54 protein-coding genes and 1 rRNA gene (1 of these 55 running past the window's edge) are annotated in these 57,671 nt (G+C 35.5%); 13 read left to right on the top strand and 42 right to left on the bottom strand.

Translation table 11 applies throughout. From position 1 onward, the window contains the following. On the bottom strand, positions 1–1,090 hold the 5' portion of the coding sequence (locus tag CRO00_RS04220; RefSeq protein WP_097072424.1) for a DHA2 family efflux MFS transporter permease subunit. 389 nt of this gene lie to the left of the window's left edge; 1,090 of the gene's 1,479 nt are visible here — the first part of the coding sequence; the start codon lies at positions 1,088–1,090; its stop codon lies beyond the left edge, outside the window. A 168-nt stretch (positions 1,091–1,258) separates the two neighbouring features. Here CRO00_RS04220 and CRO00_RS04215 point away from each other — a divergent pair, with 168 nt between their 5' ends. After that, complete coding sequence (locus tag CRO00_RS04215; protein ID WP_097072423.1) at positions 1,259–2,161, top strand: TetR/AcrR family transcriptional regulator; 903 nt, start codon at positions 1,259–1,261, stop codon at positions 2,159–2,161. A 59-nt stretch (positions 2,162–2,220) separates the two neighbouring features. Continuing rightward, on the top strand, positions 2,221–3,300 hold the full coding sequence (locus CRO00_RS04210; RefSeq protein WP_097072422.1) for a DUF4236 domain-containing protein: 1,080 nt from the start codon (positions 2,221–2,223) through the stop codon (positions 3,298–3,300). A 75-nt stretch (positions 3,301–3,375) separates the two neighbouring features. Here CRO00_RS04210 and CRO00_RS04205 read toward each other — a convergent pair whose 3' ends face one another. Further along, positions 3,376–3,831 carry a DUF2512 family protein gene (locus CRO00_RS04205; RefSeq protein WP_097072421.1) on the bottom strand — a complete coding sequence of 152 codons (456 nt, stop codon included), beginning with the start codon at positions 3,829–3,831 and terminating at the stop codon, positions 3,376–3,378. Between the two features lie 181 nt (positions 3,832–4,012). Between CRO00_RS04205 and CRO00_RS04200 the strand changes: the two genes are divergently transcribed. Continuing rightward, complete coding sequence (locus tag CRO00_RS04200; RefSeq protein ID WP_097072420.1) at positions 4,013–4,435, top strand: PaaI family thioesterase; 423 nt, start codon at positions 4,013–4,015, stop codon at positions 4,433–4,435. Positions 4,436–4,493: 58 nt separating this feature from the next. On the opposite strand, the gene CRO00_RS04195 is transcribed toward CRO00_RS04200, so the two are convergent. The 4 genes from CRO00_RS04195 to CRO00_RS04180 all read right to left on the bottom strand — a co-directional run bounded on the left by CRO00_RS04195 (position 4,494) and on the right by CRO00_RS04180 (position 8,426). Beyond that, complete coding sequence (locus CRO00_RS04195) at positions 4,494–5,708, bottom strand: dihydrolipoamide acetyltransferase family protein (RefSeq protein ID WP_097072419.1); 1,215 nt, start codon at positions 5,706–5,708, stop codon at positions 4,494–4,496. Positions 5,709–5,720: 12 nt separating this feature from the next. Then, entirely contained in the window at positions 5,721–6,698 is a 978-nt protein-coding gene (locus tag CRO00_RS04190) for an alpha-ketoacid dehydrogenase subunit beta (protein ID WP_097072418.1), read from the bottom strand. Next, positions 6,698–7,768 (bottom strand): pyruvate dehydrogenase (acetyl-transferring) E1 component subunit alpha, encoded by a 1,071-nt coding sequence (gene pdhA / locus CRO00_RS04185; RefSeq protein ID WP_097072417.1) that lies wholly within the window; start codon positions 7,766–7,768, stop codon positions 6,698–6,700. Before pdhA ends, CRO00_RS04190 begins: the two co-directional genes overlap by 1 nt. A gap of 205 nt (positions 7,769–7,973) precedes the next feature. Next, positions 7,974–8,426 carry an Lrp/AsnC family transcriptional regulator gene (locus CRO00_RS04180; RefSeq protein WP_097072416.1) on the bottom strand — a complete coding sequence of 151 codons (453 nt, stop codon included), beginning with the start codon at positions 8,424–8,426 and terminating at the stop codon, positions 7,974–7,976. Positions 8,427–8,736: 310 nt separating this feature from the next. Between CRO00_RS04180 and CRO00_RS04175 the strand changes: the two genes are divergently transcribed. Next, positions 8,737–9,303 carry a hypothetical protein gene (locus CRO00_RS04175; protein WP_097072415.1) on the top strand — a complete coding sequence of 189 codons (567 nt, stop codon included), beginning with the start codon at positions 8,737–8,739 and terminating at the stop codon, positions 9,301–9,303. Between the two features lie 83 nt (positions 9,304–9,386). Here the strand turns inward: CRO00_RS04175 and CRO00_RS04170 are convergent, their stop codons facing one another. After that, a complete protein-coding gene (locus CRO00_RS04170; protein WP_161946605.1) occupies positions 9,387–16,337 on the bottom strand; it encodes an immunoglobulin-like domain-containing protein in 6,951 nt (2,316 codons plus the stop codon). Between the two features lie 303 nt (positions 16,338–16,640). Then, positions 16,641–17,804: a S41 family peptidase gene (locus CRO00_RS04165; protein WP_097072413.1), complete on the bottom strand. Its 1,164-nt coding sequence runs from the start codon at positions 17,802–17,804 to the stop codon at positions 16,641–16,643. Between the two features lie 255 nt (positions 17,805–18,059). Here CRO00_RS04165 and CRO00_RS04160 point away from each other — a divergent pair, with 255 nt between their 5' ends. Continuing rightward, positions 18,060–19,484 (top strand): MDR family MFS transporter, encoded by a 1,425-nt coding sequence (locus CRO00_RS04160; protein ID WP_237658333.1) that lies wholly within the window; start codon positions 18,060–18,062, stop codon positions 19,482–19,484. A 146-nt stretch (positions 19,485–19,630) separates the two neighbouring features. Here CRO00_RS04160 and CRO00_RS04155 read toward each other — a convergent pair whose 3' ends face one another. After that, on the bottom strand, positions 19,631–19,960 hold the full coding sequence (locus CRO00_RS04155) for a hypothetical protein (RefSeq protein WP_097072411.1): 330 nt from the start codon (positions 19,958–19,960) through the stop codon (positions 19,631–19,633). A gap of 604 nt (positions 19,961–20,564) precedes the next feature. Here CRO00_RS04155 and CRO00_RS04150 point away from each other — a divergent pair. Beyond that, positions 20,565–21,488, top strand: coding sequence for a Na/Pi symporter (locus tag CRO00_RS04150; protein ID WP_097072410.1), 924 nt, complete (start codon positions 20,565–20,567; stop codon positions 21,486–21,488). A 156-nt stretch (positions 21,489–21,644) separates the two neighbouring features. Here the strand turns inward: CRO00_RS04150 and CRO00_RS04145 are convergent, their stop codons facing one another. From CRO00_RS04145 to groES, 5 genes are all read right to left on the bottom strand, one after another. Next, positions 21,645–21,863, bottom strand: coding sequence for a hypothetical protein (locus CRO00_RS04145; RefSeq protein ID WP_097072409.1), 219 nt, complete (start codon positions 21,861–21,863; stop codon positions 21,645–21,647). Between the two features lie 415 nt (positions 21,864–22,278). Next, positions 22,279–22,953, bottom strand: a complete 675-nt coding sequence (locus CRO00_RS04140) for a metal-dependent hydrolase (protein ID WP_097072408.1) — start codon at positions 22,951–22,953, stop codon at positions 22,279–22,281. 323 nt (positions 22,954–23,276) lie between these two features. Continuing rightward, complete coding sequence (locus CRO00_RS04135) at positions 23,277–23,945, bottom strand: CPBP family intramembrane glutamic endopeptidase (protein WP_141396938.1); 669 nt, start codon at positions 23,943–23,945, stop codon at positions 23,277–23,279. A gap of 327 nt (positions 23,946–24,272) precedes the next feature. Next, positions 24,273–25,904, bottom strand: a complete 1,632-nt coding sequence (gene groL / locus CRO00_RS04130) for a chaperonin GroEL (RefSeq protein WP_097072406.1) — start codon at positions 25,902–25,904, stop codon at positions 24,273–24,275. Positions 25,905–26,018: 114 nt separating this feature from the next. After that, positions 26,019–26,303, bottom strand: coding sequence for a co-chaperone GroES (gene groES, locus CRO00_RS04125; protein ID WP_097072405.1), 285 nt, complete (start codon positions 26,301–26,303; stop codon positions 26,019–26,021). Between the two features lie 258 nt (positions 26,304–26,561). Here groES and CRO00_RS04120 point away from each other — a divergent pair, with 258 nt between their 5' ends. The 3 genes from CRO00_RS04120 (at position 26,562) to CRO00_RS04110 (ending at position 29,099) form a co-directional block, all read left to right on the top strand. Beyond that, positions 26,562–27,287, top strand: a complete 726-nt coding sequence (locus CRO00_RS04120; RefSeq protein ID WP_237658322.1) for a CPBP family intramembrane glutamic endopeptidase — start codon at positions 26,562–26,564, stop codon at positions 27,285–27,287. A 291-nt stretch (positions 27,288–27,578) separates the two neighbouring features. Further along, positions 27,579–28,448 (top strand): phenylacetic acid degradation operon negative regulatory protein PaaX, encoded by an 870-nt coding sequence (gene paaX, locus CRO00_RS04115; RefSeq protein WP_097072684.1) that lies wholly within the window; start codon positions 27,579–27,581, stop codon positions 28,446–28,448. A 126-nt stretch (positions 28,449–28,574) separates the two neighbouring features. Then, positions 28,575–29,099 carry a hypothetical protein gene (locus tag CRO00_RS04110; protein ID WP_097072403.1) on the top strand — a complete coding sequence of 175 codons (525 nt, stop codon included), beginning with the start codon at positions 28,575–28,577 and terminating at the stop codon, positions 29,097–29,099. Between the two features lie 97 nt (positions 29,100–29,196). Here the strand turns inward: CRO00_RS04110 and CRO00_RS04105 are convergent, their stop codons facing one another. Next, positions 29,197–30,171 carry an NAD(P)H-dependent flavin oxidoreductase gene (locus tag CRO00_RS04105; protein ID WP_272914309.1) on the bottom strand — a complete coding sequence of 325 codons (975 nt, stop codon included), beginning with the start codon at positions 30,169–30,171 and terminating at the stop codon, positions 29,197–29,199. Positions 30,172–30,220: 49 nt separating this feature from the next. Between CRO00_RS04105 and CRO00_RS04100 the strand changes: the two genes are divergently transcribed. Beyond that, a complete protein-coding gene (locus CRO00_RS04100) occupies positions 30,221–30,736 on the top strand; it encodes a gamma carbonic anhydrase family protein (RefSeq protein ID WP_097072401.1) in 516 nt (171 codons plus the stop codon). 80 nt (positions 30,737–30,816) lie between these two features. Here the strand turns inward: CRO00_RS04100 and CRO00_RS04095 are convergent, their stop codons facing one another. The 14 genes from CRO00_RS04095 to CRO00_RS04030 all read right to left on the bottom strand — a co-directional run bounded on the left by CRO00_RS04095 (position 30,817) and on the right by CRO00_RS04030 (position 42,539). Continuing rightward, positions 30,817–31,593 carry an enoyl-CoA hydratase-related protein gene (locus CRO00_RS04095; protein ID WP_097072400.1) on the bottom strand — a complete coding sequence of 259 codons (777 nt, stop codon included), beginning with the start codon at positions 31,591–31,593 and terminating at the stop codon, positions 30,817–30,819. Positions 31,594–31,658: 65 nt separating this feature from the next. Beyond that, positions 31,659–32,864, bottom strand: a complete 1,206-nt coding sequence (gene pcaF / locus CRO00_RS04090; protein WP_097072399.1) for a 3-oxoadipyl-CoA thiolase — start codon at positions 32,862–32,864, stop codon at positions 31,659–31,661. Further along, on the bottom strand, positions 32,861–33,736 hold the full coding sequence (locus CRO00_RS04085) for a 3-hydroxyacyl-CoA dehydrogenase (protein ID WP_097072398.1): 876 nt from the start codon (positions 33,734–33,736) through the stop codon (positions 32,861–32,863). The genes pcaF and CRO00_RS04085 overlap by 4 nt, the downstream gene beginning before the upstream one ends. A 121-nt stretch (positions 33,737–33,857) precedes the next feature. Continuing rightward, on the bottom strand, positions 33,858–35,363 hold the full coding sequence (locus CRO00_RS04080) for an aldehyde dehydrogenase family protein (RefSeq protein ID WP_097072397.1): 1,506 nt from the start codon (positions 35,361–35,363) through the stop codon (positions 33,858–33,860). 13 nt (positions 35,364–35,376) lie between these two features. Further along, entirely contained in the window at positions 35,377–36,150 is a 774-nt protein-coding gene (locus CRO00_RS04075) for an enoyl-CoA hydratase-related protein (protein WP_097072396.1), read from the bottom strand. A 1-nt stretch (position 36,151) separates the two neighbouring features. After that, positions 36,152–36,925 carry an enoyl-CoA hydratase/isomerase family protein gene (locus CRO00_RS04070; RefSeq protein ID WP_097072395.1) on the bottom strand — a complete coding sequence of 258 codons (774 nt, stop codon included), beginning with the start codon at positions 36,923–36,925 and terminating at the stop codon, positions 36,152–36,154. Further along, on the bottom strand, positions 36,925–37,227 hold the full coding sequence (locus tag CRO00_RS04065) for an EthD family reductase (RefSeq protein ID WP_097072394.1): 303 nt from the start codon (positions 37,225–37,227) through the stop codon (positions 36,925–36,927). Before CRO00_RS04065 ends, CRO00_RS04070 begins: the two co-directional genes overlap by 1 nt. 15 nt (positions 37,228–37,242) lie before the next feature. Then, positions 37,243–37,737: a 1,2-phenylacetyl-CoA epoxidase subunit PaaD gene (gene paaD, locus CRO00_RS04060; RefSeq protein WP_097072393.1), complete on the bottom strand. Its 495-nt coding sequence runs from the start codon at positions 37,735–37,737 to the stop codon at positions 37,243–37,245. 16 nt (positions 37,738–37,753) lie between these two features. Continuing rightward, positions 37,754–38,542 carry a 1,2-phenylacetyl-CoA epoxidase subunit PaaC gene (gene paaC, locus CRO00_RS04055; RefSeq protein WP_097072392.1) on the bottom strand — a complete coding sequence of 263 codons (789 nt, stop codon included), beginning with the start codon at positions 38,540–38,542 and terminating at the stop codon, positions 37,754–37,756. After that, positions 38,539–38,886 carry a 1,2-phenylacetyl-CoA epoxidase subunit PaaB gene (gene paaB / locus CRO00_RS04050; RefSeq protein ID WP_097072391.1) on the bottom strand — a complete coding sequence of 116 codons (348 nt, stop codon included), beginning with the start codon at positions 38,884–38,886 and terminating at the stop codon, positions 38,539–38,541. Before paaB ends, paaC begins: the two co-directional genes overlap by 4 nt. A 13-nt stretch (positions 38,887–38,899) precedes the next feature. Beyond that, positions 38,900–39,850, bottom strand: coding sequence for a 1,2-phenylacetyl-CoA epoxidase subunit PaaA (gene paaA, locus CRO00_RS04045; RefSeq protein WP_097072390.1), 951 nt, complete (start codon positions 39,848–39,850; stop codon positions 38,900–38,902). Between the two features lie 77 nt (positions 39,851–39,927). Continuing rightward, on the bottom strand, positions 39,928–40,167 hold the full coding sequence (locus CRO00_RS04040; protein ID WP_097072389.1) for a ferredoxin: 240 nt from the start codon (positions 40,165–40,167) through the stop codon (positions 39,928–39,930). A gap of 27 nt (positions 40,168–40,194) precedes the next feature. After that, on the bottom strand, positions 40,195–41,205 hold the full coding sequence (locus tag CRO00_RS04035) for an NAD(P)/FAD-dependent oxidoreductase (RefSeq protein ID WP_097072388.1): 1,011 nt from the start codon (positions 41,203–41,205) through the stop codon (positions 40,195–40,197). Then, the gene (locus tag CRO00_RS04030) at positions 41,202–42,539 is read right to left on the bottom strand and encodes a phenylacetate--CoA ligase family protein (RefSeq protein WP_419865854.1); all 1,338 of its coding nucleotides are present in this window, start codon (positions 42,537–42,539) and stop codon (positions 41,202–41,204) included. Before CRO00_RS04030 ends, CRO00_RS04035 begins: the two co-directional genes overlap by 4 nt. Positions 42,540–42,967: 428 nt before the next feature. Here CRO00_RS04030 and CRO00_RS04025 point away from each other — a divergent pair, with 428 nt between their 5' ends. Continuing rightward, positions 42,968–43,393: a PaaI family thioesterase gene (locus tag CRO00_RS04025; protein ID WP_097072386.1), complete on the top strand. Its 426-nt coding sequence runs from the start codon at positions 42,968–42,970 to the stop codon at positions 43,391–43,393. Between the two features lie 170 nt (positions 43,394–43,563). On the opposite strand, the gene CRO00_RS04020 is transcribed toward CRO00_RS04025, so the two are convergent. The 5 genes from CRO00_RS04020 to CRO00_RS04000 all read right to left on the bottom strand — a co-directional run bounded on the left by CRO00_RS04020 (position 43,564) and on the right by CRO00_RS04000 (position 48,343). Next, positions 43,564–44,295: an ABC transporter ATP-binding protein gene (locus tag CRO00_RS04020; protein ID WP_097072385.1), complete on the bottom strand. Its 732-nt coding sequence runs from the start codon at positions 44,293–44,295 to the stop codon at positions 43,564–43,566. Next, positions 44,288–45,085: an ABC transporter ATP-binding protein gene (locus tag CRO00_RS04015; protein WP_097072384.1), complete on the bottom strand. Its 798-nt coding sequence runs from the start codon at positions 45,083–45,085 to the stop codon at positions 44,288–44,290. Before CRO00_RS04015 ends, CRO00_RS04020 begins: the two co-directional genes overlap by 8 nt. Continuing rightward, a complete protein-coding gene (locus CRO00_RS04010) occupies positions 45,082–46,137 on the bottom strand; it encodes a branched-chain amino acid ABC transporter permease (protein WP_237658321.1) in 1,056 nt (351 codons plus the stop codon). The genes CRO00_RS04015 and CRO00_RS04010 overlap by 4 nt, the downstream gene beginning before the upstream one ends. Positions 46,138–46,148: 11 nt before the next feature. Then, on the bottom strand, positions 46,149–47,030 hold the full coding sequence (locus CRO00_RS04005) for a branched-chain amino acid ABC transporter permease (protein ID WP_097072383.1): 882 nt from the start codon (positions 47,028–47,030) through the stop codon (positions 46,149–46,151). Between the two features lie 80 nt (positions 47,031–47,110). Continuing rightward, positions 47,111–48,343: an ABC transporter substrate-binding protein gene (locus CRO00_RS04000; RefSeq protein ID WP_097072382.1), complete on the bottom strand. Its 1,233-nt coding sequence runs from the start codon at positions 48,341–48,343 to the stop codon at positions 47,111–47,113. Between the two features lie 570 nt (positions 48,344–48,913). On the opposite strand from CRO00_RS04000, the gene CRO00_RS03995 reads away from it, so the two are divergent. Then, positions 48,914–49,822 carry a LysR family transcriptional regulator gene (locus tag CRO00_RS03995; protein ID WP_097072381.1) on the top strand — a complete coding sequence of 303 codons (909 nt, stop codon included), beginning with the start codon at positions 48,914–48,916 and terminating at the stop codon, positions 49,820–49,822. A 148-nt stretch (positions 49,823–49,970) separates the two neighbouring features. Here CRO00_RS03995 and tatC read toward each other — a convergent pair whose 3' ends face one another. The 3 genes from tatC to CRO00_RS03980 form a co-directional block, all read right to left on the bottom strand. Then, entirely contained in the window at positions 49,971–50,801 is an 831-nt protein-coding gene (gene tatC, locus CRO00_RS03990) for a twin-arginine translocase subunit TatC (protein ID WP_097072380.1), read from the bottom strand. 20 nt (positions 50,802–50,821) lie between these two features. Next, a complete protein-coding gene (locus CRO00_RS03985; protein ID WP_097072379.1) occupies positions 50,822–51,031 on the bottom strand; it encodes a twin-arginine translocase TatA/TatE family subunit in 210 nt (69 codons plus the stop codon). 79 nt (positions 51,032–51,110) lie between these two features. Further along, positions 51,111–51,743, bottom strand: a complete 633-nt coding sequence (locus tag CRO00_RS03980; RefSeq protein WP_097072378.1) for a redox-sensing transcriptional repressor Rex — start codon at positions 51,741–51,743, stop codon at positions 51,111–51,113. A 198-nt stretch (positions 51,744–51,941) separates the two neighbouring features. Here CRO00_RS03980 and CRO00_RS03975 point away from each other — a divergent pair, with 198 nt between their 5' ends. Next, positions 51,942–53,879: an ABC-F family ATP-binding cassette domain-containing protein gene (locus CRO00_RS03975; RefSeq protein WP_097072377.1), complete on the top strand. Its 1,938-nt coding sequence runs from the start codon at positions 51,942–51,944 to the stop codon at positions 53,877–53,879. Positions 53,880–54,349: 470 nt separating this feature from the next. On the opposite strand, the gene tsaD is transcribed toward CRO00_RS03975, so the two are convergent. From tsaD to rrf, 5 genes are all read right to left on the bottom strand, one after another. Then, complete coding sequence (gene tsaD, locus CRO00_RS03970) at positions 54,350–55,363, bottom strand: tRNA (adenosine(37)-N6)-threonylcarbamoyltransferase complex transferase subunit TsaD (protein ID WP_097072376.1); 1,014 nt, start codon at positions 55,361–55,363, stop codon at positions 54,350–54,352. Then, the gene (gene rimI, locus CRO00_RS03965) at positions 55,363–55,806 is read right to left on the bottom strand and encodes a ribosomal protein S18-alanine N-acetyltransferase (RefSeq protein ID WP_097072375.1); all 444 of its coding nucleotides are present in this window, start codon (positions 55,804–55,806) and stop codon (positions 55,363–55,365) included. The genes tsaD and rimI overlap by 1 nt, the downstream gene beginning before the upstream one ends. 1 nt (position 55,807) lies before the next feature. Further along, a complete protein-coding gene (gene tsaB / locus CRO00_RS03960; RefSeq protein ID WP_097072374.1) occupies positions 55,808–56,512 on the bottom strand; it encodes a tRNA (adenosine(37)-N6)-threonylcarbamoyltransferase complex dimerization subunit type 1 TsaB in 705 nt (234 codons plus the stop codon). Next, positions 56,509–56,961: a tRNA (adenosine(37)-N6)-threonylcarbamoyltransferase complex ATPase subunit type 1 TsaE gene (tsaE, locus tag CRO00_RS03955; RefSeq protein ID WP_097072373.1), complete on the bottom strand. Its 453-nt coding sequence runs from the start codon at positions 56,959–56,961 to the stop codon at positions 56,509–56,511. The genes tsaB and tsaE overlap by 4 nt, the downstream gene beginning before the upstream one ends. Positions 56,962–57,404: 443 nt before the next feature. Then, positions 57,405–57,520 (bottom strand): 5S ribosomal RNA (rrf, locus tag CRO00_RS03950). Positions 57,521–57,671: the final 151 nt, after the last annotated feature.

Here is a 57,671-nt window from a genome sequence, read left to right as displayed (position 1 = left end):
ATACAAAAATAATGTATAATTTTGTTGATTCTAAATCTAACTGTGACAATAAATATGTGGATACAGTAGTAATGGTTAAACCAACAATCGCTAATATTCTCGGACCCATTTTATCAAAAAGTTTCCCAGTGATTGGTGACATAATTGCCATAACAATTGCTCCTGGTAACATCATTAGCCCCGATTCCATTGGCTCAATACCACGAACATTTTGAACATAGGCAGGTGTTAAGATCATCCCCCCCATTAGCGCCATCGCAATAACTGTATTAATAATTGCAGCAAAGGCAAATGGTTTTGCTTTGAAAATTTCCATACTTAATAGTGGTGTTTCTAATTTTAATTGGCGGATTACAAAAGAGACTACACCAATCACACCAATAACAATTGTTGTAATAACAATTGGATCTGTCCAACCATCGTTACCTGCTGTACTGAAGCCATATAGAATTCCGCCAAAACCAATTGTTGAAAGCACTAATGAAAAGTAATCTAAAGATACTTTTTTGGTTGGTAAAATGTTTTCTAGTTTCCAAATACTTAGGAGTAAACTAATAATCGCAAACGGTAATATCATACCAAATAATACTCGCCAATCATAATGCTCGACAATATACCCCGATAACGTAGGTCCAATTGCTGGTGCTGAAATCATTACTAAACCAAACACACCCATTGCTGCCCCACGTTTTTCGATTGGGAAACTAATTAACATGACGTTCATTAATAATGGACCCATAACCGATGACCCTAGAGCTTGAAGCATTCTTCCTATTAAAAGAATACTAAATGTTGGGGAATAAGATGCTAAAAGTGTACCTACTGTAAAAATAGCAGTTGCTACAATAAATAAAGGTCTTGTCTTAAACCGTGTAATTAAAAAGGCTGATGCTGGAATCAACACACCACTTACAAGCATATATCCAGTTACAAGCCATTGAATGGTTGCGTATGTTACTTTAAAATCTTCCATCATTGTTGGAAGTGCCACATTTAATAAAGTGTTATTTAAAAAAGATACAAAAGCTCCGACAAATAATATTGCAATCATTAAATACGGAGGCTTTTTCGTTGTTTGTTCATTATTCATATTTTAATGTTCACTCTCTCCCATTTTCTTTCACGAAGCTAATTCTATACTCTTAGTCTATTTTATTCAACAAAAAAATAATATAATTTAAAAACACTGATATGAAAGTGTTTTCAATTTAGACTAGTGGTATAATAATGGCAATAAGTAATATAAAAAGGTGGAACTATGAATAAAAGAAAAAGACAAATTATCCATGCTGCACGACACCTTTTCATTGAAAAAGGTTTTAATGATACTTCTATTATGGACATAATTACTGCAGCTAATATATCAAAGGGTACATTTTATAATCATTTCAGTTCTAAAAATGAATGTTTAATTTCAATATTAGAAGAGACAAGAGAGGAAACAATTAGTCAGCGTGCGGAAGTGGCGATTAACAAAGAACCGTCAAATAAAGATGTTCTTGTAAAGCAAATTGCTCTACTTGCATATATTCATCGCAAAAGAAATTTAGCGCAAATTTTCGAATCCCTTTCAGCTAATACAAACAAGGAATTGAAAAAAGTTCTTGAGAAGCACTTAATTTTAGAGCTGAATTGGTTAGCTGGTAGACTTGTTGATATTTACGGCGAAAAAATAAAAAACATATCATTTGAATGCGCTGTACAAGCAATGGGAATGATGCAACAATCTCTAAAAGTTTTCGCAATGGCAACTACACAATTAGCATCACCTGAAAAAGTAGTACAAGTCGTATTAGAACACATAGATGCAATAATTGAACGACAACTGAAATCAAAGACTATCATTTTCACAGAAGATATTTTTCAAGCTTTTCTACAAAAAGTTGAACAAAAAATAGTAACGAAGGAAACATTACTTGAACAACTTCAAGGATTTAATGAAAAATTAACGCAACAGGACCGTGAAGACGGCATTGAATATACAAAGTTTCTAATAAAAGAATTCGAAACAACTGATGAGGATAATTTGTATGTTTTAGAATCGATTACACAGGCATTTAATAAATCTTTTACTAATACAACCCACGAAGCTGAGGCCCACGAAATTTCAGCTTCTCTTTGGCAATATTTACAAAAACAAAGACACCTAAAAAATGATTAATTTTCTATCTCTCTTTTGACGATACTTATTAATAACAGATTAGTTTTGGAGGTGGGAAAATGGGATTTAATTTTCGAAAGAGCGTTAAAATTGCTCCAGGAGTCCGACTAAATGTAGGAAAGAAAAGTTCAAGCATTAGTTTTGGCAGCAATGGGCTCCGCTACTCAATTAGCTCAAATGGCAAACGTCGTACTACTGTTGGAATACCTGGTTCAGGCATTTCTTACTCCACAACTAGTGGTGGAAAAACGTATAAATCCCCTGCTTACCAAAAAAGACAGACTCTAAAGCAACAACAAATGCAAGAAAAGAAAGAACTGGCTCGATACGAAGTGGAAATGTACCTATATACTTGCGAAGTGTTAAAATCCATTCATATTGAAGCAGATGACCCAGTTAATTGGTCAGAATTCGCTATTAGCCCCCCACCTTTTCAAATAGATGAAGTGGGGCCCAATGAACAATTGGCGCTTCAAACTCTTAGCAACTATAAGCCAGGTTTCTTTGAAAGATTATTTAAAAACGATAAAAAGGAATCATTGGAAGATGCTGTTTTACTTGCACGAAAACAAGATGAACAATCATATGAGGATTGGCAAAAACTTAAGACATTGAGCGAACGTATCCTTACAGGTGATTTAGATGCCTATATGCAGGTCATCGAGGAAATGGACCCTTTAAATGATTTAAGCGAATTTGGTAGTGGTTTTGAAATTGGTTGTAACGATTCGACTACGCTTTTTGTTACTTTTGACGTCCATTCAAAAAGTGTTATTCCAACAATGGAGAAATCATTAACAAAAGCAGGCAACCTGTCCGTAAAGAAACTAACGGAAACTAAGTATTTTGATCTACAACAGGATTATGTTAGCAGTTGTACGATACGAATCGCTCGCGACCTGTTTGCATTACTTCCTATCGAAACTGCCTATGTTCACGCATATGATGAGCAACTAAATACAGAAAACGGTCATGTAGAAAAGTTTTGTATTTTATCTGTAAAATTCGATCGTTCAACTTTTGAAACACTCAACTTTTACAATATCGATCCATCCGATGCTTTAAATAACTTTAAGCACAATATGAAGTTCCGTAAAACATTGGGATTCAGTGAAGTAATGGAAGTTGATGTTGAATAGGATTTTAAAATATACTCGTTCAAATACAACAAAAACCATTTTCAAGACTTGCTCGAAAAATGGTTTTTCCTTTACTTAACTCATATTGTTTTTACTTTTTTGTAATTCCGGATCAATAAATTCTTCTGCATATTCAGTTTGTAATTTTCTCGCTCTTGTCATATTATTCGGTTGGTCGACATTAACGAAAACATAATTTCTCAAGTATCTGTGGTAATAGAGCTCTGCACCAAACACAAAAAGTGCAGCTAGAAATGATGCGGACATAATAGAAACATTTTGATCTTGTTCAAATAAAAGAGACCCTAATGCCCATATTCCTAGAAATGCTATTACAAAGTCTGCAAAGGCAGCCCAAATGTTTCCGATATTCGGTAATATAAAGACATCCCCAAGAAATGCAATAATGGTAAGTACTGTCCCGATAATGATAATATCCACAAAGTGAGCATTAAAGAACAATCCTAATACGAGAATTAATGAAGCTAAAGTTACACCATACTTAATAAAAAATGCTTTTGTATATTTCATGTTTCAGTTCTCCTTTCCTTTTTCCTTATGATTTAATCTTTCCCGTTCGTTCACCTTCATACATCATAATGCCCCTAGAAACGTGAACCTTTTAGTGAGAAAATTATAGTTTTCTCTGCCATTCTCATAGAATAAATGTTAGAATTTTCAGTAATAGGAAGTAGTAAGGGGGATAAAACATATGGGAAATTTGTTTAAAGGGGCAGATTTATTAGAGGTTGTTACATTAGGGAAAAAACCACCTAATTGTGATATAACCTTACAAATAGAGGCAACATATGCTTCGGACGGGGTTGCACGAGGCGTGTGGAAGGTAGACGAAAAATTCTTGAATGGAATTGGTGTTACAATGGGTGGTTTTGTTGCTTCTGCTGCAGATATTATGATGGCGTATGCTGTTTCATCTAAGCTAAACCCTAATCAATCCTTTGCTTCTATTGATCTTCATACCACATTTCATAGACCTGTCTTACCTGGAGAAGTTACAATTGAAGCTACAGTGGAGAGGATGGGAAAAAAATCTGCATACATTGTCGCTGAATTATTCCAAAACAATAAAAAAGTATCCAGTGTTGTTTCTTCTGTCATGATTCTTTCTGATTAATAGAAACAAAAAATAAAGCTCAATTCCTCAATTTTACTTTGAGAAATTGAGCTTTCTATTATGTTAATTCTAAAAATAATAAATTTGGGGTTTCTATTAAATCTTTAAATCTATTTGTAAATGCAACAGCTGTTCCGCCATCCGCTACACGATGATCAAAAGACATCGAAATATTCATCATCGAACGAATGACTATTTCATCCTTTTCATTCACTACTGGCATTTTCTTCGTTTTATGGAATGCCATTAATCCCGTTTCTGGATAATTAATAATTGGTGTCGCTCCAATACTTCCTAAAGGCCCTACATTACTTATCGTAAACGTACTTCCTGACATTTCGGATACAGCAAGCTTCCCTTCTTGAGCCTTCATTGTTAATGTTTTCATTTCTTCGTGAATTTGCTTTAACGATTTTTGTGAGACATCCCTTAAAACCGGCACGATTAATCCTTGCTGTGTATCTGTAGCAAGACCAATATGAACCATCTTTTCTAAACGAATCACTTCATTTTCTTCATCCACTTTTGCGTTAAATATTGGGAAATCTTTTAAAGCAATTGCTAATGCCTTAATAAAGAAAGCAACTACTGAAACATTAGTGTTTGTTCGTTTTAATTCTTCCCGGAATGCTAAAAGGTGCGTCATATCAATTTCTTCAAAATGAGTAACATGAGGAATTGTAAATAAAGACTTTGTCATTTTTTTTGCAATTTGTTTTCGTATTCCTTTAAACGGAATAACGTCAGCTTCTTCTTCAATCACTCTAACAGGCTTTTCTTCTACTATCGGAATTGTATTAGGAGCTTCCTGTGCTTTTAAATATTGATAGATATCTTCCTCTAGTACTCTTCCAGCTGGCCCTGTTCCTTTTACTAAAGTAATATCTACATCGTTTTCTCTCGCAATTTTCCTAGTGTAAGGTGATGCGATGACAACACCTATTCTGCTTTTTGTCTCTCTATATTGAACTGGTGTGCTTTCAACTGGTACTTTTTTAATAGGTTGTTGAATTTCTTTCGTTTCTACTGTTTTTGTACCCACTTCTTCAATAATTAAAATCGTTGTACCTACAGTAATAGTTTCCCCAGTTTCGATCAGAATTTCCTTTACGATACCTGCAGCAGGTGATGGCAATTCAGTAACCATCTTTTCTGTTTGTACTTCCATTAAAGGTTGATCCACTGTCACTTGGTCACCCTTTTTTATAAAGTAAGTGAGAATTTCCCCTTCATGAATCCCTTCACCTACATCGTGAAATTTAACTTCTACCATCCCTTACACCCCCTAGAAATAAATTGCCTTCTCAATTGCTTCCATTACCCGGTGAGGCGTTGGCAAATAGTGATCCTCTAAAGCAAAGAATGGGACATGTACATCTGCACCAGTTACACGCTGAATCGGTGCTTTCATATATAAAAAGGAAGTATCATTGATAATAGAAATAATATCATTGCCTAAACCACCCGTAGCATGTGCTTCATGGACAATCACACAACGACCTGTTTTTTGAACGGACTCTGCAATAATGTCTTTATCAATTGGGTATAGAGTACGCAAATCAATAATTTCACAGCTAATTAATTTCTTTTCTGCTTCGATCGCTGCCTTTTCAAGTACAGGCATCATTGCGCCCCATCCAATTAACGTAATGTCGTCCCCTTCTTTACGTTTTACGCCCTTACCAATCTCTACTTTATATTTTCCATCCGGTACTTCACCGCGCACAGAACGATATAGTCTTAGAGATTCCATAAATAGCACTGGATCTGGGTCTTCAATTGCTGAAATTAACAATCCTTTTGCGTCATATGGGGTAGAAGGACAGACTACTTTTATCCCCGGCATATGGGTAAATAATGCCTCAGTACTATCTGAATGTATTTCCGGAGCACGGACACCCGCTCCATATGGGGCACGAATAACTAATGGAACCGTATAAGCTCCCAATGTTCTGTAACGCATACGAGTAGCATGAGTCATTATTTGTTCATAGGCTGGATAAATGAATCCCATAAATTGAATTTCAGCAATTGGTAATAAACCATTCATTGCCATCCCTATGGAAGAACCAATAATACCAGCTTCACTTAAAGGAGTATCGATTACACGACTTTCTCCAAATTCTTCTTGTAAGCCTTCTGTTGCACGGAAAACTCCACCATTTTTCCCAACGTCTTCACCAAGAACAAGCACTTCATCTCGTTCTTTCAACATTGTTCGCATACCATCAGTGATTGCTTGAATTAATGTTAATGATTGCATTATGCTTCACCTCGCAAATGTGTCAGATAAGCGTCTTTTTGTTCCTTAATTGTCCATGTAGGTTCAGCAAAAATATGGTCAAATAAATCGCTTACATTTGGATTCGGCATCGATTCCATATCCACAACAGCTTGATTAATTTCTTCATCGATTAATTTCGTTTCTTGCTCAACCCATTCTTCATCCCAATACCCATAATTTTTCATAAACTTTTCTAATCGAGTGATTGGGTCAAATTCACGACGCTTTTCACTTTCTTCCTGATTTCGATATTTCGTTGGATCATCTGCCGTTGTATGAGCACCATATCTCCATGTCACTGCCTCAATTAATGTTGGACCATGACCGTTTCTAGCTCTTTCTAGCGCGTTTAACGTTTCGAAATATACAATAAAAATGTCATTTCCATCAATTCGAATACCCGGCATAGCATAAGCAACGGATTTTTGCGCAATCGTTTTGGAATTCATTTGCTTTTCAATCGGAACAGAAATGGCATAGCTATTATTCTGATTAAAAAATACAACTGGTGCCTTAAACACACTAGCAAAGTTCATTCCTTCATGAAAATCCCCTTCAGATGTTGCACCGTCACCAAAATAACAAATCACTGCATTGGATGTTCCTTTATATTTTTCTGCCATGGCAGCCCCTGCAGCTAGTGGAAGTTGTGTTGCAATCGGAACAGATGGAGGAACAATTTGTTTACCTTTTGGAGGGACACCACCTTCTACTCTTCCCTTCCAGAAGGCAAATATTGTTGGCAAAGAATGACCAAATGTTATACTTGCAGCGTGGTCTCGGTAAGTAGGGAACATCCAATCGTTCTCTTTCAACGCCATTGCACTTCCTACTTGAGCTGCTTCTTGCCCTTCAAACATTGCATATGTTCCGATTCGACCTTGGCGTTGTAAATTTTTTGCCTTACGATCAAAAGCTCTTACTCTGATTAAATGGCGATAGAAAGTTAAAACTAAATCGCGAGTTATTTTATTCTTATAGTCTTCTCGTACGAAATACCCATCCTTATCCACAATCTGCTGCATCGGAAAATCATTTTCATATCCCATATAAGATCACCTCATTAATTTGAGATTAAATTTAATTTTGAAATAATTATAAAACTTTAAAGAAATCTTCTATATAACAAAAAGAACGTTTTTAGCAGCAATAATTTACATCATGTAGAATTTTTAGTGTTAATCCTTACAATTTGATTTCGGATTATTTTCATAAAAAAACGACTTTCTGCATATGCGAAAGTCGACTATTTAATTATTCAGTTTTATTATCAAAAGAAGGGAGAATTTTCTTTCCTGATATTGGTGATTTAAGAACGATAGATGAATTAATATTTCCATATTTTAATAGTTCGTCACTAAGTTTTCGTAGGTGTTCCATATCATTGACTGCAACCTTTAATAAATAATCCACTACCCCTGTGACTCGGTGACATTCAATAATATCAGGATGGTCAACTATAAAACTCTCAAACTCAGAGTATGGTACCTTCACTTGACTCACTTGAATAAATAACAGCAGCTCACGACCTACCTTAGGAGGAGGAACAATCGCACTTATTTTAGAAATGATTCCTTTTTCCATTAGTCTTGTTAGTCGTTCAGTTACACTTGGACGGCTTAATGATAACGCCTTCGATAGCTCACTCACTGTTATTCTTCCGTCATTTTGTAGGATTTCCAATAATTGTATGTCAATACTATCCATCATTTTCCCTCCCTTCTGTTACCTTTATATTGGTGAAATAATCGAATTAGAACCATCTATTGCTTTTTGAACACCCAATCGATATGTAAGCGGATTCATTTTTATCTCTACATTACATAATAACATTCTTCTATAAAGCTAGTAAACTTTGCCTTCAAGTATGACAAATGTTTAAAGGCAAATCCAAAAAATTTCCCGTAATTTAACTTGGATTTAACGTTCATTATTTATATTTATTTATAGGGGATTTTTTACATAAATTTATTACCTCTGAAGTCGATTCCCAAAACATATTAAGCGAGGTTAAAAGATGAAAAAATTATTAGTGGGTACTGCATTTACTGCTACATTATTACTCGGTGCTGTTGGTCAAACGGAAGCGGCTTCAATCCCAACAAACGTAGAGAAAATAAACGTTCCAAATTTTGATTTTGCAGAATCTAAATTAATATCGCAATCTAGAGAATTAAAAGTTCAGATAAATAATCAAGTAAACGTAATATCAGAAACTAACAAAAAAATCTCAAATTTAGATGAAGCGCTTAAATTACTAAACGCATTAAACAAGTACAATTCAATTTCTGATGAAGATTTGAGAGTTTATCTAGTAAAAATTAATAGCTGTTATGAAGCTTCTGAATTTGGGGATGCCTACAATTTGAAGTCCAATGAGAATGTAAAAGATCTGAAAAATAAAATAGAAGCAGATATAGTAGATATAAAAAGTCAACTTGACATATTAAATGCTAAAAACCAAATTGATATGTTACACCTGAGTGCACTTAACTATGAATATAATCAAGTCTTTGAACAATTACAACAGCTTAGTAAAAAACACATTGATAGTCGTTCAGTAATTCTTGGAGAATTTCGTTAACCGTTTCATTTAAACTAAGCACCGCGCAAATAGAAAGGAAGCCTCCCATTAGATTTTTATTGCTAATGGGAAGCTTCTATTTTTTATTCAGCTACAGTAAATTTAATCCAAGTTGGGGTAGTTAATGTTTTCCCTTGTTGAGATTTAATATCTTTTACAAATAAGTAATATGATTCCCCTCTTAGGTAAGGAACTTTTGGAATAACCTGAAATGCGTAAGAAGAAATAGGTTTTACGTCGATATCCATTTGATCACCATATTTGTTTGTTACTATAACACTGTTTTTTGAGATTAATTGGATATCAATTTTTGAATTAAAATTAATAGTCCATTCCTTGTTTACTGGAACTTCAGTATGCTCATTCAATTTTCCAACGTCTAAAGAATAAGAAGTTGTTTGGAATTTAAATTGAATTGCTTCTTTTATTGGTTTTCCATCCATAGATTGGACCTTTTTGCTAATAACAAGTTGATAGGATTGGTTCGGTTTATAATACGATTGGGGCTTTACAATGATGCTTCGATTATCTTTAGAGAGTTCTAGATAAACTTCCACACGATTGCCTTCTTCGTCCACTACATAAACATTTTCTTTTGTTACCGTACTAGGTTTTACAGGTGCACTTAATTTTATCGTCCATGTTTTATCCACCATAACCGGTTTTTCCGAAACCATTGTACGTCCATTAGAATCAGTTTCCGGTGTAGTCCAACCATTTTCCATTTCAACAATAGTAAATGTACTAAATTTATTTATCGTAATTTTTAATCCGAGTTGACCATCTTTATAAGTAACAACGTCTCCCTTAACTAAGACTTTCTCTCCATCGCTGTGCTCAATAAAGATACCCAGTTTAGAAAGGAATGCTTGTCGTTCGGCCGCGTCAGTTGGAATTGAGACATCCCGTAATGGTAATACTAGGTCAACAGAACGACTTGTCATGTTCGTTTCAATTGTCATTGGACGACCCACTACATTCACTGTTTGATTACCAGCAACCTTTTTTACAACTTCCTCAGTTCTAACTTGATTTTCTTTTTGTTGTTGCTGTGCTCTTTCCTTGATAGGAACAACTTTAAAATATAAATCTTCATTCATATTTTTCATCGACTCGGCAGGTAAGATGATTCTTGCGTTGTCTGTTGATATCTCAAGATTTATCTTTCCTTGTTCGAAGGCTTGAATCGATGCCTTTTCAATTTTGATATCTGCTTGAGCTACCTCGTCTTTTGCATCAGGTATCACAATACGAGCAGTATCCGAACCAGCTTCCTTCAATTTTTGAACTGTTTCAACTGCTTTTTGTTGCGTATACGTTACTTCATCTTTCTTTGCACCAGTTGTTGTCGTTGTACGAACAATCTCTGCTGTAGAAACGGTACCACTTCCACTTCCATTACCGCCAGCCTCCACTGGGACAGTAATAACTTCCTGACTTCCACCAGGATTGTTTCCACTTGATGGCACTTCAACATTAATACGATTGAACATGATACTATACTGATTTACAACCTGATCATTAGAGTTCAGCACTTCAATAATAATTGTGTTTTTACCCATTGTTAATGGAACAGTTGTATCGAGCAAACCAACTTGAGATTGTCCATCTTTTATTCGTAATTTGGTATTACTATTGAAAGCCTTTGTTTGAATTCGAACATTTGCCTGTGTTACATTTCCTGCATTGTACTCCGTTGTTATCATATTGAATTTGGGAGAGAGTACGACAGCCGATACGTTTAATGTTTGAAGATACTTACTATATCGTTCAGCTCGTAAACCTGGTCCCATCAATAATTCTAAAGCATGCTCTGTTTTATTACCCACAGTATCCGTTACAACAAATTCGACTATATCACTGCGATCGTCTCCTTGATATTGATGAACATAAGTAAAATAACCACGCTCGTCAGTATCCACAGTTTTACCATTAACTGTAAGTGTTGCACCAATATCTGTTTGACCTTGAATTTGAATTTCCTCTGAATTCATGATGTCCCCTGGTGCATGATTCAACTGTAGCATAGGTGCTTGCGTATCCACATATAGCGTTTGATATGCACGCCCTTGATCTCCTTGTTCATTTGCTACACGAACATCAATGAAATAATCACGGTCCACAAGATTTTCTAATTCGTATTGTACATCTGTGCCTACTTCAGTTTTAACTAGCTGTTCATTTACATAAATCTCAATTGTTGAGGATTGATCAACATTAATATCAACTGTAGCAGACGTTTTATCAATAATTGTCATTGTTTCCTCAACGTCATTGTAAACAATCTCTTTAAAGTTCTTCTTCTTCGTTCCATCTGGGGCTGCAATAGAAAGATTCACTTTTGGATAATTTGGTACAGGTAGGTTAACTTCTACTACTTCTGAAGGTAAACTAACTTCCCCTGTTGTTCCGACCTCTTTAATAGCACTTACTACTAAAGAATATTTTTTTCCTGTCTCTAAACCAGAAATAATTATTTTTTGGTCTGGTTTCGTTTTATCTGCTTCTACCTCATAGTTTGGTCCAAAATAATCGACTACACCATTCTTAACTTGATGAACTCGGTAGTAAGACATATCAGCTGAATTAGAGTCCTTAAATTCTAGCGTAATCTGGCCATTGCTTGTAGAAAGTACATTTAAATCTGTCGGCGCTTTTGGTGCATCTGCCCAACTCACTTCAATTGGAGTATCCAAAACTTCATATCTTGGTCCAATATCTTCATGATGTGTTTCTAATACAACATAATACTTACCACTCATGATTGAACGCGGAATAGATACTTCCTTGTTTCCAGTTGCACCTAAACCACTTGCAATTGTTGGGCCTACAAGCTGATCTTCTGAAGTAGTTAGCATTAAATTAATGTTACTACCAGCACGAGGATGTTCAATATTCCAAGTGAAATCAAAAGTATTTTCACCATTCGCTTTTGTTGCATTAAACTCGGTAATTTTTGGTAATGGATTTACCTGTGTTACTACTGTTTGAGTAATAGATTTTGTTTCGACTATATACTCCCCAACTTGGTTCGCATCTACGTCAACTGTAATATACATGTGTTTTTCATCAGAACGATAAAGCGCATTATGATTTGAATCTTTATCATCAAGAATTTTTATAACCTTATCCCCATTTGGGCGAATAATTTCAGCAGTTGAATCTCCATCAGTAATATCAAACAAATAACGACCAGGGTCTTTTATTTCAAAGAATGTTTTATTTCCTTGATTTGGGTTTTCAAACAATGGCTTAAGATTCGTTACTGAAGGATTGAGTTCATAAAACTGAATCGTTGCATCATTTTTAGTGCCAATTGTTATCACTTCATTTTGTAAAACATTTAGTAAAATATGTGTAGTGTTTGTATCGTCGTCGTAATAAGAATTCCAATTTTCACTCTGTTGATTAGAATCAAGTGGAAAAGCCGTTCCATCTTGTTTTAGCAACACAATATCATTAGAGGAATTTTGAATTTGGATGTAAGTTTGACCATTTTCAAAGTTATACCCTTGTAACTGATAATCACTATACTTTGCCTTTACAATTAAATCTGTCATTGAAGCATTTTCATCGATTTCAAAGAATTTAGGCTCCATAACTTCGGAATTGAATATTTTCCAATTCCCTACTTCAGCTGATGGAATTTTTACAACCACCTTTTCTGTTGAAACGATACTTGCATTCCAATTTCCCGAATTTGAATCAAATTCAAGCTTGTATTGAGAACCGTCTGGGCGAATAATTTTCAGATTACTTGTATCTGTAATATAATCAAGTACTAAAGCTAAATCTGATTCTTCACTTACAGTAAACGGCATTTCATGACCTTCAACGATGTAAGTCTCTTGAATTTGTTGCATATTGTAAGTTGAATCAATTTTATAAGATTGTACTGTCTCTCCTACAACCGAACCATCTTCACTTGCAATTTCAACGGTCGTATTTTTATCTGGAACGTCTACATAGAAGTAAACTTTATGTTCATCTGCTTTGAAAATTGCATTCCAATTCGGATCTGAAGTGTCATATACAAGTGGAACGATTGACCCATTATTAGCAGTAACAGATTGAACATGAATAAGTTCTGCTGAAGTAACGTCACTCACTTCAATTAATAAACGTTGAGGGTCATCTACAGAAATAGAAACAACATTCACTTCTCCAGATAAATCTTGCAGTGCTTCTAATAAAGCCGGATCATCAATTGATTCACCATTTGCAAAGTAAACTGGAGCTGACCAGAATTTTAACTTTTTAAATACAGTTTTAGCGCCACTTGCCACTGCATTACCTATTGAAGAGGCAGCCTTCGCGACACCATTAGCGACCGTTTTCGCACCATTCCAAACCGTTGTCGCTGCAGAAGAAATGGCTTTTACCGTTCCTGTTACTGCACCAAGCGCGAATTTACCTATATTTTTAAGAGTAGCTAATGCATCAACCTTAAAGTCAACTTTACTATCCGAGAACCCGTAAGTTGCAACAAACCCAACACCTATTACTTCAAGAGATCCTCTTACCTTAGAATCGTCAACTCCTAGAGAAGCCTTTGATAACGTATTCCCTCCAATAATAGGCACATAAGTAGGTACGATTACTCGAGACATTACATATCCTTTAAATGTTTCACCTTCGAAGTACTGTACATTAAATGTCCCAATAAGGATTCCTAAAATATCAACTCGTGCATCTAATTTAAAACCTGCTTTTGTGAATCCAGGGTAACCAACTGGATTGAAGACCACTTTTGCTTCTACTTCAGCGATTTTAATCGTGTAGATAGCAAGATTCCCTTTAAATTCTACATGGGCACCAGATAACCCCAACTCTAAATCATCCGCATTAATCATATATTGGTCATTGATTTTTGGCGTAATAACATCCGATAATCCACCAAGTAAATGGAGTGTTAGTGGTGCTTCTGCTCCGGATGATAGACCGCTAATTCCGCCACCAATTTTTTTAATTTGCGCACCGGTTGTACCGATTTTTATAGGGGCAACCACTGCGATTTTAACTGTATCCAGCTGTCCACGTACGATTACTAAATCTAAATCAAAACCTTTATTCATTTTACGAATCTCTGCTGAAGCACCAATGCCAAATTTTGATTTCTTTGTATCAATACCTACTCGCAGTTCAGATGATTTTAACGGACCTGTCTTTAAATCCACGCCCATTGAAAATTGTGCAGCTAAATCTACCCCAGATGGAGTAAAGTCCAAGCCTTCTACGTTTGCTTTACCGTTTAATTTAGCTGAACCAAGGCGGAAGTTTGATTGGATTTCGCCTTTTACCCGTAGACCATTCTCCACAAATTGCATCGATTGAATTCCTACTGGCATGCTTAATTTTAAGAAGTCATAGGCACTACTTGCATTAAATTTGATACGGAATTCTTCAGCATCAATTTCAAAGCTTCCTTCGTGTAACGTATATGTAGTCGTAATTCCATTTTGAGAACGTCCATTCACATATAATCGACCATTCCCACGAACTTTACCGAGCATTTGATCGACCTTTAATTCTGATCCTTTGAACATAACATAACCGTTCATTGTCACTACTTCTTTTGGATCAGCTAACTCATAAACTCCTTTTGATGATTCCTCAAAAGGACCTTTCAATTTCACTTCATCTACATCTTGATTTGTTGGATTGTTCGCTTTAAAGACAACTTCACTAAACATTCGATTTTTATATTTTGGATCTTCAGTAACCTCAAATGCATTTGTAACCTTCTTCCCAGAAATAAACTTATGTTGAAGATCTAAATCGTAATAGCCTAGCTTCATTTCTTTTGGAAGTTCAATGCGCAGCGTATTATCATTTTGAATTGTGATTTTATCTGGAGCGATCTCATAGACCGTTTCCGTAGCTACATGCTTTGCTTTGAAGCGGAAATCATACTTAGAAATTTCTGAACCTTTAAAGCCCCTTCCTAACACCGTTAATGTCTTAATGGCTGAAAAAGAAGATACTTTTGATGGACCTACTTGATCATAGGCAAGTTCGTCCCCCTTAAAGACCGGCACCTTCTTTACCGTTAGAGGAAATGTTTTCGTAACAGTACTAGATTGACCGGTTATTGTTGCTGTTAAAGTAACTATTGTGTCTGCTGTCGTTGGACGGCTGACTATTCCCTCTGCACTAATGATGGAAGGATTAGAAGTTTTCCAAGTTACCTGTATGTTGTCACCAAGTGTACTAGGTAATGAAAGATCTTGGGTGACACTTGTAGCAGAATCACTTTCTTTATAACCAATCTGTAGTGTGTTTGCTACAGTTCCAAGTCCACTTGTATCAATATTCCACGACAAAATTTTGTGCTTCTCATATCCCCAACCTGTATACGCAGAAAAGGCTCCGTATAGATCGTGTGATTTAAAAGCATCGCCACCTAGACTAATATTTGTCCCTGTCCACATCGGATTAGCTGGCTTATTTTTATTATTCTTTGACAGATAAAGCTTCAATGTTTTTCCAGTTCCATCATAGTCTAACCACACATAGAATGGGATTTCATTTGAACTACTACTTGCAAAGTAATCATCAATACCTAAATCAATTTTTCCTAACTCTTCTGTGCCCGACCATATCTTAATGTAATTCGGAAGATGACCTGTATCAACCCATGTTCTGAATTCAAGCATCAATCCGTTTGTTACATTTCCACCTGCTCCTGCGCCACTTCTTTGTTCTAGAGGCGGCTTAGACTCAGATTGTAAAATATAAAAAATACCGTCTGCTCCAAAATTTTTAAGATCGGTTACTGAAAAAGAAAAATTCGTAGAAAAGCTATAATCTTCTGGTAATGTTAAAGGCTCTTTCGTCATCGCCATACCAAATTTATTCTCCTCAGATGGCGTTAGTACTAAAGCTTTATTTTCAATCTTCGCAACATTATCTTTGGTTGTATCTTCAGGGAAGATAAGTTTAGATTCCCCTTCAGCAAAATCTGTTAAATCTAAGCTCTTTAGTCCACCTTCTGCAGCTACTTTCGTAACAGGAACAATAAACGATAGTCCCATTAAAATCGGCTGCAAAAATAATACTATAGCAAGAAGTAACGAAATTTGTTTGAAATAATTATAGTTTGCCCGTTTCATATTACATTCCTTCCCTTATATTCCTAAAAATAGGAATTTTTGCTTAATAATTCTAATTTTAGACCTTAATACCTAATAATCTATTATCGTATTATGAGATATTAGTTGTATTCTTTCAAACATTATTTTCTTACAACAATCTTACAAACAATCAATTTGGCATTATTTTGATATTTACTGGAAATAAAAAAACAGATCCAAAAAATACTATTGGATCTGTTTTCATTAAAAACTATAAAAATAATTGTTATTTGGTAATGTTCTAAACTGTGAGGTAGGTGTTGTAGATTTATTGATCATTCTTAATAGCTCTTCCATAGCAAAGAGACGTTGATTTGAAGGGTTTTTAATAAGTACATCAGGAGTTAGCCCAATTCCGTCAACTTTATCTTGTGCAGGTAGTGAATATTCATCAACCGTAATTTTTAAGGCGCTACCGTCCTGTAACATAAACAACTGTTGCACGGTTCCCTTACCAAAAGTTTGTGTTCCAACAATTATCGCTTGCCGATAATATCGTAAGGCTCCTGTTGTTACTTCTGCTGCACTGGCAGTTTGTTCATTAACCAAAATTGCAAGCGATATATCCCAATCTTTGCCGTTCCTAATCGGAATTGCTTCTTGCAAAACATGAGTGTTATGTATAAATGCTAATGTACCCTCTCCAACAAATTGTCCAACCACTTTATTAACAGCGCTAATCACTCCACCTGAATTCCCTCTCAAATCAAGTATTAATCCTTTTACATTTTTTTGTTTCAATTTCTCTAACTCATTAACGAATTGATTTGCTGCTTTATCTGTAAAAGAGGTGATTCTTATATAACCTATCTCATTAGTTAATAGATTTGCTTCCACTAATGGTATCTGGACGGGTTGTCTTAGAATCAGATAGTTCCGGACCAATTTTCCACGCTTAATCTGAAGGGAGACTTGTGTATCCTTTTCACCTCGTAATAAGTACGTTACTTCTTCTAGTGTCATTTTTTGAACAAGCGTGTTGTCAATCGCAATAATTTGATCGCCTTGGAGTAGCCCCGCTTTTTTTGCAGGTGTGAAATCGAAAACTTGATCAACAAAGACTTGATTATCTCTACCACCAAGCAATACGCCAATACCCGCAATCTTCCCTTGATTTGAGTCTAATAAATCTTTTACCTGCTTGGCAGAATAATATCTAGCATATGGATCATTCAATTCGAGTAACATAGAATCGATTGAACCTTGCGCATTTCTTGAAGGTGTTTTTCCACTAACATGATAATTTTTAATAAGTTTGTATACTTCTATTTCAGGATTGGATTGTTCACCAGTTGCATGGGAAGTTGATGGTAATAGAAAGAATGTAAAAATCAATACTAATATCCCTATGTAATTCAAGCTTTTCATAACTAACTTCCCTTCAATTAACTTGTAGTGTAGTTTAGCATAGTCACTTATATAATTCTATACTAGAAATAGTATTGGGGCGTTAAGCCAATACGTATCTGTCCCACTGTTTCGTGAAGCAATTCACAAAGGACTATTGCATAATAATTGAATACATTTTGTTTTTGTTATTTAATAGAAAAGGTAAATTAAAGAAGTCTTATAGGTTTCTTCTTTATTTAAAATAGGAGGACAAAAATGAATATCGATGCTCAAATGAGTCAAACAAAAGACGAGGAATCGGAGCAATATAAAGTATTTCCTATTATCGTCTCTTTTTTGATTGCTGGATTTATTGGTTTATTTAGCGAAACAGCTTTAAATATGGCACTAGGTACTTTAATTGTGGATTTTAATGTCCATGAAACTACGGTGCAATGGCTTACAACTGGCTTTTTATTAACTCTAGGGATTCTCGTTCCAGTGTCAGGATTAATTTTACAATGGTTTACAACGAGACAATTATTTATTGTTTCCCTTTCATTATCCATTATTGGAACATTTATTGCTGCTATTGCCCCCACTTTCGCTTTCTTAATGGTGGCTCGAGTAGTTCAAGCAATGGGTACGGCATTAATGTTACCGCTCATGTTTAATACGATTTTATTAATTGTTCCACCATATAAAAGAGGAAAAATTATGGGGTTAATGGGACTAGTCATTTCCTTTTCTCCTGCTGTTGGACCAACACTTTCTGGATTGATTCTAAAAACACTTTCATGGCATTATATTTTCTGGTTCTCTTTACCGGTACTAGTGTTCGCCCTTGTCTTTGGGATAATTTACATGCAAAATGTTTCAACACCAACAAAGCCTAAAATTGATATTTTTTCGATTATTTTATCGACTATCGGTTTTGGTGGCGTTGTTTACGGATTTAGTATTGCAGGTGAAGGTGGTTGGGGAGATTCAACAGTAATTACATCTATTGTAATTGGTATCATTGGATTACTTCTCTTCGGCATTCGTCAAACAAAAATGGAACAACCTATGTTAAAACTTCGTGCATTCAAATATCCAATGTTTGTCGTTGGTTTAATACTTGTTCTAATTTGCATGATGGTCATTCTTTCTTCAATGATTGTACTGCCACTATACTTGCAAAATTCATTAGCTTTAAGTACGTTTGCAGCAGGACTACTATTATTACCAGGAGGAATTGTTAATGGATTATTGTCACCTATAATGGGTAGCTTATTCGATAAATTCGGACCTAAATGGTTAGTCATTCCGGGAATTGTCATCGTCACAGGTTCCTTATTTGGCTTTTCAACAATTGATTTAGAGACATCTTCTGGATTCTTGATTGCGATGCATATTTTAATGATGGTCGGTGTTTCGATGATCATGATGCCAGCCCAGACGAACGGATTAAACGAATTGCCACGAGAGCTCTATCCAGATGGAACAGCAATCATGAATACACTTCAACAAGTTGCTGGTGCAATTGGTACAGCGGTAGCGATTTCGATCTTATCTTCTGGAACTGAAAAATATCTTGAAAATGTTACTGATGCTACAAACCCACTAAATCAACTACTTGCTTTCACTTCTGGAGTTCAAGATGCCTTTATCTTTGCAATTATCGTGGCAGTTGTTGGTTTAGTTGTTAGTTTATTCATAAAACGAGTACAAGTATAATATTACGTTTCTTAAAACCCAAGAACTTTAATATTCTTGGGTTTTTTAATGGTGTTAGCAAAGTAATAATCAATGCAATTTAAATAACCTTCTCACAAGTTACATTAACTTATGAGAAGGTTTAATTTTATCCGCTCTGTTTCACCTTAACCAAAATACACTCTTACATTCTCTTCTTTACGTGCTGTTTCTAAACAGTTTAATAGAAAATTTGAAATTTGCTTTGCATCCCAATTTTCAAATTCACTCTTTGACGAGTTATCATTATAATTGCAGATTTGTTTAAAAGCTTCCAGTGCCTCTTCAATTTGTTGTGTTGATATATTAATACTATCACCTGATCCACTCACTCCAGCGTAATAATCAAGTGCATTCAATAAATTGTACAAAATAGTCGAATTAGGATTTCCCATGCTAAAACGTGCATATGCAATTTCTTCTCCTGCTTTATTGAAGCCTAAAATATCATGACCCATTAATAGTCCTCCTTTAAATAATTAATTAGGATATTAAAAAGTACATTAATAGCCATATTTAGTTACATCGCAAGGTAGAAGAAAAAGTTGCTAAAGGCAGATTCAATCGATGTTCAGTGCAAATAATTGAAAATAGAGTAATAGTGGAATGAAAAAGAACGAGATTAGTTTTTGGGGAAATACTGAAGTCTATCTATATAATTCCACGATTCCTCCTACTTGTCAATATTTGTATTTAAATATTCTCAATAGTTTAGAAATGGAATCTTACATTAATTCTAAAATAAATAAAAGGCACCTATTAATTTCATGTTCCGCGCAGATTGTTACCATTTCACTTTCTTCTCACCTACAACCTACCAATCTATTTAAGAGACCCTTAATTCAAGTATATGTTCACATTAAACTTCCGAGATGTGCATACACTAAAATATCCTTTTAACACGTATGTATAAATATAGTTTAAGGACAACCCCCACAAAACACATCATTTCTAGTTCAGCTAAACTCCACAATAAACTACTAAAAAATATCTTAATAGGGTGTTTACCTACTATATTTCCTTAAGGTTCTTAGTAATTGTTAAGAAAGAGAGGAACTATAAATGTTTCAAATATCGTTATTTACTCTCCTGATAGGCTTGTTTTTATTTGGTATGTTTTTACTAAGGAAAGGACTCTTTAATCTTTCTTCTAAGAAGCTAGAAAAATCGCTAGTCACTTTAACAAATAAACCATGGAAAGGACTTTTACTAGGAATATTTGTAACCTCCATACTACAAAGCAGTTCGGCTGTATCCATTATCACAGTTGGACTAGTTGCTGCAAAAGTTCTAAGTTTTTCACAATCCATTGGCGTTATTTTGGGAGCAAATATTGGAACAACAGTGACAGCTGAGTTAATTACATTAAACATTGATTCGTTAATTATTCCATTGGCAATTATGGGAGCCATTCTCTTATTATTTAAGAAAAATGGTTTGCGCAATTCTGGTTTAGCTTTAATCGGAATATCCGCAATTTTTGGGGCCATGTGGGGATTTGAAAGGTTAGCAACACCTTTGAGAGGACTAGCATATATCGATAAACTTTTCCTCACGCTCGATGGAAACCTATTCTATGCTGTAGTAGCAGGAGCTCTACTTACTGCATTAATTCAATCAAGTACAGCTACAACTGGGATTATGATGGGCTTTCTTGCTGCAGGAACAATGAATCTAGATACAGGTGTAGCTATTGTTCTTGGTGCAAATATCGGAACATGTTTGGATGCATGGCTTGCTTCATTAGGTTCTGGTAGAGAAGGCAAACTTACTGCCTATTCACATATATGGCTAAATGTTTTAGGTGTAGTTATTTTCTATCCATTCATAGGCATGTTAGCAACAATCGGCACGAAATTATCTCAGCACCCTGATGTACAACTGGCTCATATAAGTGTCATTTTTAACGTAGTAAGTTCATTAATGATTCTGCCTTTCACCAAGCAGTTTGCAAGTTTTATAGAAAAAATTCATGGTCGACAATAAACGGAACCTTAAAACAGTAGGATTTGTCTTCTTTTAGCTCACATAATGCTGTAAAGGGATAGATGGAAAATAAACGAACATTTATCCCTTGAGATTATTAGTTCGTCTACTCCTTTTCATAGTATAAATTGAAAAAGAAGCTCCCTCATAAATTTGTCATGAAAAGCCTCGAAATTCTAAACTAGCATTCTCACTAACGGCAATTCCTTTCCCATATAAACGCCAAACATTTTGTTGTATTTCTAAAATATAATCTTCCAACGATATCTGATCGATTGCAAAACGTTGACTTTTTGCTAGTTCAATAATCTCAATCGCTCCACAGTTATATTCTCTTTCATCAAAAATAACTTCATACGTTTTACGATTTCGCAAAAGAATCCACTCCTTCTTTCATTAACAAATTAAATCATAATATGTTGTAATTAGAACTATAATGAAATCTTCTTATTGAAAAGTGCAGTACATGAGCTGTTGGGAAAAAATTAGCGGGTTTGCGCTTGATGTCGGTAATCCATATGGTCGTTACCGAGGATGAAAAATGGATGATGAATCTTCTTGTGGGAAGTGCCACTGAGCAATAGCGATAATACTAAATAATCGTCAATTTATAACCGTTATACATAATTCCAATAAATAACAAAATTGGAACATAGGCAAGAACTTACAATTGCATTATTTCGTCTTATATTAATATAACAGCACAAAAAAGGAGCCATCCAAGTATCATTTGGACGCCCCTTACTTAAAAATTTATATTTTTCTAGTCCATCTCTTTCAATAAACAGCATTACAAACGGATTCTGAACACCTTATTGGAAAGCGGATATAGAAACTGAACCCCTTTTTTTGTTAACATATCTCCTACTATATGTGAAAGATAAGCACTCGTGCAGATAAGAGCCAAACTGTCCACACCAGTGCTAACTTGCAATAAATATGACATATACCACCAATAAACTAATGCCCAAATGGTATGCGTTGGTCCTCGGTGTGCAAACCACCCAGCTCCCCCAATGTATAAAGCAAACATAACTAACCACCACAACTCATGCGTAATTGCATAATATAGAAGAAATAAACTTAAAATGCTCATTAGAATATTTTTCAAAGTTTCCATGTTCTTCAGCGAGAGTCCTATAATAATCGATCCCCATACAAATAGTAAAAGTAAATTTTGTTGAGTAAACCACTTTCCATCTAGAGTAAACAAGAAATTCATATTAAAAAAATATGTATACAAAGACAGGACAATTAATGCCAACCCGACAAATATCCCTCGTTTCTTTATTAGTTTAGCTGTCTTAGTTACATGTTTATTTAACAGATTATTCCCGTCTAAATCCGGAGCAAGGGAAGCTACGCCAGATGCAACTAAAATGACGGGCATCATTTCAAGTGTTTGGCTAACCGATGCCACTGCTCCTATTCCCAACCCTATTGTTAAATGCGTTCGACCTTTCATGCTGCCACCTCTTTGTTGTTGTGTCTCTTTTTTCTACCGGAAGTTATCACGAATCCCTGAAAATTTGCAGCATAATTAACTTTTTCACAACTTGACTACAAAATCTCCCTATAAAAGATTATGAAAAGTTTAAGGTATAGTGAAAGTAATTTTAAACTATTACACTAATTGTATAATTCCCCCACTTACATTACTATACTTTCCATGTTTTTTTGTGCTTCTTACTAATTGGGTTTAGCATCTCAATGTCTATCTCAATGTAGCAATAGAAATGAAAAAAAGCTCCTCACAAGTTAAGTCAACTTATGAGAAGCATCTGGCATCTACTTCATATGAGGAGGAACATAAAGATTTAAGAAAACAAATACTGAAAGGTTCCCCACATCGACAAGCATATGAGAATAAACTGACCATCTTAAGCTTCCTGTCTTATATCGAATCATAGACCAAACAATTCCCATTACTAATAAAGATATATACATTTGGATAGACCTGTTTGCTATTGAAAATACTCCCCACATTAAAGGATGGCTTAATACAAAAAAGAAAGTTGAATAACCAATATTTAGCCATCTGGGAATACTCATCCCATCTCCTGCATCTAAAATCATTCCTCTCCAATACCCTTCTTCAAACCAAGGATTAATTAAAGCGAATAGAAATAGAAACAGGGTTAGCATAGGATATTCTACAAGTAAATTAACATTAAACGCTAATATACCTACTGCAGGGAATATCCCAACAACTAAGCCGATAATTAACCACTTCTTAATAAAGACAGGTTTCTTAAGCCAATCTCTTAAAGTATTAGAAGGAACAAAGAGATATTTCATTAATCCAGTTAAACCCCAATAAGATATAGCTGTAATTATCCAAGAAAAACTAGGAATCGTCTTATAGCTTATGGTAGCAACCATATGGACAACAGCTATGATAAAAAGAGGAGATAAATATACTATTAACCTATTTCTTTTGCTTTCTAAACCAAACACTCCCCCACCACCAATATCTTCAATTATGTTAAAAATATACAATCATTTTCCAATTTGTTCAAGCCACCTTTTTCACAATGTAATTTATTTATGATTTGTTCCTTCATAGTTGATGTCTACTAAGTAATACAACAGTTAATATAGCCTGTTCTTTTGTTAGATGATTAATCTTATTGATAATACATTGTGCATCAACTTTTCTGATAAGCAGAAAAAAGCTTCTCAAAAGTTTTATTAACTAATGAGAAGCCCCTTTTATATCAGAGATGTAGTATTCTGTTTGAAGCTTGCTTTAAACCCATTATATATCTAGGGTTTTAGCGGTCATTACATCATGCCACCCATTCCGCCCATGCCACTCATATCTGGCATTGCTGGAGCTGCTTCTGGGATGTCTGCTACAACAGCTTCAGTTGTTAAGAATAATGAAGCGACAGATGCAGCGTTTTGAAGAGCTGAGCGCGTTACTTTTGCAGGGTCCACTACACCAGCTTCAATCATGTTTACCCATTCGCCGTTTGCAGCGTTGAAACCAATACCAGCTTCTTCGCGTTTTAAGCGGTCAACGATAATTGAACCTTCAAGACCTGCGTTGTTAGCGATTTGACGAACTGGTTCTTCAAGGGCACGTAAGACGATGCGTACACCAGTTGCAACGTCGCCTTCTACAGTTTCAAGAATTTTTTCTACAGCGCTATAAACATTAAGAAGTGCAGTACCACCACCTGATACGATACCTTCTTCAACTGCAGCACGAGTTGAGTTTAATGCGTCTTCGATACGTAATTTACGCTCTTTTAATTCTGTTTCAGTTGCAGCACCAACTTTGATTACTGCTACACCACCTGCTAATTTTGCAAGGCGTTCTTGTAATTTTTCTTTATCGAATTCAGAAGTAGTTTCTGCAATTTGAGCACGAATTTGGTTTACGCGGCTTTCGATTGCATCACTATTTCCTGTACCTTCAACGATTGTAGTATTGTCTTTAGAAACTACTACTTTACCAGCACGTCCTAGAGATGTTACGTCAGCTGTTTTTAAATCTAAACCAAGGTCAGCAGTGATTACTTGGCCACCAGTTAAAATTGCGATATCTTCAAGCATTGCTTTACGACGATCACCGAATCCAGGAGCTTTAACTGCTACTACGTTGAATGTTCCACGTAATTTATTTAATACTAATGTAGCTAAAGCTTCTCCTTCTACATCTTCAGCGATAATTAATAATGGGCGACCTTGTTGAACAACTTGCTCTAATAATGGAAGGATTTCTTGGATTGAAGAAATCTTTTTATCAGTAATTAGAATGTATGGGTTGTCTAATACAGCTTCCATTTTGTCTGTATCAGTTACCATGTAGTGAGATGCATAACCACGGTCGAATTGCATACCTTCTACTACATCTAACTCAGTTGTGAAACCTTTAGATTCTTCGATAGTAATTACACCGTCAGTACCTACACGTTCCATCGCGTCAGCAATGAATTCGCCTACTTCCTCATCCGCAGCAGAAATTGCAGCAACTTGTGCAATCGCTTCTTTGTTTTCTACTGGACGAGAGATAGATTGTAATTCTTCGATAGCAGCCGCAACCGCTTTGTCCATACCTTTACGGATACCTACTGGGTTTGCACCAGCAGTTACGTTTTTAAGCCCTTCGCGAATCATAGCTTGAGCTAAAACAGTAGCAGTAGTTGTACCGTCACCAGCGATTTCGTTCGTTTTAGATGCAACTTCAGCAACTAGTTTTGCGCCCATGTTTTCGTATGGGTTTTCAAGTTCGATTTCTTTCGCAATTGTTACACCATCATTTGTAATTAAAGGTGAACCGAATTTTTTCTCTAATACAACGTTACGACCTTTTGGGCCTAAAGTAACTTTTACAGCATTTGCTAATTTATCAACACCTTGAAGCATTAATGTACGTGCTTCTTCAGAGAATTTAATATCTTTTGCCATTTTTTTGCTTACCTCCAGTTTTATTCTATTGAAAAATCAAAAGTAGCATGCAAGCGCCAAACAAGTCATATTATGTAAAGGCGCTTTTTTGATGAAGTTTTAAGTTTTTAATGATTAGCCTAGGATAGCTAATACGTCAGTTTCGCGTAGAATTAAATATTCTTTGCCTTCATATTTCACTTCTGTGCCTGAATATTTAGAGAAGATGATTGTATCGCCTTCTTTTACTTCAAGCTCGACACGTGTGCCGTTATCTAGTACACGACCTGTTCCCACAGCAACAACTTTACCTTCTTGTGGTTTTTCTTTTGCTGAATCTGGAAGTACAATTCCGAATTGTGATTTTTCTTCCACCTCAACTAGTTCGATAATGATACGATCACCTAATGGTCTTAACAAGTGAAACAACCTCCTACAAATTAAAGTTAGTTATCATTATTAGCACTCCCTTCATATGAGTGCTAACACAATTATTATAATAATGAATTAGTTCTAGTTTTGCAAGTATGATGCATTAAAAAATTTTGTTTTCTTACCAATTTCAACTACAATAGAGTATAGTTGGATATCCTAGTTATACCTGAAACAGTTTGTCTACATATCCTATGTTTTAAACTCTATTTTTAGAAAGAGGGATTTTTTCTATTGAGCACTTCTGTGAAATTTCAAACACAAAAAACGGCCTTTTACGTTTTAATTACTTACATTCTATTTCAATTATCTGGTTTTATATTATTTATTCCACCTTTAAAGGAGTTTTTCCTTCATTTTATTAATGAAGATGGTGTCAATTCCGGCATTGCATTAGCTGCTTGGTGGTCTACAATTACGGCAACAATTGCTTTTGTTATTTGTTTGCTTCTAATAAATAAAAATAAAACCTTCTGGAATGTTTTTAATGGAGAGAAAGCATCCATTCCAGTATCAATTGGTTGGGGAATTATTGGTTTCTTCTTAGTTTATTTAGGTCAAACAATTGGTGCCTACATTGAATTAGCACTTGGTATAGAATTTGGTTCAGAAAACACTGAAACCATTATGTTGGTAACTGAGATTGCTCCAATCATGATAGTAACAACCGTATTATTCGGACCTATATTAGAAGAATTCGTTTTCCGACGTGTTGTTTTTGGGTCAATCATTCAAACCCAAAACTTTTGGGTAGCTGGATTTGTAAGTTCAATTATCTTTGCTGCAATCCATTTAGACTTTACCCATATTATTCTTTATACAATCAGCGGTTTCGTTTTCGCGTTTCTTTACTATAAAACGAAGCGTATTCTCACTTCTATCATTGCGCATATGCTGTTAAATGGTTTTGTTACATTGATTCAATTAAATGCAGATAAAATACAACAAATCTCTGATCAGCTTACAAAATAGAATAAAGCACTCTTGTCTGCTTTGTTTTTTCTAGGAGAAAAGCGTTTTTGAATTCTACACAAAAATTAATACACCTAGTTAATAGTACAAACTAAATGTTTGTACTTCTTTTTTCCAAAAGAAATCAGTATAAAGTGTGAAAAAATATACATTTTGAATCAGTTTTCAGAAAATGTTATTCTATTAATAAGTATAACTATTTACTAAAAACTTTAGAAACTAGCCCCTTTTATATAAATTCAATATCTACCTTCCAGCGAAAGGAGTACTTTTTATTTGAAAGCACAATCAATGATTTTTACACTTTTTGGTGATTATATATGTCACTATGGTTCGAAAATATGGATCGGCAGCTTAATTCAATTGTTAAAAGAATTTGGGCATAACGAACAAACTGTACGAGTAGCAGTATCACGAATGGTGAAACAAGGATGGCTGAGCTCTGAAAAGAAAAGTAATAAAAGCTACTATTTCTTAACTAAACGTGGCGAACAACGTATACAAGAAGCAGGTAATCGGATTTTCAAACTAAAATCACCTAAGTGGGATGGTAAATGGTTGATTTTAATGTATACCATTCCAGAAGAAGATCGTCATATTCGCGATGAACTTCGACGGGAATTACATTGGAGTGGTTTTGGCTCGTTTTCTAACGGCTGCTGGATTTCTCCAAACAATCTTGTGAATGAAGTAAATATTCTCATTCAAAAATACCAAATTGAAGATTATGTGGAGTTTTTTGTAGCTGATTATTTCGGTCCAAAAGATGAGCAATTGCTCGTAAGGAAGAGTTGGGATATAGAAGGAATTGAAAAGCGTTACGAAGAATTTATTGATGAATATAGTAAGAAATTTATTATCCATCAAAGTATTATTGCTCAAGGTGAAATGTCAGATGCCGAGTGCTTTGTAGAACGTTCTAAACTTGTACATGAATACCGTAAATTCCTCTTTATCGACCCGGGTTTACCAAACGAATTACTTCCCCAAATGTGGAGTGGTAACCACGCTGCATTGTTATTCAAACAATATTACAAAATTTTAGCTGAACCAGCCAGCCGCTTCTTTGAACAAATTTTTGAAAAAGATAATGATTTACAGAAAAAAGACTCTTTCTATGATGTTCAACATCATCCATATATGACAGATATGAAAAATTAATTCACCCATTAATCGTTATCAATAAAGAGAGAGCTACTATAACATTTAGTAGCTTTTTATTGTACATTTTTTAAGAATTAAACCTTTGTCTTTGTTGCTCAGTATAAATATAAAAAGAGGTGTGCTATGGATAAAAAATCGTTGATGAATGACTTAAAACAAATTGTACTTAAGGAGGTTCCTAATGCGGTTAAGAAAGTAAAATTAGATAAAGGGGATAAGATATGTTACATATCTTTAATCGGAACAGATTATGAGCCTGTGCTTGGACTAATTCAGTTTGGTATTGAATCGTACCGAAACGAGATTATTAAAAGCGTAGGGATTGATGATAAGTGGAGTATATGGAACACAGGTGAGATGCCTGTTGAATATCAGACGGTAATAGATGGAGATAACTTTGCGGAAAAACAAGAGCAATTAGTAAAAGATTTCGGAGACGATTGGGAGAATTTATGGGATGAGTGTCAAAGGTTACGCTTTGAAGTTGCCCAGCAATTGAATAGTTATAATTGGAGCGAAATTCTTACTATAACAGAGGACTTTGTTGTATTTTCAGATTGGGAATCAATAGATGTTGCAAATGGAGATTTAGAATCTAGTATTCCAAAAGAAAAATTAGAAATAATTAAAGCAAAAAACTTAATCTAAACGGCAAATTATTATGTATTAGAATACTAGTTTAAGGGTATAAAATAGCAAATCATTTTATACCCCCTCTTGACTTTTTATTCTAAGCCATTTTACTTTATTGATATTCGGTATAAACCTCTGCTAACCGTTCACGCATTTCTTTCATCATTTCTTGTATTAATTCCTCAACAGTTGGTAAGTGTTGGATTAAACCGGCGATTTGCCCGCTATTCATATAACCATCCTCACCATTTCCTTCAATGGCACCTTTAATATGATATGGCTCACTTGTCTTTTCGTTGTATTCTTCCAACGTAATGCCTGCTTTTTCTTGTTCTAAAATGGTTTTGGCATAAGTGTCTTTTAGCACTCTCCGTACTTGATTTACAGAACGACCTAGAACAATCGTCTCCTGATCGCTAGCATTTAGAAGTCTTTCTTTATAATAAGAATGGACTGGCATTTCTTGCGTGGCAATAAAGCGTGTGCCCATTTGTACACCTGAAGCTCCTAATAGAAGTGCTGCTGCCAAACCACGGCCATCACCAACTCCCCCAGCGGCAACAACTGGAATGGATACTGCTTTTGTTATTTGAGGAATAAGGGTCATGGTTGTTAGCTCTAAATTCGAATTGATCCCTGCAGCTTCAACACCTTCTGCCACAAGCACATCTGCACCTGCTGCCTCAGCTTTTTGGGCATGTTTGACTGCTGCCACTACCACGATAACTTTAATTCCAGCCTCGTGTAGTTTCTCTATAAATGGTGCCGGATTTCCTGCTGATAGTGAAACAACTGGTACCTGTTGTTTTATTGCTAAATCTACTAATGCTGTAGAATGTGGATTTACGTTGATTGGAATATTAATCGCAAATGGTTTTGTTGTTTTACTTTTTGTTTCAACGATTAATTTCTCTACTTCTTCAGGCGTCATAACCCCACTACCAATCGTTCCAAGTCCACCAGCATTACTAACAGCGGATGTAATCGCTGCATTACTAATATTACCCATACCGCCTTGAATAATAGGATACTCAATATTTAATAATCTACATAAATGTTTCATAGAATGCACCTCACTTACAAATATGATATAATATTTTTAGAATAATTAAAATATTTAAAAAGGGGATGTTGAAATGCTTGTACCTTATTTAGACAAAAAACCAATTGTGGATGAGACAGTATTCGTTGCACCTGGAGCCTATATTATCGGGGATGTGACAATAGGCGCTCAATCAACAATTTGGTTTAATGCCGTTCTTCGCGGAGATGAGGATCTCATTCAAATAGGCGAAAGATGCAGTATACAAGACAATTCAACTATCCACCACTTTGAAGGTGCACCTGTCATCATTGGGGATGAAGTAACAGTTGGTCACCAAGTCGTATTACATGGTTGTAAAATAGGAAATCGTTCCATCATTGGAATGGGTTCTGTTATTTTAGATCATGTTGAAATTGGTGAAGAATGCATCATCGGGGCAAACACATTGATCACTAATGGAACTAAAATCCCACCTCGTTCCCTAGTTGTTGGATCTCCTGGAAAAGTCGTGCGTCAAATAAATGAAAAAGATTTAGAATTAATTCAGCTTTCCATTGATACATATGTCCAAAAGGGAGTTCAATACAAACAAATTTTCAATAAGTAATATGTATCAAGCGCGAAATAGAATCAGAAACACGTTTAAGCTTCTGATTCTTTTATTTACTAGTTCTACTATATTAATAGCTATTCACCTTTAAAATTCGGCTCTCTTTTCTCATTAAACGCCTCTAAAGCCTCTATACGATCCTTTGTTGGAATTACCACTTCATAAGCTTCCGTTTCAATTTGAAGGCCTGTCGCTAAGTCCGTATTCATACCTTTCGTAATCGCATATTTTGCTTGTCGTACAGCAATTGGCCCATTTTTCATAATTGCCTTAGCCAATTCTTCACTTGCTGATACTACATCCTCAGCTGGGACAACTTTTAACACGATTCCTTCTAAAAGTGCTTCTTTGGCAGTTAATTTTTTTGCCGTAAAAATCATCTCTTTTGCTTTCATTTCCCCAATTAAGCGTGGCAAGCGTTGTGTTCCACCAGCACCTGGAATGATCGCCCAACTTGTTTCTGTAAGGCCTAGTTTTGCATGCTCAGCAGCAATTGCAAAATCACAAGATAGTAGCCACTCAAAACCGCCACCTAACGCATGACCATTTACGGCAGCAATTGTTGGTTGAGGTAATTGAGAAATGCTATTGAAAACATCACGAATCGCTTTTACATTACGTCTTACTTGTTCTTCGTTTAATGACTTACGCTCCTTTAAATCTGCCCCTGCACTAAATGCTTTGGTACCAGCACCCGTAAAGATGACAACGCGAATATCATTATTTGTTGCAATTTCATCTACAGTTTCTTGTAAAGAAGATAATGTTTCGTAATTAAAACAGTTTAATACATCCGGTCGATTAACGGTTACGTAAGCAATGTGATTTTTAACTTCCAATAATACAACTGACATTAAAATCCTCCCTCAGATAAAGAAGTTGCCTCAAAAATTACTTTTGGGACAACTCCTACATTATATTAATCTGTAACTTTTTCGATAATCGTCGCAATACCTTGGCCAACACCAATACACATTGTTGCTAATCCATATTGCACATCTTGTTTGTGCATTTCATAGATTAATGTCGTCAAAATACGCGCCCCACTAGCACCTAATGGATGACCGAATGCAATTGCACCACCATTAACGTTAACCTTTGAACTATCTAATTCTAATTGTTTCATACATTCAATGGATTGAGAGGCGAATGCTTCATTAATTTCAACTAAGCCAATATCAGCTGTAGAAAGTCCTGCACGTTTTAATGCTTTACGTGTAGCATCAATTGGACCTAACCCCATTATTGCAGGTTCTAAACCAGCAACTGCACCTGTAACATATTTTGCTAATGGTTTAAGCCCTAACTCTTTTGCTTTAGATGCACTCATTAGTAATAATGCTGATGCACCATCGTTTACTCCTGATGCATTTCCAGCTGTGACAGTACCGCCATCAAAAATCGGACGTAATTGGGCTAATTTTTCAAGCGTTGTATCTGGACGAGGATGTTCATCTTTATCCACAATTGTAATATTGCCTTTTCTATCTTTTATTTCAACAGGTACGATTTCCTCTTTGAAACGATTTTCTTCAATGGCTTTTTTTGCACGCTGTTGACTTTCAAATGCAAATACATCTTGTTCTTCACGGCTAATTTTAAATCTTTGAGCAACATTTTCAGCCGTTTGTGGCATTGAGTCGGAGCCGTACATCTCATGCAATTTTGGATTTGTAAAGCGCCAGCCAATTGTCGTGTCGAACATTTTTAAATCGCCACGTGGAAAATCGCTTTCCGCCTTTGCCATAACAAATGGTGCACGAGTCATACTTTCTGTACCACCAGCGATGAAAATATCCCCTTCACCAGCCATAATAGCGCGAGCTGCATAATGAATGGCATCCATTCCAGAACCACAAAGACGATTAATCGTTGTACCACCAACTTCAATTGGTAACCCAGCAAGTAAAGCAGACATCCGTGCAACATCACGATTATCTTCCCCTGCTTGGTTGGCATTTCCTAATACAACGTCTTCAATTTGGTCCACTGGCACATTCGGATTACGTTCAATTAATGCCTTAATGACAATTGCACCTAAATCATCTGGTCGTACTGATTTTAAAGCACCTTTGTACCGACCAATCGGAGTTCTCACTGCATCGACAATTACCACTTCATTCATTTTTTCACCAACTCTTTATCATCTGTATAGTCATAAACACCACGTCCACTTTTGCGGCCAAGTCGACCTGCCTTAACATATTGTTCTAATAGTGGCGCTGGTCTATATTTTTCCCCTAATTTTTCATGTAAGTAGCGCAAGTTATTTAAACGTACATCTAAGCCTACTAAATCCACTAATTCAAATGGACCCATCGGATAATTTAATCCTAGTTTAATTGCTTTATCGATCTCTTCAGGTGTACCTAGGCCTTCTTGTAGCATATAAAATGCTTCATTTCCAACAAGTGCACTTATACGACTTGTAACAAAGCCCGGGAATTCGTTAATAACCACTGTTTCTTTACCCATTTGTTCCGCAACTTCACGAATGATGTCTGCTGTTTCATCGTTTGTTTCTAAACCGCGCACAATTTCAACAAGCTTCATTCGGTGAACAGGGTTGAAAAAATGCATGGCAATCGTACGTTCTGGTCGATTTGCATACGAGGCAATTTCAGTCGGACTCATTGTGGATGTATTCGTTGCAAAGTAGCACGAAGATGGTGCATACTTTTCCATCTGTTCAAAAACAGCCTTCTTAATATCAGCTTTTTCAGGTACAGCTTCTATAATTAAGTCTGCATTACTTACCCCATCTGCCATATTTGTTGTATAGGATAAGTTTGCTTGTCCTTGAGCAGCTTGTTGGTCTGTTAATTTCCCACGTTTTAAAGATTTTTCAAAAATGCTATTAATCTCTTTTTCTGCACTTTGTAATGCTTGACTATTAACATCAATTAAAGTAGTAGTAAATCCCCCGATTGCGGAAACATACGCAATACCTCGCCCCATAACACCAGAACCAATTACTGTTATATGTTTTACTTTCATCTATAATCCTCCCATTAGTTGAAAAACTTAGTCAATTATGTTTTGGAGATTAGCCTTTGAAGCACTTAGCAAATTAAAAAATAGAAGAATAGGAGAACAATCCCCTATTCTTTTTCGTATTTTATAAGCCTAGTGGGTTTAATGGGCGACTACCGTAATAAGAGATAATACTCTTAGTTTCTGTGTAAAGATCTAACGTTTCGATACAAAGTTCACGTCCAAAACCTGATTGTTTGTAACCACCAAATGGCGTACCTGGCATTGCAGAGAATGGACAGTTCACCATTACGATACCTGCTTGGATTGCATTTGCGACACGTGTAGCACGTGCACCATCCTTTGACCAAACAGCAGAACCTAAACCGAATTCTGTATCGTTTGCTAGATGAATTGCTTCTTTTTCATCTTTAAACTTACTAACTACAACAACTGGCCCAAAAATTTCTTCCTGAACTACTTTCATTTCTTGCGTAACGTCTGTAATGATAGTAGGCTCGTACCAGAAACCATTTTCGTAACCTTCCACATTAGCCACTTTACCACCAAGAAGAATTGTCGCTCCTTCTTCTTTAGCAGATTGTACATATCCGTCAATCACATCAACTTGTGCTTGGTCAATGATTGCGCCCATATGTGTTTCTTTACTAAAAGGATCACCAAGTTTAATTTGTTTTGCCTTTGCAACAAATTTCTCCATGAATTCATCGTAAATGCTTTCTTGAATATATAAACGTGAACGTGCTTCACATGATTGACCTGAATTGTAGAAGATTCCATATAATGAGCCATCTACCGCAGCATCAATATCTGCATCTTCAAATACTAGATTTGGAGATTTACCACCAAGCTCTAAAGTAACACGCTTTAATGTATCTGAAGCTTTCTTCATAATATCTTTCCCAATTGGTGTAGAACCTGTGAATGCCACTTTATCTACTAATTCATGTTCTACTAAATAGTTTCCAACTTCAGAACCTGAACCTGGTACGATATTTACAACCCCGGCAGGAACTCCTGCTTCAAGACAAATCTCACCTAAAATGATTGCTGTTAATGGAGTTAAAGAAGCTGGTTTTACTACTACCGAACAACCAACTGCGATTGCAGGAGCAATTTTCCAAGCTGCCATCATTAAAGGGTAGTTCCAAGGAATAATTTGAGCACAAACACCAACTGCTTCTTTTTCAGTATAGTTACTGAATTGGCCTGGTAAGTTATTTACTACACCTCGATGTCCAACTGCTGCTGCTGCATAGAACTCAAAGTCTTCAATTGCTTGATGTACTTGTCCTTGAGCTGCACTTAAAGATTTTCCTGTATCTAAGATTTCAAGTTCAACAAGCTCGTTAAAACGAGAACGCATAATCGCAGCAATTTTATTTAATACTTGTGCACGACGAGATACTGGATATTTACTCCACTTTCCATTATCAAAAGCGTCACGAGCTGCTTGTACTGCACGCTCAGCATCTTCTTTCGTCGCTTTAGCAACTTTAGCAATTAATTCACCTGTTGCAGGGTTAAAAGTATCAATTGTTGCACCATTACTACTTTCTACTTTCTCTCCATTAATAATTAGATGATAATATTCACGTTTTAATGAGACTTTTTCTTCTACAGTTGACATTTCAATCTCTCCTTTAATCGCCTACAAAAATAGGTTTTCTTTTTTCTGTGAAAGCTTGAACACCTTCTCGATGATCTTTTGTTAAACCCGCAATTCGTTGCCCTTGTGCTTCATATGCTAAAAACTCTTCAAAAGATAACTCATCTGCTGCACGTAATGTACGCTTCATTAATGAGATTGCCTTTGTTGGAAGATTTGCAACTTTCTCAGCAAACAAAGCTACTTCTTCATCAAAAGTTTCATTAGCCACTACTTTTGTAGCTAAACCTAAAGCTAAAGCTTCATTAGGTAAAATCCGTTCTCCTAAAACAGAGATTTCTAACGCTTTTGCATTTCCAACAAGTTGTTTTAAAAAGAATAGATTCCCAGAGTCTGGTATCAACCCAACATGCACAAATGCATTTAAGAAAAAGGACTTTTCCGCCATAATTCTAAAATCACATGCTAAGGCTAAACTAAAACCAGCTCCAGCTGCCGCCCCATGAACACCAGCTATTATTGGTTTTTCGCAATTGTAGATTTGTTTAACCATTGGACCGTATAAAGTTGTTAACACTTCACCGTGATCCATTGATTTATCTACCGTGGATAGGTCTTGTCCAGAGCAAAAACCTTTTCCGGCTCCTTTTATTACAATACAACGAACATTTGAATCTTTTTCAGCTTGTTTAATTGCTTGTTGAAGCTCACGATTCATGTTAGCTGTAAAAGCGTTTAGAGAATCTGGACGATTTAAAAGAATCGTACATACATTGTTAGCTACCACATATTCGATTGTTTCGTACATGTTATTGCCCCTTAAACTGAGGTTTGCGCTTTTCTACAAAAGCTTGCATACCTTCTTTTTGATCTTCTGATGAGAATAATAAGTAGAAGTTTTTCCGTTCGTATTGCATACCTTCATAAAGTGAATAGTCCACCGCTTTACTTACCGACTCTTTAATTAAGCGAATAGCTAGCGGTGGTTGATTACTGATGGAACTAGCAATCTTCAACGTCTCTTCCATTAATACTTCTCGTTGTACGATTTTGTTTATAATACCGTATTGAAGGGCTTCTTTTGCTTTAATCCGATTTCCAGTCCAAATCCATTCTAAAGCTTTTGTACGCCCAACGAGTTTTGTTAGTCGCTGTGTTCCCCCTGCACCTGGCATTACGCCAAGAGTAACTTCAGGGAAGCAAAATTCAGTTCCTTCAGCTGAAATAAGCATGTCACAACTTAGCGCAAGCTCAAAACCACCGCCGAATACAAAACCTTGAACTGCTCCAATAATCGGTTTCTTTATTAAAGAAATACGATCCCAATCTGCAAATTGGTTTAATAGTTCAAGTTTAATCGAATCGTCATACGCCATTTCGTCAATATCTGCTCCAGCTGAAAAAGCATTACCCCGACCTGACATTACAATGACACGGATATCTTCATCACGATCGAAGTTTTCTAATGCCTCAACTATTTCGCGCACCATTGTACGATTTAACGCATTATATTGTTTTGGTCGATTTAACTCCACTAATCCAATATAAGATTGTTTGGAAGTTTCAATGAATTCAAATGCCATTAAGCATCTTCACCAATCATTAATGTAACGATGTCTCCAGCAAAACTCATTAAATCTTTACCAGATGCTTTCCCTTCATCAGAACGCATACCATTTTTTAAATCTTCCATGCTGTCATAAATCATTTCACACATTAAGTAATAAGGTGATTCTTTTCCCATAGGTGTACCTGAAAATTTCGTTACACGCATTTCACGTAATCCTGGAATTTTTTCAGTGATTGGTACATGTACCTCATAATAGTGTTGATCAAAAGCAGCTGGGTCTTGTGGCTGACTATAAAGTGCGATTAATTTAGCCATAGTTATCTCTCCTTTTTACATTAATGTTGATATAGGCTTCATAGCTTCAAATGGGTTTTTACAACTTTTGCAATATAAAATACTACGACATGCAGTAGGACCGAAAATATTTTCCATCGTCACGTATTCAGAATTGCAATATGGACAGTTTACATGCCATGAGCCGTCTTCTTCTAAGTATTTTGGCGGTGGAGCAATACCAAATTGCTTTAACCCTTCTCTTCCTTTTTCAGTGATTCTGTCGGAAGTCCAAGGAGGGTTGAAAATAAATTGAACTTCCACAGAATCTACATTCTCAACCGTTTTGACAGCACGTTCGATATTTCCTTGGATTATATTTAGTGCAGGACAGCCAGAAAACGTTGGTAGCATTTTTATTGTGACATGCCCACCTTCTATTTCCACATGCTCTACCATCCCTAAGTCAAGAACACTCACCGTGTCGATTTCAGGATCTTTTATTGTCTCAAGCACTTGATAGATTTGATCTTTAGTATCTACAGCTGTCATTCTTTTCCCCTCCTCTTTACCAAGCTGCTGCTAAGTCTGTTGCATATACCTCGGACATTGTATCAATTGCATCTTGTAATTCATTTGTATGTTCACCGTTACGACCATTACGCTCTGGTTTACCGAATGTAGGAACAGCAACTTTAATAGTTTCAAACACTGGTTTAACATATTCCGTCCAACGATTTAATAGAACTTGTTCTGATTCAATTAAACTAGCATTTGTAATTTCTGAAGCTGCATCACCAAATGAGAATAAATCGCCACTATCTGCAACCACTTTTTCTAGAGCCTTTGTCATGCGATTTCTGGCTTCTTCAGTTGCATTAAATAATTGTACAAACCAAGTTTTCCAGTGAAGTAAATGGTAGTATAATTCCATGCTAATTTTCACTGCAGCTTCTGCCAATGATTGGTCAGAACTAGATTTTAAAGAATCTATTTTGATCTTTTTAGCTGTTGTATAAATGTAGCTTCTTGCCACTGCATATGCCCAATCATAACGTGGATTTTCCATGTAGCACCCTTCACCATTTGGACGTTCCACTAAAATACTATTTTTACGTTCAGCTGCAGGACGGATATGCGCAAGAGAATCCGCCGCACCTAAACCTAACCCTTCAAGTAAACGATAGTATACTGTTGCGTGGCCCATTGTATCTTGTGTAATAGAAGAAAATGCTACGTCCTCTTCAATATGTGGTGCTAATCCTAACCATTCTGAACCACGATATGAAAATAGATAATCATCATCTGCTAATTGGAATAATAGTTCAACTACTGGATTTTCGAATTTTTGTGTCATTTTTTCTGACCTCCAGCCCAAGATAAAATTTCTTTTTCATCAAACATACCTTGTTCGTACTGACGCCATTTTTTACGTAGATAACCATAACCTTTTGTTAAACGGTAATCTTTATTATCTAAACGTTCTACTATTTGACGTTCTTCTGAATTTAGCCCACGGATATGATCGCGTTTAACTACCCAAATATCTGCAACAGGCTCACGGCGCATAAAGTTTTCTTGTGCCATTACCATTGCAATGTCTTCGTTAGGCGCTAATAAGCTAAATTGATGTTGAAATGGTGATGTTTTTGTACGACGACTAAACACTTCAAATTCTTGGTAGAATGATTCGTTCCCCATTTTTAGATCCCCCTTATCCGATTTGAGCACTTAATGCTTCTCTTACCCATGCAGTGTCATCATAAGAAGTACGGCGAAGTTTTAAGCGTTCTTGTGATTTTGGTCCTTCATTACGTTGAATTTTCTTGAAGTTCTCCCAATTAGGTTGTTGATATATCCATTTTTGAGTTTCTTCGTCAAAACGTAATGTTGGATCAGGTATAGTTAAGCCGATAGATTGAATACGTGGAATATACTTAGATAAGAAACCTTGGCGTAATTCCTCGTTTGTATTAATTCTGATTTTGTATTTGATTGTGATATCTTGTTTAGTTGAACCAGTTGTATCGCTTGATGGAGGCCCAAAGAAGAATAATAACGCTTCCCACCAACGATTTAAGGCATCTTGAACCATTTCTTTTTGCTTCTCTGTGCCTTCTGCAAGTGCTAAAATAATTGCTTCACCATGTTGAGCATGGAATACTTCTTCTGCACAAATGCGTTGTAGAGCACGAGCATAAGGAGCATACGATGCATTTAACATATTCGTTTGTGTAATAATTGCTGCGCCATCTACTAACCAACCGATTAGACCTGCATCACCCCATGATTTAGTTGCCATATGGAACACGTTATGGAATTTTAAACGTCCTGCAAACAGGTCCTGCATTAGGTCTTCACGGTTTTTCCCCAATGGCTTAATTAAATCTTCTGCCACTCGAAGTAATAGCTGACCATGGCCCATTTCATCTTGTACTTTTGCCATAATTCCAAGCTTACGATATAACGTTGGTGCTTTTGGTACCCATTCTTTTTCAGGTAATGCACCCATAATTTCACTAATACCATGCATTGAAATTAATTTAATCAATGCTAAACGGTACTCCTCTGGCATCCAATCATCTGCCTCAATCTTGTCACCTGCTGCGATTCGCTCTTCAAATTGAGCTTGTAAATCCTTTTCCAACAATACATCAGCTGTCATTTTTATACCCTCCTATATAACATTTTTAATAACAAACACTTAATTTCAGTTATATTGATATGCAAAAAAATACGAAACTAGATTTCTTGTAATTCAATTGGTTGACTAGATACTTTAATAGAATCTGTTGGGCAACCACTAATTGCATCTTCTAAATCATCATAAAGGTCTTCTGGTACTTCTTCGATTCCTTGATTATCATCTAACAGTACAAAAGCAATACCTTCATCATTATAGTCAAAGATTTCTGGCGCACAGGCACCACAAGAACCACATGCGATACATGTTTCTTGATTAATTCGAGTGAACTTTGCCATTTGATCCCCTCCTAATATATGATTCAATTACACGAATTGTTTTTTGTTTTCCATTATGCTAGTGCTGTGTAAAGGCTGTACTTTTGAGGATGGGTCAATGTATACTTTTGCATTACTAATTGCTGCAGGTGCTTCACCAAATCCAGTGGCAATTAATTTGATTTTACCTTCATAAGTACAAATATCTCCTGCTGCAAATATTCCTTCAATATTTGTTTCCATTCGTGAGTTAACTACAATCGAGTTCTTCTCGATTTTTAAGCCCCAATCTTTAATTGGTCCTAAAGTTGAAACAAATCCGAAATTAACAATTACCTCATCAACATCTTTTAATAATGTTTGCGCTTCATCTTTAGCATGATTTAGTACCACTTGATCGATTCTATCTGTACCAATAAGCTTGGTTGGAATGTATGGTGTTAACACTTCAACTTTAGAAGCATGTAGCTTTTCAACACTATGCTCATGTGCACGGAATTTATCTCGACGGTGTACAAGCGTTACTTTACTTGCAACTGGCTCAAGCATTAAAGCCCAATCAACTGCTGAATCTCCTCCGCCTAGTACCATCACACTTTTATCCCGGAATTTTTCTAAATCGTTAACAAAATAATGTAGGTTAGCGTTTTTAAATTCTTCTTCACGTTCAATACCTAAAGGACGTGGATTAAAAGCGCCATTTCCTGCTGTAATTAAAATTGTTTTAGAATAGTGTGTGTGTAAATTTGTTTTAATAATAAAGATCCCGTCTTTATTCTTTTCAACGGATTGAACACTTTCACCTAAACAAACTTCTACTGGAAATGTTTTCATTTGTTTTTCTAAGTTATCGATTAACTGTTGTGCTTTTACTTCCGGAAAACCAGCAATATCATAAATATATTTTTCGGGATAGAGGGCAGACAACTGTCCACCCAATTGCGGTAAGCTTTCAATAATCTTGACACTCATTCCGCGCATTCCACCATAAAATGCTGAAAACATCCCGACAGGTCCACCACCAATAATCGTTACATCTATTATTGGTAGATTTGTCATCTTACCGCCTCCTCAACAAGTTCTTTACGATGATCAACTACACGAACAGCTTTACCTTCTGATCGTGGTACACTTAATGGTTGTTGAATTGTTACTTCAACAGAAACTAAGCAAGCATTTTTCAAATCATGTTGTACTTGTTTCTTAAGTTTACGAACTGCATCATTTTCTAAATCACCTGCTATTGATTGGTAGAAACTTGGAGTAAGTTCTACTTTCACTTCAAGTGCATCCATGTTTCCTTTTTTCCATAAGTGAATTTGGTAATGTGGAGCAAATTCTTTTACTTTAAGTAATTCTCTCTCAATTTCAGATGGGAAAACGTTTACACCGCGAATAATAATCATATCGTCAGTACGACCTTTAACTCGTGCCATTCTTGCTGTAGTACGACCACAAGTGCATTTCTCTTTTGTAATTGATGTAATATCACCTGTTCGATATCGAAGTAATGGAAGAGCTTCTTTTGTTATGCACGTAATAACTAGTTCTCCATCTTCTCCGTCAGCTGCAGGTTGCAGTGTATCTGGATTAATAATTTCAAAAATAAAATGATCCTCCGCTAAATGTAAACCATCTTGTGCTACATAGCATTCTATTCCAACACCTGGCCCCATTACTTCACTTAATCCGTAAACATCCATTGCTTTGATGCCAAGTTTGCTTTCTATATTCTTACGCATTTCTTCTGACCATGGTTCTGCACCAAAAATACCATATTCTAATCCATTGTTTTCTGGCGCAATTCCTAGTTCTTCTAACTTTTCAGCTATATTTAAAATGTAGGAAGGTGTACCACCAATCCCACGAGGTTTAAAATCGTTAATTAACGTTACTTGACGGTCTGTGTTACCACCGGAAATCGGTACAACTGCAGCACCTAATTTTTCAACTCCATGATGGAAACCTATGCCACCTGTAAACAATCCATATCCATAAGCATTATGGAATATATCTTCTGAAGAACCGCCAGCTGTAACAATTGCACGAGCTATAAGGTCTGACCAGTTGTCGATATCCTTTTTTGTGTAACCTACAACAGTTGGTTTGCCACTTGTACCGGACGAACCATGTATACGAACAATATCCTTTTGTGGAACAGCAAATAGTCCAAATGGGTATTGATCACGTAGATCCTTTTTAACCGTAAACGGCAATTTTCTGACATCTTCAATCGTTTTAATATCTGATGGTGAAATTCCTAATTCATCTAACTTTTCTTTGTAAAATGGCACATTATTGTAAACCCTTTCAACCGTACCCTTAAGACGAGAAAGTTGAAGTTCTTGCATTTTCTCCCTAGACAATGTTTCGATTTCAGGTGAATACATCATTGCCCCCCCTTTGGCTAAATAAGTAAAGTGTTTACCCCTTATATAACACTTTCAAGTCGGAACGTATTTTTTTCGTTCTGTTACCAAAGAATAAAATATTTACATGGAATTGTCAATAAATTTTGAATACTTTTCTATAAAAATACTGAAATATTCTCTAAAAGGTTACTTTTCTATTCTTTTTCGAATTTTATAAATAGGTAAAATATTATACAATACATTTATCTGTAGACCTAATACTAATAATGTATAGATTATCTACATTATTTATATATTACCTATTTTCTCTTCCTTAAAACGCATATTCGTATATTAATCTTTTATTTTCTTTGCACCTAGATATCTTCTAATGTTACATTTATAAATGTATTTCATATTTATCTACTACCGTATTTTTTTTTATATACTTTGTACAAAGGGGGATTTTGATGGCAAATAACTTGAGTACGCGTAAAGAAACGATTTTTAAAACACTTCAAGCTGAGCCGTATGCTAACTTTTTAGGCTTTAAATTAATTTCTGCTGAAGATGGTAGTGCGGTTGCAGAGGTTATGCCTACAGAGAATATGTTAAATTCTCACGGCACTGTCCATGGAGGGGTCATTTTCTCACTAGCAGACTTTGTATTTGCTGCCGCAAGCAACTCATATGGCCAAATTGCTGTTGGTGTTAATAATAATATTAACTATCTTTCTGCAGGTTACCCAAATAAGCTGTTACGTGCTGAAGCAAATGAAGTAAGACGAACTAGAAAATTGGCGTGGTATTCCATTAAAGTTTTTAGTGAAGAAGAGTTAATTGCAACAATGGAAGCGATGGTTTACGTTAAAAGTGAGTATTTTGTAAAAGAGTAGTAGATTCGAAGGTAGTATGAAATACGAAAAGGGGATTAATTTACAACTGATCATATTTTACTTGTTATAGTACGATGATGGCTTTTCCCTTTGAAAAGTCATCTTTTTATTTATTAAACTAAAAAATCCGAACCTAGAGTTACCTAAGTTCAGATCTTTTATCACTATATTTATACCTTCGCCGCTTCCACTTTGCCAAAGTATGCTTCTTGTACTTTTGGGTCATTCAATAGTTCATGAGACGTCCCGGAAATAACAATTTGACCATGAGCAAGTACACAGCCTCGATCAGCTACTTTTAGAGCAGCCTTAACATTCTGTTCAACTAAGATAATCGTTGCCCCACGTTCATCACAAAGCTTTCTTAAAATCTGCATAATATCCTTAACGATTAATGGTGCTAACCCAAGAGACGGCTCATCTAACATAAGTACTTTAGGATTCGCCATTAATCCACGACCAATCGCTAACATTTGCTGTTCTCCACCAGATAACAATCCACCTGGTCTATTTAACATCGTTTTTAAACGTGGAAATAGTTCCAATACTTCTTCGTATTCATTATGCACATTTTTATGATCTCGACGATAACGATGATAAGCGCCCAGCATTAAATTATCTTTTACTGAAAGCGAAGAGAAAATTTGTCTACGTTCAGGTACTAGAATAATACCGGAAGATACCATTCTTTGTACATTTTGCTTTGTAATATCCTTTTCTTTATATTCAATTGACCCACTACTCGCACGATATACACCTGCCAATGTTCCCAGAAGAGTACTCTTTCCAGCACCATTTGAACCAACTATTGCTAGTAGCTCCCCTTCTGATAGTTCAAAATTAATACCGTTTAATACATGTAAATAGCCGTGATGCGTGTGTAAATTATTAACTTTAAGCATATGCTTCTACACCTTCTTCCTCTTCATCCCCTAGGTAGGCAGCAACAACTTGTGGATTTTGATAAATTTCTTCAGGTGTCCCTTCGCCAATTTTAACTCCATTATCAATTACGACAATTGAATCAGAAATAGACATAACCGTTTCCATATCGTGCTCGACAAATAAGAAGGTCATTCCTTTTTCTCTCATTTTTAAAATTACTTCTACTAATTGTCTCGATTCTTCCGAGTTTAAACCTGCCATTGGTTCATCTAATAGGATTAACTTTGGATTTGAGATGGCTGCACGTGCTATTTCAAGGAGACGTTGACTACCATAAGGCAATCGATCCGCCATCTCATATGCTAAGTCACTTATCCCTACTGCTTCTAATGCCTCTATAGCACGTTCCATTGTTTTAATTTCTTCTTTTTTTACACTTGGTAACCTTAAACCCGCTGTTAAAATATTCGTTTTCATTGTGATATGAGCACCTGTCATAACATTTTCAATAACCGACATATTGTCAAATACTTCAAGGTTTTGAAAAGTACGTGTAATTCCCATTTGGGCAATTTGGTAAGGCTTTTTACGATTTAAACGCTTCTCTTGGAAATAAATATTGCCTGAAGAACTTGGCAAAACCCCAGTAATCATATTAAACAGGGTCGATTTCCCTGCACCATTCGGACCAATAACTGCAAAGATTTCTCCTTCATCGACTGTAAAGGAGACATTATCTACGGCAACAACTCCACCAAAAACCTTCGTTAAATTTTCTACACTTAATATTGGTCTTTTGTTACTCATTTGTTGTCGCCTCCAGTTGCATTCGCTGAAATAGTAGATTGTAGCGCACCATTAGTTGGCGTCTTTTTCTTAAACTTAGAAATTAATTTTTCAAATCTCGGCACTAAACCATCTGGCATATAAATTAACGTCAATACTAACAATATTCCAAAGAAAACAATTTCAAATTGCCCACCAACATTTGGTAAAAGCATTGGTACATAATGTTTTAATATTTCATCAAGTAATACATACATAGCTGCTCCAACGATAGAACCCCAAATATTGCCCTTTCCACCCATAATAACCATGATTAAGAAGAAGATAGATGTATTTGCTACAAATAAATCAGGGTTGATAAACGAAACATAATGAGCAAGGAGTGATCCTGAAACAGACGCAAAAATAGCACTTAATACAAAAATTTGTAGTTTATAATTCATTAAATTAACCCCAACGGCATCGGCAGCAATTTCACTACCTTCAATGGATCTTAATCCACGTCCGATACGAGAATGAATGATATTACGTGTAAATAATATAGCGAAAAATACAAAAATCCAAATTAAATAGAAATAACTTGTATCTGTTATAAACTCAAAGCCAAAGAGACTAATTGGTGGAATTCCAAAGAAACCATTAGAGCCACCCGTAATAGTGCTTAATTCTTTAAATAATGTATAAACAATAATTCCAAATCCAAGAGTAGCAAGAGCCAAATAGTAACCCTTTAACTTAAAGGTTGGAATACCTACGATTAAAGCAACTACAGCTGAAATTATTGCTCCAATTATAATAGCAACCCATGGATTCAACCCATAAGTGCCTGTTAATACTGCAGATGAATAAGCCCCAATTCCATAAAACGCAGCGTGCCCTAAAGATATTTGACCTGCATATCCTGTTAAAGTTGTGAGACCTATACAAACAAGTGCATAAAAGCCAACCATCGTTAAAATAGAAAATAGATAATTAGATGAGGATACTAAAGGAACACAAAACAACAAAACAAAAAAGATAATGGGACCCAGAATACTATTGTTATAAATTAATTTCAAGCTTTTACTATTCACTATGAATCCCCCTATACACGTTTTCCTGAAGCCTTTGCAAATAATCCCTCTGGCTTAACAAACAAAATTAACAATAAGAATGAGAAAGTTACAACATCCTTCAATCCTGATGACCATAATCCTTCAGTAAATGCCTCAAGAATACCAATTAAAAATGCTCCTGCAATAGCTGCGGGTGCGTTTGTTAATCCACCGATTACCGCTGCTACGAATGCTTTAATCCCTAACATCATCCCCATATCATAAGTAGCACCTGAAATTGGTGCAATAACCGTTCCTGCTAAAGCACCGACACCAGCACTTACGATTACTGCAAATAAGGACATTTTTTCCGGATTAATCCCCATTAGGCGTGCTGCAAATGGATTAACTACACATGCTGTAAGTGACTTTCCTACAAATGTGTAGTTGAAGAAATACATCATTAAAATTAAGATGACAACTGAGATACCTACAGCCCAAATATTTTGTGGCAACAATACAGCATCTAAAATTGAAATCGGTGTGTTATCTGTAAATGGAGGTAAAGTTTGTACCTGTGTACCCCAAATAAGAATCGCTAAACCACGTAGCGCAATTGATACACCAATCGTAATAATGATTAAGGTTGTAACCGATGATTTTCTTGCTGTATGAAGCGCTGTTCTTTCAAAAATCCCCCCGATTGCTGCAACAATGACAATACTAAGGATAATTGCTAACCATAGAGGTACATTCATATTAACAAGGGAAATACAAGTCAGTGCCCCTAACATAGCAAACTCACCTTGGGCAAAATTTAATATTCCGGTAACGTTATAAATGACCACGAAACCAACTGCTATAAGTGCGTATATAGCTCCAAGGGTTAACCCTGAAAACAGCAGTTGCATCATTTGAGATAGTACTTCCATTGGGATCCTCCTCCATCCAAAAAAATTTGAAAAATAATGAGCATTGGATGAAACTTCAATGCTCATTAATAACTTACATATTAATTTTCAAGAACCCATTCACCGCTTTGAATGCGAACCATTTCAAAGCTATCTGGAGCAAGACCCATGTGATTATCAGGTGTGATGTTAAAGATACCTGTAACACCGATGTACTCACCTAATTCGTTTTCAATGAAGTCACGAATAGCTGCACGGTCAGTACCTTTTGCTTCAATTGCTTTTACAGCGATATTGAAACCGTCTGCTGCATACGTACCGAATGTACTTGCTGGTTTGTTATACTTATCTGTGTATTGTTTGCTATAACTTAACAACACTTCTTTTTGTGGATTTGAATCTTCTAAACTGTCAGCAACAAGTAATTTACCAGTTGGTAGAATAACGTCATTTGCCGCATCTCCTGCAACTTCAATAAATTGTTCTGTTGCAATTCCGTGACTCGCTAAAATTGGCATTTCTAAAGCTAACTCACGGATATTTTTAATAACAACTGCTGATTCTTGCACTGTACCCCATACAATAATTGCATCAGGATTTTCTTTTTTCACACGTGTTAATAAAGGTTTTGCATCTTTAACTGTTGCTTCAAATTCATCTTCAATTACCGCTTCAATTCCGTATTCAGGTGCATATTTTTTAAACTCGTCATGTCCACCTGTACCATATGAGTTTGCTACATTTAGCCATGCAACTTTTGTTAGATTTTTTTCTTTTAAGTATTGTAGAATACGTTCTACTGCTAACTGATCATCTTGTGGCATTTTAAATACCCATTTACGAGCTTTTCCACTTTCATCAACATATACTTGTTTACTTGCTGCAAGTGAAATATATGGTGTCTCATATTGTTCTGCAAGTGGTAACATTGCAAGTGCGTTACCGCTTATTGTTCCACCAATTACAACTGTCGCTTCATCTTGAGTAAGCGCTTTTTTCATCGCTAAAATTGCTTGGTTTTGGTCTGATTTGTCATCATAAGTAATCAATTCAATTTGTTGACCATTAATGCCGCCAGCAGCATTCTTTTCTTCTACTAACATTTTAATAGTTTCTAATTCAGGCTCACCTAGTGCCGCAGCTCCCCCAGATGATGAGAAAATCCCTACAAGTTTGATTGGTTCCCCATCGCCGCTTGGTTCAGCAGTTGCTGCATCTTCTTTTGCTGGCTCTGTTGAGGTTTCTTTTGTTTCTGATGAATTGTCTGATGAACTACATGCTGCTAAAAATATCATTGTCATCAGAACAAAAAGAGATAAGAATACTTTTTTCACTAAAAACACCCCTTATTTCTCTAATTTTTGTTGTAAGCAAATATCTAGCCCCTTTTTCCAAATAATTGCTTACATTTTCTTGTTCCCCAATACAAAAATTAAAAACATATCTTATTTTTGCACTGAGCAACAAACTAGCACTAAAGTAGAAATATCGCACATTAATAACAATTAATTAATGATATTGTAGATATTTCATAATATATTGCTAGCTTATTTAGAAGATTAACATGTTTCACCAAATATTTTAAATACTTAAAAAATTCTTTTTGTATATATTATATATAAAAAAAGTATAAGACATTTATAATCGTTATAAAAAATACAGTTATATTAATCATAATTTATGCACTAGTCAACTACTTTTATCACCTTAAGAAACCAATAAATTCAACGTTCTAAATCGTAATGCAATGATTTAATTCACTGCATTACGATTAATTACAGAAAAAAAACTACAAACACTAAAATGTTATATACTAAAAATCTCCAATATATGTTATCATACAGAATAAATATGAAATTTTCTGAATACTGAATAAAAAAGATATAGATAAAGGAGGAGACTAGATGGATTTAAGACAATTGAAGTATTTCGTCACAATTGTAGAGGAAGGTCAAATTACAAAGGCAGCAAAGAAATTACATATGGCACAACCCCCCCTTAGTTATCAATTAAAGTTAATAGAATCAGAACTTGAGTGTCAGTTATTCGATCGAAATGGCCGTAATATGATACTTACTGAATCCGGTAGTATCCTATATAAAAAAGCAAAATCTTTATTATCTAATTTTGAAGAAACGATATTTGAAGTCAAAGAGGTAGGAAAAGGCATTAAAGGTCTACTTTCGATAGGCGTTGATCAAACTTGCCAATCATATATAACAGAAAAAATCGTCACTATGAGCAAACAGTATCCCGATTTACGCTTTAAATTAAATGAAGGTGATACATTTTCGTTAACAGAAAGCTTAGATAGAAAAGAAATTGATGTCGCTATAATTCAGCAACCTATAGAAGACGATCGATTCGATTCATTGTCGTTACCTAGCGAACAATATGTTTTAGTAACACCCGAAATATGGCAACTCGATGGACCAATTGAAATGAAAAGTTTAAAAGACGTTCCATTTTTATCCTTTTATCGTCATCGAAATTGTAATACGTTTAAAATTATTATTGATGAATTTAGAAGACATGGTTTCTCACCAAATATTATTTGTGATTGTATTGACCTTGCTATGATTGTTTCACTTATTAAAGAAGGCTTGGGGGTAACAATTTTACCGCGCAATAGTTTGGATAAGCTTAGTACAAAGGGAATTAAAATACTCGATTTTGTAGATTGCAATATTCAATCTAAGGCTACGATTATTTGGCCAAAGAATCGCTATCTATCAAAAAATGCCCGTAATTTTATTAGCATGTTTAACAAGGTGAAAACATCTGACCTAGATAAATTATTTGTTACTTTATAATTATCCCCTCTACCAATATGGGGCTCCAAAACTTAGCGGTAAAACATTTACATACGAGCCCCATTACTAATGCATTAAAAAAGCACCTATGAGATTTGTCCATCTACATAAGTGCACTACATTAATATTTATTTCTCACGATGAAAGTTTATCCTTTAAGATTACGCATTTCCTCGATTTGACGACGTTGTTCAGCTAAGGCTTGTTCAACTTGTAGTTTTTGTTCTGCTTCTTTTTCCTCTTTCACTCTCAAAGCTTCCGCAGCTTCATACTTTTTGTAACCAATCCGCGCAATCACAATACTTATTTCATATAAAATAAATAATGGGATAGCAATTAATAAATTGGATATCAAATCTGGAGGTGCAAGGAACACAGCTAGTACAAACAAAACAAAATATGAATACTTACGGAATTTCACCATAAGCTTTGGATTCAGAATTCCTAGTCGTGCTAAGAATAGTGTTACAACTGGTAATTGGAATAATAATCCAAAAGGAACAACAAGCTTAAATAAAAATGAAAAGTATTCATTAATACCTATTTCTTGCTCAATTTCAAGATTATTTGATAAGTTCATCATGAAGTTCAAAACATTTGGGAATAAAACAAAATAGCCAAATGCTAGTCCACCAATAAACAATAGAAATGAATAAGGGATATATTTTAATGTGGCTTTACGCTCTCTCTCGTGTAAGCCTGGTGTAATAAAAGCCCACAATTGATAAAGAATAATTGGTGAAGTTATAACCAATGCCACAACAAAAGTTACTTCTAAATAAACGGTAAGTGGGTCCGCTACATTAAAGGCATTTAATGTAATTTTATCAGCTTCACCTTGGTGTTGAATGTACTTAATAATTGGTTCAGCTAAATAAAAACTTCCAATTAGTGCGACTACTAGATAAGCTGCACATATAAATAGGCGCTTTCTTAATTCTTCTATATGTTCAATAACAGTGAGTTCTTTTGGATTCATTTTAATGAGACATCCCTAACTTACTTGTTTTCGTCTTTATGCTCAATAACTTTCTTAGTGTCATGATCATCATCATCCATTAATCCTTTAGTACCCTTTTTAAACTCACGAAGCGTTGAACCAAATGCCTTTCCAAGCTCTGGTAACTTTTTAGGCCCGAAGATTAATAATGCTACAATCCCGATGATAACTAGGCTCACTGGTCCAATTGCATTTAAATGCACAACCACGATAGCCACCTCCTCTATTATATGTACATTTTAACGCATCTTGTCGCATTTTGCTAATAGATAATGTGAACACTTTACGTCAGTCACTATTACGAATTAAATAGATTAATGCCTCTAGTTCAACCGACAAATCAATATTCATTAACTTCATTGATTCAGGCACATTTAATCTAACAGGTGTAAAGTTCAATATTCCTTTTGCGTTAATGGCAGCAAGTCGATCTGTCATCACTTGAGCAGACCTTGAAGACACGGTTAATATAGCAAGTTCTGCGTTATATTCATGGTACATTTCCTCTAATCGATCCGGATGGTAAACTGGAATTCCGTTCACTTCTGTACCTTCATGTGGTGCTTTAGAATCAAAAGCCACTACGATTCTTGTATTATGATTTTTTTGAAAATTGTACTTTAAAAAAGCATTACCAAGGTTCCCAACCCCAATTAAGGCGACATTAGCACCTTCATCTTGGTCAAGAGTTTGTCTAAAAAACTCTAGTAAATAAAGAACATCGTATCCGTATCCTTTTTTGCCAAGCGCTCCAAAATAGGAAAAGTCCCTCCGAATCGTAGCGGAATCTATTTTCATTGCTTCACTAAGTTCTTGCGAGGAAATTCTCCTTTTCCCTTCATTTGCGAAATTTTGCAAAAACCGATAATACAGAGGAAGTCTTTTTGTTGTAGCTTGTGGTATTTTCATTTCCTGTTTCAAACAATATCCCCCTAACAATATAACCAATACACTACCAATTTTATCATTTTTAAAAGGCTGAACCTTATTATATTAATAAAGAAATTTTTATAGAAATCGTTATCATCTTACTAAACATGTTGAAATAAGTAAAGTCTCCTCGTTGCGCACAATTACCCCATCCATTACACTAATGATAGTGAAACTGAGGTGTAAAAAATGATTGTATTACAAGTAAACCAATTATATAAATCTTTTGCGACAGATGAAATATTAAGTGGCGTTAAATTAGAAGTTCAACATCGTGATCGTGTTGCTTTAGTTGGGCGTAACGGTGCTGGGAAATCCACACTACTAAAAATTATTGCTGGTCAAATGTCCTATGATTCTGGCGAGATAATCATACCTAAGGATGTGAAACTAGGTTATTTAGAACAACATTCAGGGCTAGAGTCCACATTATCCATTTGGGGCGAAATGATGACAATTTTTGCTCCACTAAGAAATCAAGAAAAAAAATTACGTGAACTAGAACAAAAAATGGCCGATCCATCTGTATACGAAAATCCAGAAACTTATAATCGGATTATGGCAGAATATGATCAACTTCAGCATGATTTTAAAGATGCAGGTGGTTATCAATACGAAGCAGATACACGATCGGTATTACACGGAATGCAATTTTATCCTGAAGATTACGACAAACTGATTTCTTCTCTTTCGGGTGGGCAACGAACAAGACTCGCCCTTGCAAAGCTTTTATTAAGTAATCCAGATTTGCTTATTTTAGACGAGCCGACCAACCATTTAGATATCGAAACGTTAAGTTGGTTAGAGAATTATTTGAAGGGTTATGACGGAGCAATTCTAATCGTTTCCCATGACCGCTATTTTTTAGATCAAGTTGTTTCTATTGTATATGAAGTTAGTCGTCACCAAGTAACAAAATATGTTGGAAACTATAGTGCATATCTAGAAGAAAAAGCGAAAAATTATGAACGCGATTTAAAATTGTTTGAGCGAGAACAAGATGAAAAAGCAAAATTAGAAGCTTTTATCCAAAAAAACATTGCCCGTGCTTCCACTACTAAAATGGCCCAAAGTCGTCGAAAAGTGTTAGAACGAACACAATGGATGGACTCCCCAGATGGTGATGAACGTTCTGCAAATTTTGGTTTTACAATTGAACGCCAAAGTGGTAATGACGTCCTTTCTATAGATGACTTAACAATTGGCTATCAAGGTGAGACAATATCCAAAAATATTTCAATGCGTCTTTTCCGCGAAGATCGTATCGCGCTAGTAGGTCCAAATGGTGTTGGAAAGTCTACTCTGTTAAAAACAATTGTAAAAGACTTACCTATTTTACATGGTGATATTCGTTATGGAGCAAATATTCAAATTGGTTATTATGATCAAGAACAAGCAAAATTAACAGGTAACAAAACTGTTCTTCTTGAGTTGTGGGATGAATGGCCATTAATGACTGAAAAAGATATTCGTACAATTTTAGGACGATTCCTATTTAGTGGTGATGATGTTTCAAAACCTGTCCACTCATTGTCTGGTGGAGAAAAAGCAAGACTTGCATTAGCGAAATTAATGATGCAAAAGGCAAATTTACTAGTTCTAGATGAACCAACAAACCATTTAGACCTTGATAGTAAAGAAGTGTTGGAAAATGCATTAATTGATTATCCCGGAACTCTTCTATTTGTATCTCATGACCGTTATTTTATTAATCGAATAGCAACAAAGGTAGTTGAAATGTCTAGCGATGGTTCCTTTGAATATTTAGGTGACTATGATTATTACTTAGAGAAAAAGCAAGAACTACAAGAATTAGCAGAGATGAAAGCTCAAACAAAAGAAACTCAAGCTACAACACCGGTTAAAACTACATCTCAAATTGATAAAGATGTAAAAAAGCGAGAACGACAAATTCGACGGACAATTGAAGAACTTGAAAAAAATATGGCTACACTGTCAGAGCTAATTGCACAGATAGAAGAAAAATTATGTGACCCTGATATTTTCCGTGACCATGAAAAAGTGCTAGTCCTACAAAACGACCTAGATAATGCCAAGCTAGAGCATGATGAAAAAGAGTTACAATGGCTTGAATTAAATGAAGAACTAGAGAATATTAATTCTTAATGTGGGTATATATAATACCATGTACAACGAATGTGCATGGTATTTTATTATTTATGAATAATTTACATATATCTTGGTCAATAGACAAAATTCGATAAAATATACCCACAAATTTATTCACACCATAAAGTTAGTCATATCAACATATCAACAGACTTTTCCACATTATCCACAAGTAAAAAATTATTTATCCACATTCTTGTGTGCAAAAATCAACACTATATATAGGTTTATCACAAGTTACCCACAACTTATCCCCAAAATGTGAATAAGTACGAATGTTCGTCTTGACATTTTTATAAAATTACTATCAACCTGTGGATAAGTTTTCAGAAAAATTCCACAAAAGATAGAAAGATAAATAATCTAGAATTATTGGGGATAAGTGAGTGTGGATAAGTTTTTTCGACAAAAAAAGAGATGCCCTAATATAGGACATCTTAAAACAACTTGCTTTATTATTATTTTTCTTATTTCCAACTTTTTAATTCTTTCCCTGGCACTCCATTCATAGATAAATCTCCTCGTACCCCTGCTTCATACATATAAGCAGCAGCAGCACCAATCATTGCTGCATTATCAGTACATAATTTTAATGGAGGAACAGTAAATGGAATACCTTCTTCTAGAAATACCTGTTCTAAACTAGTTCGTAACCCTTTATTAGCAGAAACGCCACCTGCAGCAATAACTTGTTTTACATTAAATTCACGTGCAGCTTTCAACGTTTTTGTTGTCAATACTTCTACAACACTATCTTGAAAACCTTTCGCAACATGTGCTGGTACAATCTCTTCACCACGTTGATCCATATTATGTTTATAATTTATTACTGCTGATTTTAATCCACTAAAACTAAAGTCGTAACTTTCATCTAACCAAGCACGAGGAAAATCAACTGATTCTTCTGCTTCATGAGCTAAGCGATCAATATGCGGTCCTCCTGGATACGGCATATTGAGCACTCTTGCTACTTTATCATATGCCTCTCCTGCAGCATCATCCCGTGTTTCACCGACTACTTCAAAGCTCCCATGTTCCCTCATTAAAACCAATTCTGTATGACCACCAGAAACAACAAGAGCTAAAAGAGGAAACTCCATCGGTTGCACAAGTGCATTTGCATAAATATGGCCCGCAATATGATGTACCCCAATAATCGGCAAATTATGAACGAATGCAAAAGCCTTCGCTGCATTAATTCCTATTAGTAAGGCTCCCACTAACCCAGGTCCTTCCGTCACAGCAACTGCCGATATATCGGAAGGCTGCATATTTGCCTTCTCCAACGCTTCTTCAATTACAATGGTGATTTGTTCAACATGATGCCTCGAAGCTATTTCTGGAACAACACCACCAAATCGCTTTTGGCTTTCAATTTGAGACGCTACAACGTTTGATACGATTTCTGAACCGTTACGAATTAATGCTGCTGCGGTCTCATCACAACTTGTCTCAATTGCTAAAATAATTGTATCTTTCATTATAAATTCACCCACATGACAAGAGCATCCTCTTGATTATCTGTATAATATCCTTTTCGAATACCTCCATCTTGAAACCCAAGTTTTCGATAAAGGTTTTGTGCAATTATGTTCGATACGCGTACCTCTAAACTTAAAGACTCAACACCACGTTCTTTAGCAACCTTTATTGCCTCCCGCATCAATCCTTCACCAATGCCCTGCCCACGAGTAGACTCAACAACAGCTACATTGGTAATTTGAGCCGAATCAATGATCACCCACATACCACAAAATCCAATTATATACCCATCATCAGCTACTGCTACTATATAATGGGCATATGGATTTTCCCTCATTTCATAATGAAAGGAATCTAGTGTCCACGGGGTAGGAAAAGAAGCTAACTCAATTTTGTGAACTGCTTCCACATCGTCAGGGGTCATTTTTCGATAAAGTACCATCTTATTGATTTCCTTTCTTTTGTTCCTTGATCCATTCTGCTTCAGCTTGGGCAATACGATGATATTTCGGAACAAAAGAATGTACTTCTTCGATACTTGGTAAAGGCTCATTTTGCACAAGTTCAATTAGTTTCGAAGCTCTAGGTAAATAAAGAGATTTTGGTGCAAAATAAGCAAGTTCTCCTAAATACTCACTGATTTTATCTTGGAAGTTTTCTGCATCCAATCCAACAAACATTACAGGTTTATTCAATTCCTTTAGCTGCTGCAATAATTCTTCAATCGAAATATGTTGTTCTTTAATAACAGTTTCGAATAAATCAGGTTTATAGGCCGCAGCATAAACATTTTGTCTGCGTGCATCAAATAATGCGCAAATAAGACCATTAAATAATTGGCCATTGGCGGCTAACACTTTTAAGCTAGATACTCCAACAACAGGTTTTTTTAATGACCATGCAAGAGTTTTAGCAATGGTAACTCCTATACGAAGACCAGTATACGAACCAGGTCCTTCTGATACGGCGATGGCATCAATCTCTGCAGGTTTTATATTTACTTTTTTTAATAGTTCCTCAATCGTTGGCATAACTGTTACAGAATGCGTTAATTTTAAATTTTGCACAATTTCAATAAGTACTTGTCCATCTTTTACTACAGCAATAGATAGAGGTGCATTAGATGTTTCTATTCCTAACCAAATCATTTCAATAACTCCTCACACAATCCTTCATAATGAGCACCAATCGGTTTCAATACAATTTTTCTACTTTCCGCACCAGTGCGGAAAATTTCAATACCTAGCCGCTCTTCAGGTAAGTAATCTTCTATTAAGTGTGCCCATTCTACGACAGTAACAGCATCACCATAAAAGATTTCATCCCAACCAAGATCCTCGTCGCTGTCATCTAACCGATAAACGTCTAAATGATTGAAGAGTAACCTTCCTTCATATTGTTTCATAATTGTAAAAGTCGGACTATTTACCGTTCTTGTAATTCCAAGGCCTTTTGCAAACGCTTGAGTAAATGTCGTTTTCCCTGCACCAAGGTCGCCCTCAAGTGTAATAGTATCTTGAGCATCAACTAGTTGAGCTAATTTATTAGCTAATTTTTGAGTCTCTTCCAATGACATAATTTCTATTTCATATTCCATAAACATTTATCCTCTCACAATTACATTACCATTAGTTTACCTAAACAATCATAAATGTTCAAAGTGTATTACCTAAATGAATGAATAAAAGCACATCTCAATCATTCTGCTTGCGCTTGATTAAATGATTGTGACGTGCAATTATTCAATAGTTTTAAAATAATAATAACTTTTACGAGGTAACTACATAGAGTAAATGATTGAAAGATTATAGAGAAATAAAATTAATAATTAATACAATTAATGCTGCAACACCAATAAATAATAATGTAAATAAATTTCTACGATAGCGCTTACGATTCTTCATAAAACCACCTCTTAGAAAAAGCTGTTACTATCATTATTATTATGAAAATTTTTATTTATGTGACTTTACTTTTGACTAGATTTGCAATCATACAAACGTATTAAAAAACACCACTAAAATTTAGTGGTGTTTTTTTGCCTAGCAACGTCCTACTCTCACAGGGGGAAGCCCCCAACTACCATCGGCGCTAAAGAGCTTAACTTCCGTGTTCGGTATGGGAACGGGTGTGACCTCTTTGCCATTATCACTAGACCACATATTTAGTTGAAAGATGCTTATTCTCTCAAAACTGGATAAAGACATTGACATACAAACTTCAAGCTAAAATTGGTTAAGTCCTCGATCGATTAGTATTCGTCAGCTCCATGTGTCACCACACTTCCACCTCGAACCTATCTACCTC

The sequence above is a fragment of the Ureibacillus xyleni genome (assembly GCF_900217795.1).
Lineage (GTDB): Bacteria > Bacillota > Bacilli > Bacillales_A > Planococcaceae > Ureibacillus > Ureibacillus xyleni.
The sequence above is the reverse complement of the archived record's forward strand: the minus strand, read 5'-3'. Positions and strand labels throughout refer to the sequence as shown.

Coding starts and splice junctions, on each gene's coding strand:
- CRO00_RS04215 (WP_097072423.1), top strand. CDS start 1,259: ATGAATAAAAGAAAAAGACAAATTATCCATGCTGCACGACACCTTTTC.
- CRO00_RS04210 (WP_097072422.1), top strand. CDS start 2,221: ATGGGATTTAATTTTCGAAAGAGCGTTAAAATTGCTCCAGGAGTCCGA.
- CRO00_RS04205 (WP_097072421.1), bottom strand. CDS start 3,831: ATGAAATATACAAAAGCATTTTTTATTAAGTATGGTGTAACTTTAGCT.
- CRO00_RS04200 (WP_097072420.1), top strand. CDS start 4,013: ATGGGAAATTTGTTTAAAGGGGCAGATTTATTAGAGGTTGTTACATTA.
- CRO00_RS04195 (WP_097072419.1), bottom strand. CDS start 5,708: ATGGTAGAAGTTAAATTTCACGATGTAGGTGAAGGGATTCATGAAGGG.
- CRO00_RS04190 (WP_097072418.1), bottom strand. CDS start 6,698: ATGCAATCATTAACATTAATTCAAGCAATCACTGATGGTATGCGAACA.
- pdhA (WP_097072417.1), bottom strand. CDS start 7,768: ATGGGATATGAAAATGATTTTCCGATGCAGCAGATTGTGGATAAGGAT.
- CRO00_RS04180 (WP_097072416.1), bottom strand. CDS start 8,426: ATGGATAGTATTGACATACAATTATTGGAAATCCTACAAAATGACGGA.
- CRO00_RS04175 (WP_097072415.1), top strand. CDS start 8,737: ATGAAAAAATTATTAGTGGGTACTGCATTTACTGCTACATTATTACTC.
- CRO00_RS04170 (WP_161946605.1), bottom strand. CDS start 16,337: ATGGGACTATCGTTTATTGTTCCTGTTACGAAAGTAGCTGCAGAAGGT.
- CRO00_RS04165 (WP_097072413.1), bottom strand. CDS start 17,804: ATGAAAAGCTTGAATTACATAGGGATATTAGTATTGATTTTTACATTC.
- CRO00_RS04160 (WP_237658333.1), top strand. CDS start 18,060: ATGAGTCAAACAAAAGACGAGGAATCGGAGCAATATAAAGTATTTCCT.
- CRO00_RS04155 (WP_097072411.1), bottom strand. CDS start 19,960: ATGGGTCATGATATTTTAGGCTTCAATAAAGCAGGAGAAGAAATTGCA.
- CRO00_RS04150 (WP_097072410.1), top strand. CDS start 20,565: ATGTTTCAAATATCGTTATTTACTCTCCTGATAGGCTTGTTTTTATTT.
- CRO00_RS04140 (WP_097072408.1), bottom strand. CDS start 22,953: ATGAAAGGTCGAACGCATTTAACAATAGGGTTGGGAATAGGAGCAGTG.
- groL (WP_097072406.1), bottom strand. CDS start 25,904: ATGGCAAAAGATATTAAATTCTCTGAAGAAGCACGTACATTAATGCTT.
- paaX (WP_097072684.1), top strand. CDS start 27,579: ATGATTTTTACACTTTTTGGTGATTATATATGTCACTATGGTTCGAAA.
- CRO00_RS04110 (WP_097072403.1), top strand. CDS start 28,575: ATGGATAAAAAATCGTTGATGAATGACTTAAAACAAATTGTACTTAAG.
- CRO00_RS04100 (WP_097072401.1), top strand. CDS start 30,221: ATGCTTGTACCTTATTTAGACAAAAAACCAATTGTGGATGAGACAGTA.
- CRO00_RS04095 (WP_097072400.1), bottom strand. CDS start 31,593: ATGTCAGTTGTATTATTGGAAGTTAAAAATCACATTGCTTACGTAACC.
- pcaF (WP_097072399.1), bottom strand. CDS start 32,864: ATGAATGAAGTGGTAATTGTCGATGCAGTGAGAACTCCGATTGGTCGG.
- CRO00_RS04085 (WP_097072398.1), bottom strand. CDS start 33,736: ATGAAAGTAAAACATATAACAGTAATTGGTTCTGGTGTTATGGGGCGA.
- CRO00_RS04080 (WP_097072397.1), bottom strand. CDS start 35,363: ATGTCAACTGTAGAAGAAAAAGTCTCATTAAAACGTGAATATTATCAT.
- CRO00_RS04075 (WP_097072396.1), bottom strand. CDS start 36,150: ATGTACGAAACAATCGAATATGTGGTAGCTAACAATGTATGTACGATT.
- CRO00_RS04070 (WP_097072395.1), bottom strand. CDS start 36,925: ATGGCATTTGAATTCATTGAAACTTCCAAACAATCTTATATTGGATTA.
- CRO00_RS04065 (WP_097072394.1), bottom strand. CDS start 37,227: ATGGCTAAATTAATCGCACTTTATAGTCAGCCACAAGACCCAGCTGCT.
- paaD (WP_097072393.1), bottom strand. CDS start 37,737: ATGACAGCTGTAGATACTAAAGATCAAATCTATCAAGTGCTTGAGACA.
- paaC (WP_097072392.1), bottom strand. CDS start 38,542: ATGACACAAAAATTCGAAAATCCAGTAGTTGAACTATTATTCCAATTA.
- paaB (WP_097072391.1), bottom strand. CDS start 38,886: ATGGGGAACGAATCATTCTACCAAGAATTTGAAGTGTTTAGTCGTCGT.
- paaA (WP_097072390.1), bottom strand. CDS start 39,850: ATGACAGCTGATGTATTGTTGGAAAAGGATTTACAAGCTCAATTTGAA.
- CRO00_RS04040 (WP_097072389.1), bottom strand. CDS start 40,167: ATGGCAAAGTTCACTCGAATTAATCAAGAAACATGTATCGCATGTGGT.
- CRO00_RS04035 (WP_097072388.1), bottom strand. CDS start 41,205: ATGACAAATCTACCAATAATAGATGTAACGATTATTGGTGGTGGACCT.
- CRO00_RS04030 (WP_419865854.1), bottom strand. CDS start 42,539: ATGATGTATTCACCTGAAATCGAAACATTGTCTAGGGAGAAAATGCAA.
- CRO00_RS04025 (WP_097072386.1), top strand. CDS start 42,968: ATGGCAAATAACTTGAGTACGCGTAAAGAAACGATTTTTAAAACACTT.
- CRO00_RS04020 (WP_097072385.1), bottom strand. CDS start 44,295: ATGCTTAAAGTTAATAATTTACACACGCATCACGGCTATTTACATGTA.
- CRO00_RS04015 (WP_097072384.1), bottom strand. CDS start 45,085: ATGAGTAACAAAAGACCAATATTAAGTGTAGAAAATTTAACGAAGGTT.
- CRO00_RS04005 (WP_097072383.1), bottom strand. CDS start 47,030: ATGGAAGTACTATCTCAAATGATGCAACTGCTGTTTTCAGGGTTAACC.
- CRO00_RS03995 (WP_097072381.1), top strand. CDS start 48,914: ATGGATTTAAGACAATTGAAGTATTTCGTCACAATTGTAGAGGAAGGT.
- tatC (WP_097072380.1), bottom strand. CDS start 50,801: ATGAATCCAAAAGAACTCACTGTTATTGAACATATAGAAGAATTAAGA.
- CRO00_RS03975 (WP_097072377.1), top strand. CDS start 51,942: ATGATTGTATTACAAGTAAACCAATTATATAAATCTTTTGCGACAGAT.
- tsaD (WP_097072376.1), bottom strand. CDS start 55,363: ATGAAAGATACAATTATTTTAGCAATTGAGACAAGTTGTGATGAGACC.
- rimI (WP_097072375.1), bottom strand. CDS start 55,806: ATGGTACTTTATCGAAAAATGACCCCTGACGATGTGGAAGCAGTTCAC.
- tsaB (WP_097072374.1), bottom strand. CDS start 56,512: ATGATTTGGTTAGGAATAGAAACATCTAATGCACCTCTATCTATTGCT.
- tsaE (WP_097072373.1), bottom strand. CDS start 56,961: ATGGAATATGAAATAGAAATTATGTCATTGGAAGAGACTCAAAAATTA.